The sequence below is a fragment of the Flavonifractor sp. HCP28S3_F3 genome (genome assembly GCF_052065355.1).
Classification (GTDB): Bacteria; Bacillota; Clostridia; order Oscillospirales; family Oscillospiraceae; genus Flavonifractor.
The window spans coordinates 1-55,306 of sequence record NZ_JBQHUF010000004.1; the positions used below are offsets into that span (position 1 = coordinate 1).

Annotated in this window: 57 protein-coding genes and 1 tRNA gene (1 of these 58 cut by a window edge); 13 read left to right on the plus strand and 45 right to left on the minus strand. The window is 62.3% G+C overall.

What is annotated here, in order from left to right; genetic code table 11:
• Positions 1-55: 55 nt before the first annotated feature.
• Positions 56-1,270, minus strand: coding sequence for a peptidase T (gene pepT / locus ACTNB1_RS05290; protein WP_441168219.1), 1,215 nt, complete (start codon positions 1,268-1,270; stop codon positions 56-58).
• 81 nt (positions 1,271-1,351) lie between these two features.
• Between pepT and ACTNB1_RS05295 the strand changes: the two genes are divergently transcribed.
• Positions 1,352-2,290, plus strand: coding sequence for a lysophospholipase (locus tag ACTNB1_RS05295; RefSeq protein ID WP_441168220.1), 939 nt, complete (start codon positions 1,352-1,354; stop codon positions 2,288-2,290).
• Between the two features lie 37 nt (positions 2,291-2,327).
• Here ACTNB1_RS05295 and ACTNB1_RS05300 read toward each other — a convergent pair whose 3' ends face one another.
• From ACTNB1_RS05300 to ACTNB1_RS05320, 5 genes are all read right to left on the minus strand, one after another.
• Positions 2,328-2,606, minus strand: coding sequence for a hypothetical protein (locus ACTNB1_RS05300; protein WP_441168221.1), 279 nt, complete (start codon positions 2,604-2,606; stop codon positions 2,328-2,330).
• Positions 2,607-2,701: 95 nt separating this feature from the next.
• The gene (locus ACTNB1_RS05305) at positions 2,702-3,556 is read right to left on the minus strand and encodes an MSCRAMM family protein (RefSeq protein ID WP_441168222.1); all 855 of its coding nucleotides are present in this window, start codon (positions 3,554-3,556) and stop codon (positions 2,702-2,704) included.
• Positions 3,557-3,583: 27 nt separating this feature from the next.
• The gene (locus ACTNB1_RS05310; RefSeq protein WP_441168223.1) at positions 3,584-4,030 is read right to left on the minus strand and encodes a hypothetical protein; all 447 of its coding nucleotides are present in this window, start codon (positions 4,028-4,030) and stop codon (positions 3,584-3,586) included.
• Positions 4,031-4,153: 123 nt separating this feature from the next.
• Positions 4,154-4,678 carry a spore maturation protein gene (locus ACTNB1_RS05315; RefSeq protein WP_441168224.1) on the minus strand — a complete coding sequence of 175 codons (525 nt, stop codon included), beginning with the start codon at positions 4,676-4,678 and terminating at the stop codon, positions 4,154-4,156.
• Positions 4,679-4,681: 3 nt separating this feature from the next.
• Entirely contained in the window at positions 4,682-5,257 is a 576-nt protein-coding gene (locus ACTNB1_RS05320; protein ID WP_441168225.1) for a nucleoside recognition domain-containing protein, read from the minus strand.
• Positions 5,258-5,449: 192 nt separating this feature from the next.
• Between ACTNB1_RS05320 and ACTNB1_RS05325 the strand changes: the two genes are divergently transcribed.
• Positions 5,450-5,692, plus strand: coding sequence for an AbrB/MazE/SpoVT family DNA-binding domain-containing protein (locus ACTNB1_RS05325; protein WP_087343726.1), 243 nt, complete (start codon positions 5,450-5,452; stop codon positions 5,690-5,692).
• Positions 5,693-5,853: 161 nt separating this feature from the next.
• Here the strand turns inward: ACTNB1_RS05325 and rsmI are convergent, their stop codons facing one another.
• From rsmI to ACTNB1_RS05370, 9 genes are all read right to left on the minus strand, one after another.
• Complete coding sequence (gene rsmI / locus ACTNB1_RS05330; protein WP_441168226.1) at positions 5,854-6,687, minus strand: 16S rRNA (cytidine(1402)-2'-O)-methyltransferase; 834 nt, start codon at positions 6,685-6,687, stop codon at positions 5,854-5,856.
• 1 nt (position 6,688) lies between these two features.
• Positions 6,689-7,327, minus strand: coding sequence for a tRNA1(Val) (adenine(37)-N6)-methyltransferase (locus tag ACTNB1_RS05335; RefSeq protein ID WP_441168227.1), 639 nt, complete (start codon positions 7,325-7,327; stop codon positions 6,689-6,691).
• Positions 7,324-7,941, minus strand: a complete 618-nt coding sequence (locus tag ACTNB1_RS05340) for an NUDIX hydrolase (protein ID WP_441168228.1) — start codon at positions 7,939-7,941, stop codon at positions 7,324-7,326. Before ACTNB1_RS05340 ends, ACTNB1_RS05335 begins: the two co-directional genes overlap by 4 nt.
• A 24-nt stretch (positions 7,942-7,965) precedes the next feature.
• Positions 7,966-8,493 (minus strand): anaerobic ribonucleoside-triphosphate reductase activating protein, encoded by a 528-nt coding sequence (nrdG, locus tag ACTNB1_RS05345; RefSeq protein WP_441168229.1) that lies wholly within the window; start codon positions 8,491-8,493, stop codon positions 7,966-7,968.
• Between the two features lie 51 nt (positions 8,494-8,544).
• The gene (locus ACTNB1_RS05350) at positions 8,545-9,747 is read right to left on the minus strand and encodes a class I SAM-dependent rRNA methyltransferase (RefSeq protein ID WP_441168230.1); all 1,203 of its coding nucleotides are present in this window, start codon (positions 9,745-9,747) and stop codon (positions 8,545-8,547) included.
• Positions 9,748-9,760: 13 nt separating this feature from the next.
• Positions 9,761-12,073 (minus strand): anaerobic ribonucleoside triphosphate reductase, encoded by a 2,313-nt coding sequence (locus ACTNB1_RS05355; protein ID WP_441168231.1) that lies wholly within the window; start codon positions 12,071-12,073, stop codon positions 9,761-9,763.
• A gap of 194 nt (positions 12,074-12,267) precedes the next feature.
• The gene (locus ACTNB1_RS05360) at positions 12,268-13,488 is read right to left on the minus strand and encodes a homocysteine S-methyltransferase family protein (protein WP_441168232.1); all 1,221 of its coding nucleotides are present in this window, start codon (positions 13,486-13,488) and stop codon (positions 12,268-12,270) included.
• 239 nt (positions 13,489-13,727) lie between these two features.
• A tRNA-Arg gene (locus ACTNB1_RS05365) sits at positions 13,728-13,804 on the minus strand.
• A gap of 88 nt (positions 13,805-13,892) precedes the next feature.
• Positions 13,893-14,687, minus strand: coding sequence for a sensor histidine kinase (locus tag ACTNB1_RS05370; RefSeq protein ID WP_441168233.1), 795 nt, complete (start codon positions 14,685-14,687; stop codon positions 13,893-13,895).
• A gap of 287 nt (positions 14,688-14,974) precedes the next feature.
• On the opposite strand from ACTNB1_RS05370, the gene gap reads away from it, so the two are divergent.
• Positions 14,975-15,988: a type I glyceraldehyde-3-phosphate dehydrogenase gene (gene gap / locus ACTNB1_RS05375; RefSeq protein ID WP_441168234.1), complete on the plus strand. Its 1,014-nt coding sequence runs from the start codon at positions 14,975-14,977 to the stop codon at positions 15,986-15,988.
• Between the two features lie 161 nt (positions 15,989-16,149).
• Here gap and ACTNB1_RS05380 read toward each other — a convergent pair whose 3' ends face one another.
• The 11 genes from ACTNB1_RS05380 to ACTNB1_RS05430 form a co-directional block, all read right to left on the minus strand.
• The gene (locus ACTNB1_RS05380) at positions 16,150-16,872 is read right to left on the minus strand and encodes a TSUP family transporter (RefSeq protein WP_441168235.1); all 723 of its coding nucleotides are present in this window, start codon (positions 16,870-16,872) and stop codon (positions 16,150-16,152) included.
• A gap of 24 nt (positions 16,873-16,896) precedes the next feature.
• Positions 16,897-17,589, minus strand: coding sequence for a deoxyribose-phosphate aldolase (deoC, locus tag ACTNB1_RS05385; protein WP_441168236.1), 693 nt, complete (start codon positions 17,587-17,589; stop codon positions 16,897-16,899).
• A 40-nt stretch (positions 17,590-17,629) separates the two neighbouring features.
• Positions 17,630-18,289, minus strand: a complete 660-nt coding sequence (locus ACTNB1_RS05390; protein ID WP_441168237.1) for a ribulose-phosphate 3-epimerase — start codon at positions 18,287-18,289, stop codon at positions 17,630-17,632.
• 16 nt (positions 18,290-18,305) lie between these two features.
• Positions 18,306-19,235, minus strand: coding sequence for a carbohydrate kinase family protein (locus tag ACTNB1_RS05395; RefSeq protein ID WP_441168238.1), 930 nt, complete (start codon positions 19,233-19,235; stop codon positions 18,306-18,308).
• Positions 19,236-19,365: 130 nt separating this feature from the next.
• On the minus strand, positions 19,366-20,583 hold the full coding sequence (locus ACTNB1_RS05400) for an ABC transporter substrate-binding protein (RefSeq protein WP_441168239.1): 1,218 nt from the start codon (positions 20,581-20,583) through the stop codon (positions 19,366-19,368).
• A 59-nt stretch (positions 20,584-20,642) separates the two neighbouring features.
• Positions 20,643-21,494: an ABC transporter ATP-binding protein gene (locus ACTNB1_RS05405; RefSeq protein ID WP_441168240.1), complete on the minus strand. Its 852-nt coding sequence runs from the start codon at positions 21,492-21,494 to the stop codon at positions 20,643-20,645.
• 10 nt (positions 21,495-21,504) lie between these two features.
• Positions 21,505-22,341 carry an ABC transporter permease gene (locus tag ACTNB1_RS05410; RefSeq protein ID WP_441168241.1) on the minus strand — a complete coding sequence of 279 codons (837 nt, stop codon included), beginning with the start codon at positions 22,339-22,341 and terminating at the stop codon, positions 21,505-21,507.
• 101 nt (positions 22,342-22,442) lie between these two features.
• Positions 22,443-22,904, minus strand: coding sequence for an RpiB/LacA/LacB family sugar-phosphate isomerase (locus ACTNB1_RS05415; RefSeq protein WP_441168242.1), 462 nt, complete (start codon positions 22,902-22,904; stop codon positions 22,443-22,445).
• A gap of 18 nt (positions 22,905-22,922) precedes the next feature.
• Positions 22,923-23,585, minus strand: a complete 663-nt coding sequence (locus ACTNB1_RS05420) for a ribulose-phosphate 3-epimerase (protein ID WP_441168243.1) — start codon at positions 23,583-23,585, stop codon at positions 22,923-22,925.
• Positions 23,582-24,532 carry a transketolase family protein gene (locus ACTNB1_RS05425; protein ID WP_441168244.1) on the minus strand — a complete coding sequence of 317 codons (951 nt, stop codon included), beginning with the start codon at positions 24,530-24,532 and terminating at the stop codon, positions 23,582-23,584. Before ACTNB1_RS05425 ends, ACTNB1_RS05420 begins: the two co-directional genes overlap by 4 nt.
• Positions 24,519-25,346: a transketolase gene (locus tag ACTNB1_RS05430; protein ID WP_441168245.1), complete on the minus strand. Its 828-nt coding sequence runs from the start codon at positions 25,344-25,346 to the stop codon at positions 24,519-24,521. The genes ACTNB1_RS05425 and ACTNB1_RS05430 overlap by 14 nt, the downstream gene beginning before the upstream one ends.
• A 410-nt stretch (positions 25,347-25,756) precedes the next feature.
• Between ACTNB1_RS05430 and ACTNB1_RS05435 the strand changes: the two genes are divergently transcribed.
• From ACTNB1_RS05435 to ACTNB1_RS05450, 4 genes are read left to right on the plus strand one after another with little or no spacing between them, the layout of a single operon-like run.
• A complete protein-coding gene (locus ACTNB1_RS05435; protein ID WP_441168246.1) occupies positions 25,757-26,593 on the plus strand; it encodes a sugar phosphate isomerase/epimerase family protein in 837 nt (278 codons plus the stop codon).
• Entirely contained in the window at positions 26,586-27,362 is a 777-nt protein-coding gene (locus ACTNB1_RS05440; RefSeq protein ID WP_441168247.1) for an alpha/beta fold hydrolase, read from the plus strand. Before ACTNB1_RS05435 ends, ACTNB1_RS05440 begins: the two co-directional genes overlap by 8 nt.
• 34 nt (positions 27,363-27,396) lie before the next feature.
• On the plus strand, positions 27,397-28,443 hold the full coding sequence (locus ACTNB1_RS05445; protein WP_441168248.1) for a Gfo/Idh/MocA family protein: 1,047 nt from the start codon (positions 27,397-27,399) through the stop codon (positions 28,441-28,443).
• 60 nt (positions 28,444-28,503) lie between these two features.
• Positions 28,504-29,493 carry a LacI family DNA-binding transcriptional regulator gene (locus tag ACTNB1_RS05450; protein ID WP_441168249.1) on the plus strand — a complete coding sequence of 330 codons (990 nt, stop codon included), beginning with the start codon at positions 28,504-28,506 and terminating at the stop codon, positions 29,491-29,493.
• Positions 29,494-29,557: 64 nt separating this feature from the next.
• Here the strand turns inward: ACTNB1_RS05450 and ACTNB1_RS05455 are convergent, their stop codons facing one another.
• The 3 genes from ACTNB1_RS05455 to ACTNB1_RS05465 all read right to left on the minus strand — a co-directional run bounded on the left by ACTNB1_RS05455 (position 29,558) and on the right by ACTNB1_RS05465 (position 31,939).
• On the minus strand, positions 29,558-30,856 hold the full coding sequence (locus ACTNB1_RS05455) for a DUF4179 domain-containing protein (protein ID WP_441168250.1): 1,299 nt from the start codon (positions 30,854-30,856) through the stop codon (positions 29,558-29,560).
• A complete protein-coding gene (locus ACTNB1_RS05460) occupies positions 30,853-31,326 on the minus strand; it encodes a sigma-70 family RNA polymerase sigma factor (RefSeq protein ID WP_441168251.1) in 474 nt (157 codons plus the stop codon). Before ACTNB1_RS05460 ends, ACTNB1_RS05455 begins: the two co-directional genes overlap by 4 nt.
• Before the next feature lie 187 nt (positions 31,327-31,513).
• A complete protein-coding gene (locus ACTNB1_RS05465; RefSeq protein WP_441168252.1) occupies positions 31,514-31,939 on the minus strand; it encodes a hypothetical protein in 426 nt (141 codons plus the stop codon).
• Positions 31,940-32,182: 243 nt separating this feature from the next.
• On the opposite strand from ACTNB1_RS05465, the gene putP reads away from it, so the two are divergent.
• Positions 32,183-33,703 carry a sodium/proline symporter PutP gene (putP, locus tag ACTNB1_RS05470; RefSeq protein WP_441168253.1) on the plus strand — a complete coding sequence of 507 codons (1,521 nt, stop codon included), beginning with the start codon at positions 32,183-32,185 and terminating at the stop codon, positions 33,701-33,703.
• A 76-nt stretch (positions 33,704-33,779) separates the two neighbouring features.
• On the opposite strand, the gene ACTNB1_RS05475 is transcribed toward putP, so the two are convergent.
• Positions 33,780-35,666 (minus strand): S-layer homology domain-containing protein, encoded by a 1,887-nt coding sequence (locus ACTNB1_RS05475; protein WP_441168254.1) that lies wholly within the window; start codon positions 35,664-35,666, stop codon positions 33,780-33,782.
• A gap of 233 nt (positions 35,667-35,899) precedes the next feature.
• On the opposite strand from ACTNB1_RS05475, the gene ACTNB1_RS05480 reads away from it, so the two are divergent.
• A complete protein-coding gene (locus ACTNB1_RS05480; protein ID WP_441168255.1) occupies positions 35,900-36,757 on the plus strand; it encodes a papain-like cysteine protease family protein in 858 nt (285 codons plus the stop codon).
• Positions 36,758-37,130: 373 nt separating this feature from the next.
• On the opposite strand, the gene groL is transcribed toward ACTNB1_RS05480, so the two are convergent.
• The 5 genes from groL to ACTNB1_RS05505 all read right to left on the minus strand — a co-directional run bounded on the left by groL (position 37,131) and on the right by ACTNB1_RS05505 (position 42,569).
• Positions 37,131-38,756 (minus strand): chaperonin GroEL, encoded by a 1,626-nt coding sequence (gene groL / locus ACTNB1_RS05485; RefSeq protein ID WP_441168256.1) that lies wholly within the window; start codon positions 38,754-38,756, stop codon positions 37,131-37,133.
• Between the two features lie 72 nt (positions 38,757-38,828).
• Positions 38,829-39,113, minus strand: a complete 285-nt coding sequence (locus ACTNB1_RS05490) for a co-chaperone GroES (RefSeq protein ID WP_087343688.1) — start codon at positions 39,111-39,113, stop codon at positions 38,829-38,831.
• A 192-nt stretch (positions 39,114-39,305) separates the two neighbouring features.
• Positions 39,306-40,214 carry a diacylglycerol/lipid kinase family protein gene (locus tag ACTNB1_RS05495; RefSeq protein WP_441168257.1) on the minus strand — a complete coding sequence of 303 codons (909 nt, stop codon included), beginning with the start codon at positions 40,212-40,214 and terminating at the stop codon, positions 39,306-39,308.
• Between the two features lie 35 nt (positions 40,215-40,249).
• On the minus strand, positions 40,250-41,434 hold the full coding sequence (locus ACTNB1_RS05500; protein ID WP_441168258.1) for a WG repeat-containing protein: 1,185 nt from the start codon (positions 41,432-41,434) through the stop codon (positions 40,250-40,252).
• A 4-nt stretch (positions 41,435-41,438) separates the two neighbouring features.
• Complete coding sequence (locus tag ACTNB1_RS05505; RefSeq protein WP_441168259.1) at positions 41,439-42,569, minus strand: THUMP domain-containing class I SAM-dependent RNA methyltransferase; 1,131 nt, start codon at positions 42,567-42,569, stop codon at positions 41,439-41,441.
• Between the two features lie 134 nt (positions 42,570-42,703).
• Here ACTNB1_RS05505 and ACTNB1_RS05510 point away from each other — a divergent pair, with 134 nt between their 5' ends.
• Together ACTNB1_RS05510 and ACTNB1_RS05515 are read left to right on the plus strand one after the other, a co-directional pair.
• Positions 42,704-43,156 (plus strand): NfeD family protein, encoded by a 453-nt coding sequence (locus tag ACTNB1_RS05510; protein WP_441168260.1) that lies wholly within the window; start codon positions 42,704-42,706, stop codon positions 43,154-43,156.
• Positions 43,157-43,197: 41 nt separating this feature from the next.
• The gene (locus ACTNB1_RS05515; RefSeq protein WP_441168261.1) at positions 43,198-44,121 is read left to right on the plus strand and encodes an SPFH domain-containing protein; all 924 of its coding nucleotides are present in this window, start codon (positions 43,198-43,200) and stop codon (positions 44,119-44,121) included.
• A 51-nt stretch (positions 44,122-44,172) separates the two neighbouring features.
• Here the strand turns inward: ACTNB1_RS05515 and ACTNB1_RS05520 are convergent, their stop codons facing one another.
• From ACTNB1_RS05520 to rimP, 10 genes are all read right to left on the minus strand, one after another.
• A complete protein-coding gene (locus ACTNB1_RS05520; RefSeq protein ID WP_441168262.1) occupies positions 44,173-45,489 on the minus strand; it encodes a DUF1576 domain-containing protein in 1,317 nt (438 codons plus the stop codon).
• Positions 45,490-45,522: 33 nt separating this feature from the next.
• Positions 45,523-46,428 carry a riboflavin biosynthesis protein RibF gene (gene ribF, locus ACTNB1_RS05525; RefSeq protein ID WP_441168263.1) on the minus strand — a complete coding sequence of 302 codons (906 nt, stop codon included), beginning with the start codon at positions 46,426-46,428 and terminating at the stop codon, positions 45,523-45,525.
• Between the two features lie 4 nt (positions 46,429-46,432).
• Entirely contained in the window at positions 46,433-47,326 is an 894-nt protein-coding gene (gene truB, locus ACTNB1_RS05530; protein ID WP_441168264.1) for a tRNA pseudouridine(55) synthase TruB, read from the minus strand.
• Positions 47,319-48,269 (minus strand): DHH family phosphoesterase, encoded by a 951-nt coding sequence (locus ACTNB1_RS05535; protein ID WP_441168265.1) that lies wholly within the window; start codon positions 48,267-48,269, stop codon positions 47,319-47,321. Before ACTNB1_RS05535 ends, truB begins: the two co-directional genes overlap by 8 nt.
• 3 nt (positions 48,270-48,272) lie before the next feature.
• Positions 48,273-48,662 carry a 30S ribosome-binding factor RbfA gene (gene rbfA / locus ACTNB1_RS05540; protein ID WP_441168266.1) on the minus strand — a complete coding sequence of 130 codons (390 nt, stop codon included), beginning with the start codon at positions 48,660-48,662 and terminating at the stop codon, positions 48,273-48,275.
• Positions 48,663-48,892: 230 nt separating this feature from the next.
• Positions 48,893-51,274 (minus strand): translation initiation factor IF-2, encoded by a 2,382-nt coding sequence (gene infB, locus ACTNB1_RS05545; RefSeq protein ID WP_441168267.1) that lies wholly within the window; start codon positions 51,272-51,274, stop codon positions 48,893-48,895.
• 96 nt (positions 51,275-51,370) lie between these two features.
• A complete protein-coding gene (locus ACTNB1_RS05550; protein WP_441168268.1) occupies positions 51,371-51,892 on the minus strand; it encodes a L7Ae/L30e/S12e/Gadd45 family ribosomal protein in 522 nt (173 codons plus the stop codon).
• A complete protein-coding gene (rnpM, locus tag ACTNB1_RS05555) occupies positions 51,885-52,160 on the minus strand; it encodes an RNase P modulator RnpM (RefSeq protein ID WP_441168269.1) in 276 nt (91 codons plus the stop codon). Before rnpM ends, ACTNB1_RS05550 begins: the two co-directional genes overlap by 8 nt.
• 40 nt (positions 52,161-52,200) lie before the next feature.
• Positions 52,201-53,352, minus strand: coding sequence for a transcription termination factor NusA (gene nusA, locus ACTNB1_RS05560; protein ID WP_441168270.1), 1,152 nt, complete (start codon positions 53,350-53,352; stop codon positions 52,201-52,203).
• A 21-nt stretch (positions 53,353-53,373) separates the two neighbouring features.
• The gene (gene rimP, locus ACTNB1_RS05565; protein WP_441168271.1) at positions 53,374-53,829 is read right to left on the minus strand and encodes a ribosome maturation factor RimP; all 456 of its coding nucleotides are present in this window, start codon (positions 53,827-53,829) and stop codon (positions 53,374-53,376) included.
• A 243-nt stretch (positions 53,830-54,072) separates the two neighbouring features.
• On the opposite strand from rimP, the gene ACTNB1_RS05570 reads away from it, so the two are divergent.
• Together ACTNB1_RS05570 and ACTNB1_RS05575 are read left to right on the plus strand one after the other, a co-directional pair.
• Entirely contained in the window at positions 54,073-55,005 is a 933-nt protein-coding gene (locus tag ACTNB1_RS05570; RefSeq protein WP_441168272.1) for an AAA family ATPase, read from the plus strand.
• A gap of 4 nt (positions 55,006-55,009) precedes the next feature.
• A protein-coding gene (locus ACTNB1_RS05575; protein ID WP_441168273.1) for a DUF58 domain-containing protein crosses the window boundary here: on the plus strand, positions 55,010-55,306 show its beginning. It continues 711 nt past the right edge of the window; the window shows 297 of its 1,008 coding nt (coding positions 1-297); it begins with the start codon at positions 55,010-55,012; its stop codon lies beyond the right edge, outside the window.

The following is a 55,306-nucleotide window of genomic DNA, read 5'->3' on the forward strand; positions in this document are numbered from 1 at the left end:
CCCCCCCCCCCCCCCCCCCCCCCCCCCCCCCCCCCCCCCCCCGCTTCTGCTTTTCTTACTGATTGCGCACCAGGTTCACCAGCACCTGGGTCATCTTCACCAGCGCCTCCACCGGGATATACTCGTGGACGCCGTGGAAGTTCACGCCGCCGGTGCACAGGTTGGGACAGGGCAGGCCCATGAAGCTGAGCCGTGCGCCGTCGGTGCCGCCCCGGATGGGCACCTCCACCGGCGTGATGCCGGCGGCCTCCATGGCCGCCCGGGCCCGGTGGATGAGATACATGTGGGGCTCGATCTTCTCCCGCATGTTATAGTAGCTGTCCTTCAGGGTCAGCTCCACGGTGCCCGCGCCGTACTTGGCGTTCAGGTAGTCGCTCACCCGGCCCATGCAGGCCTTGCGGGCCAGGAATTTGGTCATGTCATGGTCCCGGATGATATAGGACAGGGTTGCCTCGGTCTCGTCGCCGTGCATCTCACACAGGTGGTAGAAGCCCTCATAGCCCTCGGTGTGGGCGGGCGTTTCGGCGGGAGGCAGCATGCCGGCAAATTCCATGCCGATGAGCAGGGCGTTTTTCATCTTGTTCTTGGCGGAGCCAGGATGGATGTTCACACCGCGGATGACCACCTCGGCACTGGCGGCGTTGAAGTTCTCATACTCCAGCTCACCCAGCTCGCCGCCGTCCACGGTGTAGGCCACCGCCGCGCCGAAGCCGGGCACGTCGAAGTGGTCGGCGCCGCTGCCCACCTCCTCGTCGGGGGTAAAGCAGACGGCGATGCGGCCGTGGGGGATCTCCGGGTGGGCAATGAGGTGGTCCAGGGCAGACACGATCTCCGCCACGCCGGCCTTGTCGTCGGCGCCCAGCAGGGTGGTGCCGTCGGTGACAATGAGCTCCTGACCCACATATTTGGCCAGGCTCTCAAAATCGGCGGCCTTCATCACGATGTTTTTCTCCTCGTTGAGGACCAGGTCGCCCCCCTCATACCGGACGATCCGGGGCGTTACACCGGCGCCGGGGGCGGAAGGCGCGGTATCCATATGGGCGATCAGACCCACACAGGGCACGCCCTCGCAGCCGGCGGAAGCGGGCAGCCAGCCATACACATAGCCATACTCGTCCATATGGGCGTTATACAGACCCAGCTGATTCAGCTCCTCCGCCAGAGCCGCGCCCAGAACCTTCTGCTTTTCCGTGGAAGGGGTGGTATCGCTATGCTCGTCAGACTGGGTGTCATACGTGACATACTTTAAAAATCGGTCAACAGCGTTCATAGTGATCTTCCTTTCTATTGACGGACATGATACACTAACCATATATCTCAGTTATTTTACCACAGACGGAGGCGCATTTCCATGGTTTCCAAAGAGGTTTTCACCTTCCCTTCCAGCGACGGTGTCCACGATGTATCCGCCGTGTGGTGGCGGCCGGAGGATACGCCTCGCGGCGTGGTGCAGCTGGTCCACGGCATTTCGGAGCACATGGGCCGGTACGACCACTTCGCCCGGTTCCTGGCGGAGCACGGCTTCGCGGTGGTGGGTCACGACCACCTGGGCCACGGCGGCACGGCCAGGGACGCCACAGAATACGGCTGGTTTGCCGACAAGGACGGCTGGCGGCATGTGCTGAAGGACACCCACGCCCTGTTTCTGCGGGCCAAGGAGGTCTATCCCGACCTGCCCTATTTCCTCATGGGCCACTCCATGGGCTCCTTCGTGGCCCGGGGCTACCTGATCTTCTGGCCGGGTACGGTGGACGGCGCCATCCTGTCCGGCACCGGCCAGGAAACCCCTCTGAATGTGGCGGCAGGGCGGGTCCTGTCCTCTCTGGTCGTCCGTTTTTCCGGCCCCAGAGCCCACAGCAAGCTGCTCAATACCCTGTCGGTGGGTGCCTACAACAGGCAGTTCAAGCCCAACCGCACCGGGGCGGACTGGATCTCCCGGGACCAGGCGGTGGTGGACGCCTACTGCGCCGACCCGCTGTGCCGCTTCCTGCCCACGGCCAGCATGTTCCACGACATGATGGTGGGGCTCCAGCTGCTGGCCAAAAAGGAGAATCTGCAAAAGATGGACCCGGACACCCCGGTGTACTTCTTCGCCGGGGACAGGGACCCGGTGGGCGCCTCCGGCAAGGGGGTCAGAAAGGTGGCGGGCTGGTTCAAAGAGGTGGGCGTGAAGGACGTAACGGTCAAGCTCTACCCGGAGGGCCGCCACGAGATGCTCAACGAGATCAACCGGGAGGAAGTCTACCAGGACGTGCTGCACTGGCTGGAGGGGCATATGCCCCGCAAATAAGAAAAACGGGCCGCGGAATGAATTCCGCGGCCCGTTTTCACGCCTGATTGAAGAAATAGTGGAAGGGGTCCCGCCGCCAGCGCCAGCTGCCGTCCTCCGGCCGCCACAGGATCTCCGCATTGGTCCCCGGGGACAGGCGGACCAGCAGCTCCAGACAGCGGCCCTGTGCCACCAGGGTGAGCACATACTCTCCCGGCGGCAGGAAGCCGAAATACATCCGGCGGATACACCGGGGACCCCGGCTCCAGCAGCCGCAGCCCCACCGGGGCCGCAGGCTCACCTGCCGGGCGGCGGCGTGTCCCGTCACGGTCACCATAACGCCGCACCGCAGCCAGGGCGGAAAGGCGCACAGGTTCTGGTCGGCCTCCCCTCCCTCACACAGGCAGAAGAGCTTTCCCGCCTGGAGCCAGCTTACTGCTCCAGCTTGGCCTTGACCAGATACTGACCGTCCTTGACACCGCCGAACAGATACATGCCCTGGATGTTGGTCTTGGTGGTGGCCACCAGAGTCTCGGTCTGGAGCTCCCCCTCACCGGTCACCTGATACAGACCCACAAAGCAGCCGGAGACGGCAATGCCGGTCTGATCCCGGACAATGCCGCTGACGGTGCCGTTATAGGTGCGGATATCCTGGGTCATGGTCACCGTCAGGTTGACGATGGAGCCGCCCGCCACAGTGGCCAGGATGGGGCCGGCGGTGAGATAGCCGTCGGCAGACACCAGCATGGTGTAGATACCGTCCGCCACATCATAGAACACGAACTCGCCGTCAGCCACAGTGTAGGTGGCGGCAACCGTAATATCCTTGCTGTCGATCAGGGACACCTTGGCGCCCGCCAGCGGAGTGCCGGTACCGGTCACCTTTACCACGCCGGCAATGGCGCCCAGGGCCAGGGTGGGATCGGCGGTACAGGTCAGATCGACCTGCGTGGTGCCGCCTTCGGCCATCGCCACGCCCACCGGCGCGCTGAGGAGATAGCCCTCGGCCACGGCAGAAATGGTGTAGCTGCCAGCCGCCACGTCGCTCAGGGTATACTGGCCGGACGCGCCGGTGATGGTGTGCTGATAGGGCACGCCCTTGCTGTCGAACAGCTTGACGGTGGCGTTGGGAATGGGGTCGGTGCCGTCGGTAACGGTACCGATCACGGTAGCAGTGGGCGGAGCGGCGGGGGTCAGATTCAGATTGATGTCCGCTTCCTGGATGCCCTGGAGGGTAAAATCGGCACTGTATTCCAGGCCTAACAGATCCTGCTTGATATCAGCCATAAGATCCTCCCGATTCAGTGTGATAAATCAGCGCTCCTTGGGCGGCGGCGCACCGATCAGGAAACCCACACAGCCCGAGATAAAGTCCCGGAACTGCGCCACCGTGGCGGTGACCGACTCTCCGCCCGCCGACCCGGCGTCCCACAGAGCCAGGTTCCGCAGGACCAGCAGAGTGGCCAGGCAGAACAGCCCGATGCCTGCCGCGGCCGCGGCCCGCAGGCAGTGGCAGGTCTGCCGCTGCTCCGGCGTGCCCTCCTCCCTGGCGCTGAGAAAATAGCCGAAAATGGCGGCCGACGCGGTGCGGACGATCACATCGATGTGCCCGCCCTCTCCGGCGCTCTTTCCGCCGGAAAACAGGCTGTAGGCAGACTGGACCAGCAGCACCGCCATAAAGAGCACCAGACACCGGTCGGCCGGCCGGATCATAGAGATGGTTTTGCAAAGGTGAGTCCACCATGTGCCCAACCGCTTCATCGTAAGCGCCCTCTCTCTGTGCGGGGAACGGCTCACGCTGTCCCGTCCCGCACATTTCATCATACGCAGTCCCCGGTCTTTTGTTCCTCGCAGCAAAAAGACCCGGACCGCCCGGTCCGGGTCTCACACAGGAAGCAGCAGCCGCACCGCCCAGGCGGTGGCCAGAAAGCCCGCCAGGTCGGCGCACAGGGCGGCCGGCACGGCGTAGCGGGTCTTGACGATCCCCGCCGCGCCGAAGTAGACCGCGATGGTGTAAAAGGTGGTCTCGGTGGAGCCCAGCATCACCGCCGCCGTGCGGCCGATGAGGGAGTCCGGCCCATAGGCGGAAATGAGCTCCGCCCCTACACCCAGGGCCGCCGAGCCGCTGACCGGCCGCACCAGCATCAGCCCCACCGTCTCCGGCGGGATGCCCAGGGTGCTGAGCACCGGGCTGAGCACCTCCGCCGCCAGCTCCAGAGCCCCAGAGGCCCGGAGCATATACACCGCCGGCAGCAGGATCACCAGAGCGGGCACAATGCGCAGCAGCACGCCCAGCCCGTCCTTGGCCCCGCAGAGCAGGGCGTCGTACACATCCACCCGCCGTGTCATGGCGTACAGGGCCACCCCCGCCAGGATCAGGGGCACCAGCATGGTAAAAAACAGGTCCATCTCCTACCTCCACAGCCTGGCCAGCAGCTTGGCCGCCAGGATCCCCACGCACACCGACAGGGCAGACGCCAGCCACACCGCCGGCAGGATATCAAAGGGGGTCTCACACCCAGCCGCCACCCGCACTCCCGCCACCGTGGTGGGAATGAGCTGGATGGAGGCGGTGTTGCACACCACAAGCATGCACAGGCTGTCGGAGGCCACCCCCGGCGTGCGGCGGCTCATGAGCCGGGCCGCCTCCATGCCCAGGGGCGTGGCGGCGTTGCCCAGCCCCAGCAGGTTGGCCGACACATTGGCCGACACACTGTCCATCACCGCCCGGTCCCTGGCAAAGTCCGGGTACAGCCGCTTCAGCACCGGCCGCAGCAGCCGGGACAGACCCTCCGCCAGGCCGGACCGGCGCATCACCTCCATGACCCCCATCCACAGGCAGAGCACCCCCGCCATGGATAAGCACAGCTCCACTGCCGCGCCCGCGCCCTCCATGGCGGCGGCCGCTACCTGGGGTCCGTTCCCCTGGGCCAGAGCACACAGGATGGACACCACCACCATTCCCGTCCAGATCACAGCCATCGCCATCCGCGCCCCACTCCCTTCTCACCCCCATTTATACGGGCTGTCCAACCAAAACATGCCTACCAGTTCACATAAAGTTTTCTTAAGATTTCCAGAATGAGATTGACATCTGAATACGATATGTTATAATCATGTCAGTTTCTTGATAATGAAGGGAAATTATGGGAACTAATAGGGAAAGGAAGTAGCAATTGTATGAAGTCAACCGGTATTGTGCGCAAGGTAGATGAGCTGGGACGGATCGTGCTACCCATCGAACTGCGCCGCACTCTGGACATCGCGGAAAAGGACTCCCTGGAGATCTATGTGGACGGCTCCTCTATTGTACTGAAAAAGTACCAGCCTGCCTGCATTTTCTGCGATGACGCCAAAGACGTGATCAACTTCAAGGGAAAGAACGTCTGCCCCAACTGCATCCGGGAGCTGCAGCTGAAGTAACGAATTTTTTCTGCAAAAAACCCCTTGCTTTTCCGAGAAAAGCAAGGGGTTTTCTATGTTTTTTGCCCTAACGTTTTTCCGTACATCGTTCAAAATTTCTTAATAATTAACCTAGGTTTATATTACCAATGGTAATATTTTGGCTAAATCAGGAATTTCTCTCACTCCTGCTCCAGGGCCAGGGCGTACAGCTCATTTTTGGGCAGACCGGTCTCTTTTGCGGTCTGCTTCACCGCGTCCCGGAGGGAGCTGCCGGCAGAGCGCAGGGCGGCTACCCGGGCCAGTCCGTCCTCCATGGTAAGCTCCTCCGCCGCCGTCTCGGGGGCGCCCTCCACCACCAGCACGAACTCCCCGCGGGGTGGATTTTCGGCGTACCAGGTTACCGCCTCGCCCAGGGTGGTGCGGCGCACCTCCTCGTGGAGCTTGGTCAGCTCCCGGCACAGGGAGATCCGCCGGTCGGGGCCAAAGGCGGCCGTCAGATCGTCCAGGGTGGCCGTCAGCTTGTGGGGTGCCTCATAGAAGATCATAGTCCGCCGCTCTCCCGCCAGCTCCTCCAGGTGGGCGCGGCGGTTTTTCTTGTTCATGGCCAGAAAGCCCTCAAAGGTGAACCGGCCGGTGGGCAGGCCGGAGGCCGCCAGGGCGGTGACCAGAGCACAGGGCCCGGGGATGGACACCACCTCCACCCCGTTCTGAGCACACAGGGCCACCAGGTCCTCGCCGGGGTCGGAGATGGCGGGGGTGCCCGCATCGGTGACCAGGGCGCAGTTCTCCCCTGCCAGCAGGCGGCTGAGCACCGCCTGGCCTCCCGCCTCGGTGTTGTGGCGGTAGTAGGAGATCAGGGGCTTTTTCAGGCCCAGGTGGTTGAGCAGTTTCAGAGACACCCGGGTGTCCTCGGCGGCAATGAAGTCCACCTCCGCCAGGGTATCCGCCATCCGCTGGGAAATATCCCCCAAATTTCCGATGGGGGTAGGTACCAAATATAAGGTTCCGGCCATGTCAATTCCTCCGGTTCATCAAAAGTACAGGCAGCACCGTCAGACCCGGCCTGCCCTGCCGCACGCCCTCCACCAGCACGGCTGAGGGCGGCGTATCCGGCCCGTGCTGCACCAGCTGGAGCCGCTTGGGCTCCACCCCGGCGGCCTTCATAGCGGCAAATACCTCCGCCAGCCGCTCCGGCCGGTGGACCAGGGCGAACCGGCCGCCGTTTTTCAGCAGCCGCCCGGCGGCGGCGCACCAGGACTCCAGCCCCGCCCCCATCCGGGCGGTCCCGCCGGAGGCGCCGCTCCCCGCTTTAAAATAGGGCGGGTTGCACACCACCAGGGAGGCCGCTCCGGCGGGGAGGTCCATATTTTCCACATCTTTGGTGAAAATCTCCCCGTTCAGCCCGTTTTCCCACAGATTTTCCCGGGCCAGCTGGCTGTCGGCGGCGGAGATTTCCACACCGGTGAGGGTCAGGTCGGATGCCCGCCCGGCCAGCAGCAGGAGCAGAGCCCCCGCCCCGCAGCCCAGGTCCCACACCCGGTCACTCCTCCGCACGGTGGCAAAAGCCCCCAGCAGCAAGCTGTCCTGCCCCAGGGGAAAGCAGCTGTCCGACTGGCGGTAGACGTAGGGGCCCAGCTGTTCCGGGGCCCTCACCCCATGTCCTCCAGCAGGCGGCGGGTGATGCGGCCGGTGAGACCCCAGATGGGGTGCTCCGGCCAGTCGTACACCGGCACAGTCACCTTGCCGCCCCGCCAGCGGTAGCCCTGGGGAAAGCCCACCCGCTCGTAAGGGAAGTCCTCTCCCACCTGGGGAACCAGATCATAGGTATACACCGCCGGAGGATGGGCCAGCAGCCAGTCCACCGGCACGGTAAAGGCCTCCTTCACCTCCGCCGGACTGGGGACAACGGCGGCCTTGGGGTCCACGATGCCCAGAATGGGGTGCATGACGAAGCCGCCCTGATGGGTGAGCATGTCCAGGGCAGCCACCACCTCCACCGATTCTGGCGGGATGCTCAGCTCCTCCCAGGTCTCCCGCAGGGCGCAGTCCACCGGGCTCTCCCCTGCCTCCATCTTCCCGCCGGGGAAGCACACCTCCCCGGGCTGGCGGCCCAGGGTGTCGGCCCGCACCTCATACAGCAGGCTCAGGCCCTCCGGCCGCTCCACCAGAGGCACCAGCACCGCATACTGGGCTTTCATCTCCTGGATGCCCGGCACATGGCCGGTCCACCGGGCGCGGAATTCCTCAAGATTCGCCTGTTTCCCCATGGGGGTTCCTCCTTTTGCTGCTGGTTACGACTCCGGCCGGACGAAATGGGCCAGGGGATCGGGGCGGGTCCACAGCACCACATGCCCGGCGGCCTTGCTCTGTTTCACATCAATGAGCCGCTGGTTGGCGCTGCCCCGGAACAGGGCCTCATAGGACTTCTCCGCCAGCAGGAAGGGGCCGTCCACCAGCACGTCGGTCTGCTCCAGCAGTTCCAGCGCACCAGGCAGGTCTCCCTCCAGCAATCTCTCATAAGTATACCCCGTATAGGTCCACACGTTCAAGCCCTTTTCATGGGCGATCCGGGCCAGGGCGGCGCACTCTGTCGCCTGACAGAAGGGATCGCCGCCGGAGAGGGTGAGGCCGTCGGTGAGGGGATTTTTGACCATCTGCGCCGATAATTCCTCCACGCTCACCTCCCGGCCTCCCGCCGGGTCGTGGGTCTCCGGGTTGTGGCAGCCGGGGCAATGGTGGGGACAGCCCTGGGTGAATACGGTGAACCGCAGGCCGGGGCCGTCTACGATAGAATCTGAAACAGTATTGGCAATACGCATGCTGAAAACCTGCTTTCTGAAAAAACGGGCTGCCGCAGCAGCCCGTTTTGTTTATTGGTCGTCCACCACCTGGAAGATATAGAACTTCAGGTAGAGGGACTGGTCGGCGCCCCACAGCACCGGATGGTCGGGGGACTGGGTGCGGTACTCCACCTGCCGCAGGCGGCGGTGGGCGTCCCGTGCGGCCTCCCCGATGGTCTTGGTGAACAGCTCCGGGGTCATGAAGTGGGAACAGGAGCAGGTAGCCAGGTAGCCGCCGTTTTTCACCAGCTTGAGGCCCCGCAGGTTGATCTCCCGGTAGCCGGTGACCGCCTTTTTCACAGAGGCACGGGACTTGGTGAAGGCGGGCGGGTCTAGGATCACCAGGTCGAATTTCTCGCCCTTCCGCTCCAGCTCGGGCAGCAGCTCAAACACGTCGTGGCACTCGAAGCGCACCCGATCGCTCATACCGTTGAGTTCCGCGTTGCGGGTGGCCTGATCCACGCCCAGCTGGGAGGCGTCCACACCCAGCACCTCTCTGGCCCCGCCCTTTCCGGCGTTGAGGGCGAAGGCTCCGGTGTGGGTGAAGCAGTCCAGCACCCGGCCGCCCCTGGCAAGAGGCTGGATGGCCAGGCGGTTATACTTCTGATCCAGGAAGAAGCCGGTCTTCTGGCCCTCGGCCACGTCCACCAGGTAGCGGACGCCGTTTTCCACGATCTCCACCATGGGGTCGAAGGGCTCGGACAAAAAGCCCTTCACCCGCTCCATGCCCTCCTTGAGGCGCACCTTGGCGTCGCTGCGCTCATAGATGCCCCGGATGGCAATACCGTCCTCCGCCAGAATATCCACCAGCAGCTTGAGAATGGTGGATTTCAGCTTGTCGATGCCCAGAGCCAGGGACTCCACCACCAGCACATCGGAGAACTTGTCCACCACCAGGCCGGGCAGGAAGTCGGCCTCCCCGAAGATAATGCGGCAGGAGGAGGTATCCACCGTGTCCTTCCGGTACTGCCAGGCGGCCCGGACACGGGATTCCAGAAAGGCCTCGTCAATGACGGTGTCCGCCTTCCGGGAGAGCACCCGCACCGCGATGGTAGAGGCCCGGTTGAGGAAGCCCACTCCCAGGGGGTAGCCGTTATAGTCCTCGATACGGACGATATCGCCGTCGGCGGGGTCGCCCAGGATCTCGCCGATCTCGTTGTCGTAAATCCAGGGACCGCCGGCCTTGAAGGACCGGCCCTCCCCCCGCTTCAGGCGGATGATTCCATTTGTCATTTCCGTCATCCCCTTACACGCTGTGCTTGACCCGGTCGTGCTCCTCCGCCCGCTTGGCGTTATTGAACCGGTCCAGGGTGCCTACCAGGTAGCCGGTGATGCGGCGGATGCGCTCAAAGGGCACGCCGTCGGCCTCGGTGCGGCCGCAGCCGGGGCACTGATCCCCGATGATGCCGGAGAAGCCGCACACCGGGTCACGGTCCACTGGGTGGTTCACGGAGCCGTAGCCGATGCCGCTCTCCTTCATGCAGCGGATGACCTTCTCAAAGGCCTCCAGGTTGTCGGTGGGGTCGCCGTCCATCTCGATATAGCTGATGTGGCCGGCGTTGGTGAGGGCGTGATAGGGTGCCTCGATCTTGATCTTATCATAGGCGGAGATGGGGAAATACACCGGCACGTGGAAGGAGTTGGTGTAGTACTCCCGGTCGGTGATGCCCTCCATGATGCCGTAACGGGCCTTGTCCAGCTTGACGAACCGGCCGGACAGTCCCTCGGCGGGGGTAGCCAGCAGGGAGAAGTTGAGGCCCCGCTTTTCGCTCTCCTGGTCCATCCGGGCCCGCATGTGGGAGATGATCTCCAGGCCCAGAACACGGGCCTTCTCGCTCTCGCCGTGGTGGACGCCGATAAGGGCCTTCAGGGTCTCGGCCAGGCCGATGAAGCCCACGGACAGGGTGCCGTGCTTGAGCACCTCCCGCACCTCGTCCTCCCAGTCCAGCTTCTCGCTGTCCAGCCACACGCCCTGGCCCATGAGGAAGGGGTAGTTATACACGTGTTTGCGGCACTGGATCTCGAACCGCTCCAGCAGCTGATCCACGCACAGATCCATCATCCGGTCCAGGGACTCAAAGAAGGCGTCCACATCTCCCCGGGCCTTGATGGCCAGCCGGGGCAGGTTGATGGTGGTAAAGCTCAGGTTGCCCCGGCCGTTGCAGATCTCCCGGCTGGGATCGTACACGTTGCCGATGACCCGGGTGCGGCAGCCCATGTAGGCAATCTCGGTCTCGGGGTGGCCGGGCTTGTAGTACTGAAGATTGAAGGGGGCGTCGATAAAGGAGAAGTTGGGGAACAGCCGCTTGGCGGAGCACCGCATGGCCAGCTGGAACAGGTCGTAGTTGGGCTCCCCGGGATTGTAGTTCACTCCGTCCTTCACCCGGAAGATCTGGATGGGGAAAATGGGGGTCTCCCCGCCGCCCAGGCCGGCCTCGGTGGCCAGCATCACGTTCTTCATCACCATGCGGCCTTCGGGAGAGGTATCCATGCCGTAGTTGATGGAGGAGAAGGGAGTCTGGGCACCGGCACGGGAGTGCATGGTGTTCAGGTTGTGGATCAGGGCCTCCATGGCCTGATAGGTGGCACGGTCGGTCTCCTTCTCCGCCCGCTGGTGGGCGAACTGCTGGGCCTTTGTTACGTCCCCGAATTCAGCCTCCAGTGCCTCCCGCTCGGCGGCGGCGTAGGCGTCCCAGTCCTCCAGGGTGGGGACCAGGCCGGTCTTTTCCTTGATGTCCGCCATGACGGCTTTCAGCTCACGCTCCGGGTCCTCCCGGTCCTCCAGCAGGGTGAGGGCACGGGCCAGGTTCTGCCGGTACAGCCGCACAAAGGTCTTGCGGACGCCGTCGGCCATGCCGTAGTCGAAGTTCACCACGCTCTGGCCGCCGTGCTGGTCGTTCTGGTTGGACTGGATGGCGATACAGCACAGAGCGGCATAGGAGGAGATGTCGTTGGGCTCCCGCAGCGTGCCGTGGCCGGTGGAAAAGCCGCCCTCGAACAGCTTCTTGATGTCGATCTGGCAGCAGGTGGTGGTCAGAGTCAGGAAGTCCAGGTCGTGGATGTGGATATCACCCTCCCGGTGGGCCCGGGCATGGTCGGGGTTGAGGACGAACATGTCATAGAACTGCTTGGCGCCCTCGGAGCCGAACTTCAGCATGGAGCCCATGGCGGTATCGCCGTCGATGTTGGCGTTCTCCCGCTTCAGGTCGGATTCCCGGGCGGCGGAGAAGGTGATGTCCTCATAGGTCTTCATCAGCCGGGTGTTCATCTCCCGGGCGCGGCTGCGCTCCTCCCGGTAGAGGATGTAGGCCTTGGCGGTCTGCACGTAGCCGTTGTCCATCAGCACCCGCTCCACCAGGTCCTGGATGTGCTCCACATCGGGCTGACGCTCCCCCTCCACTTCCAGAATGGAGAGCACCTCGTCGGCCAGCTGCTGGGCTACCTCCTCCTTATTGGGCTTATAAGTGGCTCGAAAGGCCTTATTGATGGCCTGAGCGATCTTTTCCTCGTTGAAATCCGCCAAACGACCGTCACGTTTCCTGATCTTGGTGAGTGTCATTGCTTTTCCGTTCCTTTCCACTCCATTTATTCCACACAATATCTTGTGTCCGTATTTCTACACGTCGATTCAATGATACAGTATCTTGACGGACTCCGTCAAGGCGCAAAACAAAAAGCGCGCCCCAAAAAGAGGGCGTGCTTTTTGGCTGTTTCGCTGATTTTAAAAAACTCCCTGTTTCGGCCTTGACTGGCTCAAAGCAGCACCAGGCCGTACTTTTTGGCCATATCCCGCAGGAAATCCTCCTCCAGGTCGCCGGTTCCGTCCCAGAAAGCCCGGCCCTGGTAAATCCGCAGGGCCTTCTCCAGCAGCTCGGGCACGTCGGACCACAGGCAGAGGGCGTCCTTCACCACATACTGGTTCTCGGCAAAGATATCCAGGTCGTCCTCCTCCAGGATGGCGATCTTCAGGGCGCCCTGAGGAGCCTCCTCCTCGGCGGCCAGAATATCCTCCATCAGGTCGGGGGTGCACTCGATGGTCTCACCCACGTCCACGTCGGGGGTGATGAACCGGGCCTCCTTCTCGCTGGCACAGGGGATCACGTCCGGGTCCCGCTCCACCGCCGGGAAGGCGGAAAAGTCCACCGTCTCCATGGCCTGCCGGATGGCGGTCACATGGTCGGGACCGGAGCCGCAGCAGCCGCCGAAGATCCGGGCGCCGCCCTTGGCAAAGGCGGGCACAAAGGCGGACAGCTCCTCCGGGGTCCGGTAGGCGCCGGGCTGACCGGCGTTGGGCTTGGCAATCAGCGGCACGGAGGCATAGGGAGCCAGCCGCTCCAGCTGCTCCGCCACCGCCGCCGGGTCGGAGCAGTTGAGCCCAAAGGCCGCCGCTCCCATGCCCTGCATGACGATCATGGTGGCCAGCACATCGGTGCCGTAGGGGGCACGGCCCTCCTCGTCGCAGGTGAAGGTCACCCACACCGGCTTGTCCGACACGCTCTTGCAGGCCAGCATGGCCGCCCGGGCTTCCGCCATGGAGATCATGGTCTCCACCACGAACAGGTCCACCCCGGCCTTTTCCAGGGCCGCCGCCTGCTCGGTGTAGACGGCTACCATCTCCTCAAAGCTGCTCTCGCCAAAGGGAGGCAGGGACAGGCCAAGGGGCGCCAGATCTCCCGCCACCAGGCACTTTCCCTCCGCCGCCTGGCGGGTCAGCTCCACCAGCCGGCGGTTGTATTCCTCCACCCGGTGAAAGGCACCGCAGCGGCCCAGGCCCACCCGGTTGGCCCCGAAGGTGGGAGCCAGCAGAATCTGGCTGCCGGCGCTCACATAGGACCGCTGGATCTCCAGCAGCGCCTCCGGGTGATCCAGCACCCACTGTTCCGTGCTGCCGCCCAGCGGCATACCCCGGGCCATCAGCTCCGTACCGGTGGCTCCGTCCATCAGAATGGGCAGGGATAAGGGAATAGTGTCCATAGCTTGTCCGTTCCTCTCAACAGAATATAATATAATAAGGTTAGCCAAAAGAAATGACCACACCTTCGGCACGGGCATTGGGGCCCCGCACAGCGGGGCGGCGCTTTTGCGCCGTACCAAGCGTTTTGGGCCTGAGGCCCAAAACCTTGATGCCGGGCGAATTCACTTCGCCCGAGCAGATGAAAAAACTTACGGTATCCAAAAAAATAGCCACACCCAAGGGGTGTGGCTATTTCTTTTGGTACGCCCGAAGGGACTCGAACCCCCAGCCTTCAGAACCGGAATCTGACGCTCTATCCAATTGCGCTACGGGCGCGCAGGACACGCTTCATTCAACGTGCCTGATTATTATAGCAACCTTTTCCCCATTTGTAAAGAGGCTTTTTTCGCTTTTTCCAAAAACCTCACTCCAACTCCCGGGGAAGGAAGGCCTCATAGGGCAGCACGCCGGCCAGCTCCACCAGCAGGTCGGAAAAGCCGCCGCCGGCGTCATAGCCCATGGTGGGCGTGCGCAGCACCCCGCCTCGCTCCGGCGGCCGGATGGGCAGGGAGATCACCGCCCGGCAGCCCCGGTCCTCCTGCTGCTCGAACACGATGGCGCCGCCGTGGGCAGCCGCGATGCTCCGGGCCACCCGCAGCCCCAGACCCAGCCCGTCGGGCCGGTAGAGGGGACTCTGCTCCTCCTCAGGCTGAGGAGGTACAAGGCCGGGACCATCGTCCCACACCGTCAGCACCGCCCGGTCCTTCCGCACCGCCAGCCGCAGACCTGCCCGGCCACCCTTTCCCGCCGCCTTCACGGCGTTGGCGATCAAGCCCAGCAGCATCCGCCGCAGCAGGCGGCTGTCCCCCTGGGTCAGCAGGGAGCCTGTCTCCTCCTCATAGGAGAACGTCACCCCCGCCTGCTCCGTCAGCGGCGCGGCCTGATCGGCCAGCTCCCGGCACAACCCGGCCAGATCCAGGGTGCCCAGCCGGGGCTCCGTGCCGCCACACTGGTCCAGCTGAAGGTATTCCACATTGCCCAGCAGGCGCATCATGCGGTACAGACTCTGGTGCAGGATGGCCAGATAGGGATCGTACTGCTCGCCGCCCTTCTCCCGCACCACAGGGGTCAGAAGCTGAATGGCCGCAGACAGATTATTCATCTGCTCCCGAAGCTGCTCCACCAGCAACGGGCCGAGATCGCCCTGCTCTTTTTCCATCTGAACCCCCTCCTCCCGTCTCATTCTGCCCCGGCGGCAGCCTTCTTCGCCGCCGGAAAACTGGTAAGTTACAGTAAGTATATCAAAACCGCCGCCGCCGCACAAGAAAAAATGTCGAACCATGTCGAAACTGCCACGTTTACCGATTATCCACTCGTAAATTTATACAGTTTCCCCACTAAGTTTTCTGTTTTTTCTCTTTTCATTCCGGAAAGATTAGTCTATAATGGAAGCGCGTAAGGAAAGGACGAATTAAGACGCTATTTAGAACAAAGGAGAGATTCATTATGAGCATTAAAGTTGGCATTAACGGCTTTGGCCGGATTGGTCGTCTGGTGTTCCGCGCTGGTATCAATCGCGACGACATCGAGTTCGTGGGCATCAACGATCCTTTCATGACCCCCGACTACATGGCCTACATGCTCCGTTATGATACCATGCACGGCCAGTTCGACGGCACCATCGAGTACACCGATGACGCCATCATTGTCAACGGCAAGACCGTGAAGTTCTTCGCCTGCATGGACCCCAAGGACATCCCCTGGGGCGAGGTTGGTGCTGAGTACGTTGTGGAGTCCACCGGCGTGTTCCTGACTCAGGAGAAGGCCCAGGCTCACATCGACGCCGGCGCCAAGAAGGTTGTTATGTCCGCTCCTTCCAAGGACTCCACCCCCATGTTCGTCATGGGCGTGAACCACAACACCTACACCTCCGACATGAAGTTCGTGTCCAACGCCTCCTGCACCACCAACTGCCTGGCTCCCATCGCCAAGGTGCTGCACGACAACTGGGGCATCACCGATGGTCTGATGACCACCGTTCACTCCACCACCGCTACCCAGAAGACCGTTGACGGCCCCTCCAAGAAGGATTGGCGCGGCGGCCGTGCCGCTGCCGGCAACATCATCCCCTCCTCCACCGGCGCCGCCAAGGCCGTGGGCAAGGTCATTCCCGAGCTGAACGGCAAGCTGACCGGTATGTCCATGCGTGTTCCCACCCTGGACGTGTCCGTGGTGGACCTGACTGTCAACCTGGCTAAGCCCGCCAAGTACGACGAGATCTGCGCCGCTATGAAGGCCGCTTCCGAGGGCGAGCTGAAGGGCATCCTGGGCTACACCGAGGACGCCGTTGTCTCCTCCGACTTCCTGGGCGACTCCCGCACCTCCATCTTCGACGCTGGCGCCGGCATCGCTCTGACCGATACCTTCGTGAAGGTCGTGTCCTGGTACGACAACGAGTGGGGTTACTCCAACAAGGTGCTGGACCTCATCGCTCATATGTATTCCGTGGACCACAAGTAAGTGACAGTCCCACATAACTGACCGGCACAAATTTGCCCGTGCAGGTCGGGAGACGCGAGCTCCCGACCCGCGCGGGCTTTTTTTGTCTGTCCAAAAATGGCTGGCTTCGGTATCCGGAAGCCAGCCATTTTTTGTTCTTTGGGCTCCAGGCGCCCGTGCGTCTAGAAAAAGGTCCGCAGCAGATAGAACAGTCCCATTCCAATGAGGAAGAGACCCACCAGCTTTTTCAGCCCCGTATCGGAAAGCCGCCGGAACGCCATCAGCCCCAGGGCGAGGCCGATCAGCACACCGACAATGCCCACGGCGCCGAACAGCAGGACTGTACCCTGCAAATTCCCAGCCAGGAAGTGGATCAGGATCAGGAACAGGGAGGTAATGGAGAAGTGGGCCTGAATGGTGGCAGAATACTCCTCTTTTCCGTTGGAGGCCGCCAGGATATAGGCAGCCACCGGGGGTCCGGCGATCCCAAACAGTCCGCCGAAAAAGCCGCCGACCAACCCCGCCGCAACACCGGTAGCCATCGTGGGACGCAGCTTGGCCCGGTCGCTGAAGGAGTGGAAAAAGGTCCCCAGGCAGATCAGCAATACGCCCAGCAGCCGGTAGAGCAGGTTGGTATCCAGCTGAAACAGAGCGAAAAATCCAAACAGGCTGGCGCCGCATGAGAACACGGTGGGCCAAAGGAGCAGGCTCCAGCGGATCTTCCGCCACTGGCGGATGGCCATGAAGAGCATGGAGACCACGCCGGTGATGAGCTCCAGCACCACCGCCGTCTCCAGCGGCAGGAACAGGCTCCAGAAGCAGACGCAGATCACGGCGTAGCCCAGTCCGCAGGTGACCTGGACAAAGCTCCCCAGCAGCGCCACGGCTACGATCCCCCAAAACACGCTACCCCTCCTCTCGCCCTGCTGTCATCCGCTGTGCCGGGCGGAAAATTCTCCAATGATGTCCGGTATAAAGCCCGAGCCGATCCGGCTGGCGCCCAGCTCGATCATCTGAAGGGTCTTGTCCAGGGTCCGCATGGCGCCGGCGGCCTTGATGCGGACCCGGTCCCCTACCACCTGCTTCATGAGCCGGACATCGTCAGCCTCCGCGCCGCCCGTTCCAAAGCCCGTGGAGGTCTTTACGTAGTCGATCCCCTGCTCCACAGCCACCTCGCAGGCTCCCCGGATCTCCTCAGGGCTCAGGTAGCAGTTCTCCAGGATCACCTTTGCCAACGCCCCCTGCTCATGGCAGAGCGCTGTCATCTCCCGCATCTCTTCGGCGATGTAGCGGTAGTCGTGGTCCAACAGCTTTCCAATGTTCAGGACATAGTCGATCTCCTCCGCGCCCTGGGACAGGGCAATGCGGGCCTCCTCCCGTTTGGCCGCCACGGACATCTGGCCAAAGGGGAATCCGGCGGTGGAGCCCACCTTGATGCCGATATCCCGAAGCTGCTCCACCGCATAGGAGACCCAGGCTCCGTTGACGGCGGCAGAGTAAACCTGATACCGTTTGCATTCCAGGAGGAACTGGTCAAATTCCGCCTGGCGGCAGGTTGGCCCCAGCAGGGCATAGTCAAAATAGGACGCCAGCTGGCGGGCAGTGGAAATCTCGCATTTCATGCCATCAATCCTTTCTGTTCATCGGGTGGGACAGGCGTGGCTACGAAGCGTCCAGGACCTGGCGGCAGGCCTGGATCCGCTCCGCGCTCAGGCCGCCCTGATAAAAGGTAAAGGCACCCATGACCAGCATATCCGCGCCCTGCTCGGCGCACAGAGGGCCGTTCTGCAGGTCGATGCCTCCATCCACGGAAATGAGCCAGGACTGCCGGTTGGCCTGGCGGCAGGCGTTTGCCGCCCGGATGGTCTCCAGGCAGTCAGGCTGGAAGGACTGGCCGGAAAAGCCCGGCCGGACTCCCATGACCAGCAGCAGGTCCAGCTCCGACACATAGGGGCGGGCCAGCTCGAAGGACTCGCCCGGCGAGAGCGCCAGACCGGCTTTCATGCCCAGCTGACGGATCCGCCGCAGAGCCCGCCCCGGTTCAGGCACGCTCTGGAGGTGGATGGTGGCCAGATCGGCTCCCGCCTCAGCCAGGCGCTCCAGGTAGGTCTCCGCGTTGTCCATCATCAGATGGGCGTCGATGGTACAGGGGTACCGGGCGCGGAGCGCCCGGATCAGGTCAAAATTGAAGCAGAGATTGGGCACCAGGTGGGCATCCATCAGGTCAATGTGGAAGGTGGAGCAGCCTTCGCTCAGAAGCAGCTCCGCGTCCTGCGCCAGATGGAGAAGGTCGCCGCAGATCAGAGTAGACGAATAGATCACCGCATGTTTCCTCCCTTCAGGAGATCTTTTTCAGGAGCGCATCCACCTGCTCCCTGCTGATCGTCCGGGAGGAGGCGCCCATCTGGGAGATGGACAGCGCCGCCGTGGCGGCGGCAAAGCGGCAGCAGTCGAAGAGGGAGCTCCCCTCCAACAGCGCGCAGAGAAAGCCGGCGGCAAAGTTATCTCCGGCGCCGGTGGTATCCAGCGCCCGCGCCGGGACGGCGGGAACGAAAAACTGCTCCTGCCGGCTGCGGGCAAAGCACCCGTCCCGCCCTGTCTTGACCACCACATGCTTGATGCCGCAGTCCAGCAGGGCGCTGGTGATGGACTCCAGATCCCGCTGACCGGTCAGGAGGGAGGCCTCTTCATAGTTGGGGAAAAAGTAGTCCAGTCGGGACAGCCCCGGCTTCAGTTCGTCCAGCGAATACAGTCTGCCGTTGCACATCACATCGGCGCACAGGACAGCGCCGCTGGCCGCGGCGGCGGCCGTAAAGCGGTCAATGTCCTCCGGCGTCAGGAAGGGCGGAGCCAGCAGGCTGCCGATGGAGATGATCCTGGCGCTGCCGGCGGCGGGCAGCGGCGGAGTAAAGAGGCTGCCTTTGGCCGGAACGGCCTCGTGGATGAAGTAGCGCTGTCCGTCGTTCTGGATCAGTATGACATTGACGCGGGAGCATCCGGGCGAGAGGACAATGTCCTCTGTGGGGACGCCTTTGTGCTTCAGCTGTTCCAGAATCAGCCCGCCTGTGGCATCGGTCCCCAACCCTGTCATCAGGCCGGCGTTTACACCCAGATGCCGCAGGGCTATCGCCTGGTTGACCGCGTCTCCGCCTACTTCCAGGGCGACTTGCTCACAGTTTTTCGCCTCGCCCAGGAAAGGAGCCGTCACATCCGCGCCCCGAATCAGCACGTCCAGGCAGCCGATCCCAACACACATCACATCCCACACGGGGGACCTCCTCCTCTCATATCTGCCGCCCCGAACAGGCGGCGGTCACCGCTATAAGCTGAAAAAAAGCGGCCGGCCTCACATGCTGCGCAGGGAGGCCGGCCGCAGGCGGACCTGTAAGAAGACCTGCTTACTGGCCCAAATAGTTCTCCACCGCGGTTTTCATAAAGGTAAAGTTGCAGGAATCAAAGAGCGTCTTGGGGTTGCCGCTCTCCACGTTCCCCAGCTTGTCGTTGTACAGCAGCTCCATCAGCTCATAGGCGTGGCCGGTACCCTCGTCAAAGCCCACCAGATAGTCGGACAGATCCTGCGCACTGTACACGATGTAATCCTCACAGAAGAAGGAGTCCTTGGCGGCCTCCGTCACCTCTTCGGCCATGTCGGCAGCCTCTTCCTCGTGGGAGCTGCGGTAATCCAGCGCCTTGACCAGAGCGTTCATGAAACGCTGGGCCACGTCGGGGTTTTCCTCCAGCCAGTTGTTGTTGGCTACCCAGGTGTTGATGTAGGTGTAATCCGGCATGTGGGTCTCCGCCGTAGCCACCTTGATGCCGCCGGCATTGCGGATGGTGTTGGTGGAGGGAGAATAGCAGCAGCACATCTTGGCGTCGCCGGCCTGGAAGGCGGCGGGGATGGTATCGTTGCTCATGCTGTAGAAGAACACCCGGTAAGCCTCGTCACCGGTGGGATTGGGATTGGTATAGCCCTCCAGGAAGGAGCTGTCCTCGGTGTCGATCCACAGCTTCTCCTCGTCAGGCACCTCCGTGTCGCCAGGGCCGCCGTAGAGGTTGACCCGGGTCACGAACTCCTTCATCCAGCCGCCGGGGGTGGTGCTGGTATCCACGAATACGGTCTGGCCCTTCAGGGCGTTGTAGATCTCCTCCCAGGTGGAGTCGGGGGTCAGGCCCACGCTCTCATCCACCAGGAACTGCTCGTTGTTGGAAATGCAGTCCATGAACACGAAGCTGACGGGCACGCCGCTGGCGTCCATGGCGTTCCACGCCACGCCGGCGCCGATGAAGCCGATGTCCAGGGTGGGATTCTCGGTACGCATGGCGGCCATCTCAGCAGCGCCGCCGGTGACGATGGTGTAGTTGGCGTTGATGTGCTCCTCCTCAAAGTAGCCCATCTTCAGGGCGGTGGCAAAGAGGGAGGCGCCGGGAGCGTTGTTGTGGATGCCCACGTTGACCGTGGCCCACTCCGCGTCGCTGGTCCCCTGACCGGCAGTCTCGGTCTGGGAGGGATTGGAGGTCTGGGTATCGTCTCCGGCCGGGTCGCTGTTGGAGCAGCCGGCCAGCGCAGAGATGAGCAGCGCGGCGCAGAGCATGAGCAGAGACAGACGTTTCTTCATGGGGAATCCTCCTTTTATCATTGTTTCTTATTGCGACAGGAACACCCTGTAAAGGGTCATTATTTCCGCACTTCCAGATACATCTGATAGACCGTGTTCCAGATGTGGTTCTTCATCTCCACGAACTCCGGGAGCAGCTTGGTGGCCTGGTTTCTGGGATAGGGCAGATTGACATCCACGATCTCCATGACCTTGCCGGGCCGGGCGCTCATGATGACGATCTTGGTGGCCAGAAGAACGGCCTCCTCCACGTCGTGGGTGATGAAGAAGCAGGTCTTTTTCTCCTCCTGCCAGGTAATCAGCAGATCCTCCTGCAGCTGGGCACGGGTCTGGGCGTCCAGCGCGCCGAAGGGCTCGTCCATCAGCAGCACATCGGGGGCTACGGCGTAGCCGCGGGCGATGGCCACCCGCTGCTTCATGCCGCCGGAGAGCTGCTTGGGATAGGCGTTCTCAAAGCCCTGGAGGTTGACCATCTTGATATACTTCTCACTCAGGGCCTGCTTCTCCGCCTTGGTGAGCTTGGTATATTCGGCCTTTTCCCGGGGGGCGTTGGTCTTGGGGTCCACCTCGCCCGCCTGGCGGAGCACCTTCTTGTACTTCATGCCGTACTCGATGTTCTTCTTCACCGTCATCCAGGGGAACAGGGCGTACTGCTGGAAGATGACGCCCCGGTCGGGGCCGGGACCCACCACAGGGGCTCCGTTCATGGTGACGGAGCCGTCGTCAAACCGCTCCAGTCCGGCGATGATGTTGAGCAGCGTGGTCTTGCCGCAGCCGGAGGGACCCACCACGCAGACGAACTCATTTTCGTAAATGTCCAGGCTCACGTCGTTCAAAGCCACCGTATCGCCTCTGGTAGGGTCCCGGTAGACCTTATTGACGTGGGAGATCTCAATCAATTTCTTAGCCATGTTCCGCGCCTCACTTCCAACGGGTCAGCCGCGCCTCCAGGAGGAGCAGCACTTTATCCAGGATGTATCCGATCACGCCGATGGTTATAATGCCCAAGAGCACCAGACTGGTGTTCATATATTGCTGTGCCAACTGGATTCTGGCGCCTAGTCCGTAGATGGTGCCCGTCATCTCAGCGGCGATCAGGGTGGTCAGGGAGGAAGCCACTGCCAGCCGGGCGCCCACCAGGATATAGGGGAATGCCTCAGGCACCATCACGTCCAGGAAGAGGTTGATGTCCTTGGCTCCGAAGGTGTAGGCCGCCTTGACCAGGGTCAGGTCCACCTGCCGGATGCCCTGGTAGACGGTGACCACCACCACCAGGAAGGATGCGATAAAGATGATGATGTACTTGGCCTTTTCCGTCAGGCCGGCGGCCAGGATGACCAGAGGGATCATAGCCAGCGGGGGGATGGTACGCAGGAACTGGATCCAGGGCTCCAGCAGGTTGCGCACCTTGGGATACCAGCCCATCAGGAAGGCCACGGGAATGGCGCAGATAAAGCCGGTGCTGAAGCCGATAAGCACGCGCTGCAGAGAGATGGTCAGGTCCTTGAAATACCGGCCGTTGGAGGCGATCTCCTCCTGAAGGGCGTCCCAGACCTGCACAGGGCCGGCCAGGAAGGTGTTCAGACTTGGATCGCTGGACAGCGCTAACCAGAGAATGACGGCGCACACCACGGAGACTATGTTCAGCGTGATGCGGGTGGCTCTTGTTCCGTCACTGAAATCCTTCAATTTGCGCGCCTTGACCTTTGGGGGGGCGGGCTCTGTGGTCTGACGCTTGTTGTTCTCCCAATCTGCCATAGTGACCTCCTTGTTCCGCGTCCACGGCCAGTGCGGCTGGAAACGCTCTCACAAAAATGATGACCGCCTGCGCGGTTCCCGTCTCAGAGAATTCGCTGTGCTCAGTAGACCCGGTGGCCTGCCTCGATCTCGGCCAGCATATGGAGCCGTCCGTCATGCTTGCCGGAATACTTGCCGAAAAGGAAGATCTCCACGATCTGTTCAAACTCATCCGGCGTGGTCAGCCAGGCTCCGGTGGCCAGGATCCGGGCGTCATTGTGCTCCCGGGCCATCAGCGCGGCAAAGGGCGTATAGCACAGCGCCGCCCTGGCGCCTCTGACCTTGTTGGCCGCCATAGCCACCCCCTGCCCGGTACCGCAGATGAGGATCCCTCGGTCGAACTGTCCGTCCCGGACAGCCTCGGCCACCTTCTGGGCGGCCACGGGATACTCACCGGCCTGGGCGGAATCACAGCCGAAGTCCGTGATGTCATAGCCCTTGGCGGTCAGCCGGCGGAGCATCTCGGTTTTCATGTCGTACCCCGCCAGGTCGCTGCCGATGACCAGTTTCAATTGTGTCTGCATCTCTTTCACCTCTGTGCGTCAAGCTTCGATCCAGGACCGGAACCGCCGGCAGGCGTCCGGTATGGGAATATCCTGTTGGAAAATGGCGTAGAATCCCAGGATCAGAACATCCGCGCCGCACAGTCTGCACTGGCGCCCGTTGTCCCGGTTGATCCCGCCGTCAATGGAAATGAGGTAATGGTGTCCGTTCTGCTCCCGCTCCTGCACCAGGGTGCGGATCTTCTGATAGGTGCCATCATCAAAGGGTCTGCGCACTCCGCCGGGCACGATGGACATGAGGATCACCATATCCGCCAGGGGCAGCAGCTCCCGGAACTCCTCCGGCGTGCGCTGGGGATTGATCACAATGCCCGGCTTCATGCCCGCCTGCCGGATCTCCCGGAGCAGAGCAGCGGGGTCCCGCGCCGTTTCAGGCACGAAGGAGAGGTAGTCGATCCCCACCGCCCCGCAGCGGTCCACATAGTCCTCCGGATTGGTCACCATCAGGTGGGCGTCCAGGGTAATGGTGGGAAAGGTCTCCTTCAGCTCCCGCGCCACGTCCAGATTGGCGCACAGGTTCGGCACGTTGTGCCCGTCCATAAAATCGATGTGCAGGAAGGGCATATCCCCTTCGATCAGCTGCCGCACATCCGCCTCCATGGCGATCTGCCGTGTGCAGGCCAGGCTGGGCGCATAGATCATGAGACACGCCCCCAGCTCTTTTTCAGGGTCACGGCCCGTTTGGCCTGCTGCAAAATGGTTTCGGCATCCAGGTGATAGCGCTGCTTCAGGTAAGGCAGCGTGCCCACCTCTCCAAATGTATCGGCCACGCCCACCGCCGTGATGGGCACGCTGAGCTGATCGGCCGCCGCCTCCAGGACGGCGCTGCGCAGGCCTCCGATGACGTTGTGGTTTTCCGCAACCACTCCGCACCCGGTCTTGCCCAGGGAGGCCAGCACGGTTTCCGTATCCAGCGGCTTGACGGTATGTACGTTGATGACCTCGGCGTCCACACCCTCCGCGGCCAGCCGGTCCGCCGCTTCCAGCGCCTCCCGCACCATCAGGCCGGAGGAGAGAATGGTCACGTCCTTCCCCGTGCGGAGCACGTCGGCCCGGAACAGATCGAAGTGATAGGACTCCGGATCGTAGAGCTGGCTCCACTCCTTGCGGTAGGTCCGCATGTATACGCACCCGGGATACTCATTCATGGCCTTGAGCCCCATGCGGAGCTGTGTGGGGTCAGCCGGCTCGAAAAGGACGGCGCCCGGGATGCTGCGCAGGACTCCCACATCCTCCATACTCATGTGGGTGCCGCCGTTCAATTCGGCGGTGATGCCGGGGTCGGTGCCGATGATCTTCACGTTCATACCTGCGTAAAGCACGGAAATGGCGATCTGATCACACACCCGCCGGGTGGCAAAGGGAGTAAAGGAGGAGATGTAGGGCTTAAAGCCGTAGCTGGCCAGACCGGCCGCCAGGCACACCATGTTCTGTTCGGCAATGCCCACGTCAAAGGTGCGCTCCGGGAAGCGCTTGTGCACCGCCATCGTGCCGTTGGAGGCCGCCAGGTCCGCGTCCAGCACCACGATATCGGGATCGGACTCCATGAGTTCGATCAGGGTCTGTGCCATGATGTCACGCATCCACATCGTCTGTGCCTCCGTTCTCCTTCAGGGCCTGTTCCACTTCCTCCGGCGTCAGCGCGAAGTAATGGCTTCCTTCGGCCTTCCCCTCCATTTTGGCAATTCCCTTGGCCTTGACCGTGTGAAGCACGATCATCGTAGGCTTACCGGCGGAGGACTTCGCCTGGCAAACGGCCCGGTCGATGGCCTCCACATCGTGGCCGTCCGGCACGTCGATGCAGTTCCACCCAAAGGCCTCCCACTTGGCGCAAACGGGCTCCAGCGTATTGATGTCGTTTACGGCGCCGTCCAGCTGGGCGCCGTTGTAATCCAGAAAGGCGATCAGGTGATCCAGCTTCCGGCTGGCGGCAAAGAGCGCCGCCTCCCAGATCTGTCCCTCCTGGGATTCTCCGTCGCCGATGATGGCGTAGATCCACGCGCCGTCCTTCCGCAGCCGGCTGCCCAGCGCCGCGCCCACCGCACAGGAAAAGCCCTGGGCCAGGGAACCGGCTGTCATATCCACACCCGGCGTGCGCCGCATGTCGCAATGACTGGGCAGGTCGGTCCCGGGCTGATTCAGGGTCAGCAGCTTGTCCTTGGGGAAATAGCCCCGGTTGGCCAGCGCGGCATACAGCGCCGGACCGGCGTGTCCTTTTGAAAGGAAGAGGCGGTCTCTCCCCTCCAGCCCAGGCTGGGCGGGATCGATCCGCATATGCTTGAAGTACAGTACACTGAGGACCTCCGAAATGGAGAGGCTGCCGCCATAATGTCCCGCTCCCAAAGAGCCGATGCAGCGGATCGTATCCAACCGGATGTTCCGCGCGGCCTGTTTCAGATCCATGTGATCCACTCCCAGCCAGATTAATGTGGTTTCATTATAGGCACAGGTTTTATGGGTGTCAATATTTTTCTGAAAACATTTTCAGCATATGTAAAATGAACAACTTTCAAAAATTGTGAAGCAAAAGTTGTTTAAAATTTGGCTTATTTTACTATATTCCCAACTTTATGAATTGAAATAAGGAAAATAAGACTTGCTGGTACAAATTTTTTCTACCTGTCCGGTGCTTTTAAACTGTCAAAAATGAAAATATTTTTTAAAGTACGCGAATTGTGAAATTTAAATTATGTGTTGTATTTATCCCATTATAATGATATTATCTGATTAAAATAACGAAGTCGTAAGAAAAGAAGCTGATCCCAAGCCGATCAGGCTTTCAGAAAATGTTTTCAGAAAAGAGGGTCTGTAATATGGAGATAGGCGTTTTTTCCAATGTCTACTCCGCGTGCACCATTGAGGACGGTCTGTCGCGCATCAGAGAGGCCGGGCTTACCCTGGCCCAGCTGAATCTGTGTTCCGTCTGCGGAGAACTGATGCCGGCAGCTCTGGACGAAGCCCGGCTGACCGCAGTCGGACAGCGCGCTCAGGCCCAGGGCATTCATTTTGTCTCCCTGGCGGGTACCTTTAATCTTATCGCGCCTGATCCCGACCAGCGCCGGGAGGGGCTTCGCCGCTTTGAGGTGCTCTGTCAGGCGGCTGCCCTGCTGGGCATCCCCACTATTCTGCTGTGCACCGGCTCCAGAAATCCCCAGAGCCAGTGGCAGTGGCACCCGGACAACGCCTCTCCCGCCGCCTGGAACGACCTGTTGAAGGGTACGGAGCGGCTGCTTGCCCTGGCGGAGCGGTATGACCTGGTCCTGGGGGTGGAGCCGGAGCCCTCCAATGTGGTAAGCGACCCCCGGCGGGCCCGGGCCTATCTGGACGAGTTCCGCTCCGACCGACTGAAGATCGTCCTGGACGGGGCAAACCTTTTCCGCCCGGCCCAGGTATCGGATATGAGGCAGGTATTGGACGAGGGCATCAGTCTGCTGGCCCGGGATATCATTCAGGCCCACGCCAAGGACTTTTTGGTGGACGCCGACGGAACGCTGCGCTATGTGGCCGCGGGAAAAGGGCTGCTGGACTATCCCTATTACCTGGCCGCGCTTCATGCCTGCGGTTTCTCCGGTCCGCTGCTGCTCCACGGTCTGAACGCGGACGAGGTGGCAGACAGCGCCCGCTTTCTGAGGGGGGTCTTACATGCCTGAGCTCCAACTGGGCGGCATAACCATGCGCTACCGCACAAGGGGAAGCGGCGCCCCTCTGATCTTTTTGCACGGTATGGGCGGAAGCAGCGCCCAGTGTCAGGGCCTGCTGGACCCCATGAAGGGCGTCTGTCAGATCCTGCCCGACCTCCGCGGCCACGGCAAAACAGAGCTGGGACCGGCTGAGGCGCTGAGCTTTGCCGCCATGGCGGAGGACGTCGCCGGGCTGTGGCAGTCCCTGGGGCTGAAACGTGTGGCGCTGGGCGGGATCTCCATGGGAGCGGCGGTGGCTGTGGCTGCGGCCCTCCGGTTTCCCCAGCAGGTGGAAAAGCTGATCCTGCTCCGGCCCGCCTGGACCGACGCCCCCATGGCGGAGGAGGTACAGAGCTGGTATCGGGCGCTGGCCGCCGCTCTGCGGGAGAAGACTCCCGCCGCCCTGAAGGCCGATCCGGTCTTTCCCCAGATCCAGCGGCATGCAGATACTGCCGCGATCTTTCTGAACGCATTTCAGGACCGGGCCAGCCTGCGGTGGCCGGAAAAGTACGAGCTTCTCCCGCCCCAGCGCCCGGTGGACGCCCTGGCACAGCTCCAGGCGCTGCACATGCCGGGTCTGATCCTGGCCGACCGGGGTGATCCCATCCACCTGTTCCAATATGCAGAGCAGTACGCCGCGGCACTCCCCAACAGTATTCTTTTGGAGGTACCGCCAAAGGGTCCGGAGTTTCTTTCCTACCGGGCCGCAGTCAACAGAGCGCTGCGGGATTTTCTGTAAGAAAACCGCAGGAAAACCAGGGGAGGTTATCTGAATGAAGGCAAATATCGGAATTATCGGCGTGGGCGCCACCGTAAGCATCGCTCACAACCACGCGCTGGGCCTGCAAAAAGACGACCGGGCCTCCATCGCGGCGGTATACGACCTGGACCGGGAGCGGGCGGCGGCTTTTGCCCAGCGCTTTGCGCCGGGCGCCGCAGTCTGCTCCTCTCCCGAGGAGCTGTTCGGGCTGGTGGACGCGGTGGACATCTGCACCCCCAACTTTACCCACGCGGATTATGTGGTGCGGGCAGCTCAGGCAGGCAAGGCGATTTTTGTGGAAAAGCCGCTGGCTATCACCTTGCCGGAATGCGAACGGGCCTGCCGGGCCGCGGAGCAGGCGGGGGTATTTCACATGGTCGGCTTTGTCTACCGCTTTGCGCCCCACGCCCAGGCCCTTCGGCAGCTGATCCGCAGCAGGTTCACCCGTATCTACTCCATCTCGGGCTCTTACGGAGCCCGGCGGCTGGCGGACCCCACCCTGCCCTTTGAGTGGCGGATGGACCGGACCCTGTCCGGCGGCGGCGCGCTGGACGACTTCGGCAGCCATCTTCTTGACTTGCTATTTTTCGCCTGCGGCGTTAAAATAAAGAAAATATCCTGTCTTTCCACCATTAGTATCCCAGAACGGTCACCTGGCACGGGTGGAAAGCAGGCCGTAGAAAATGACGACTCCTCGGCCTTTACCGGAGTGGGCGGCGGAGGCGAACTGGTATCCCTGCTCACCTCCCGGGTGGGGATGGACAATATCGCCCTCCGGGTCTCCGGGGACGGAGGACTGGCGGTGCTCTCTTACGACGAGGATCATCTGATCTACTATCCCAAGGACCCGCTGGGAAGCTATTCCGGGGAGCGGCAGTCTCTCCCCCTTCCCGACCATTCCAGCTTCCAGGACTGGTTTGACCGGGAAATGCACACCTTTGTAGACGGAGTACTGGGTTTGGGACCAGAGGTGTGCAGCATCGCGGACGCGCTGGATATCCAGCGCGCACTGACAGCGGCGGCCCGCTCCGCCGAGACGGGAGCAGTTTGCACACTCTGAGCGGGAAAAGTACATACGCCACAGTTGAAATCATTGCTGAAGGGGTTGAGTGGTGATCTTATGGCGAAGGTAACCATTATCGATGTGGCTAACCGCGCGGGAGTATCCATCAGCACTGTATCCCGCTACCTCAAGGATGCCGGCAGCATCAATCCTGTCTCCTCTGCCAAAATCGACTTGGCCATCCGCGAACTGAACTATGTCCCCAATTCTTTCGCCCGCAACCTGAAGCGGGGAAGCGCCGATCTGATCGGCGTGGTGGAGCCGGATATTTCTCAGAGCTTCTTTTCCCGAACCGTGAAGGCAGTCAACAATATCCTGTATCAAAACGGCTATATGCTCCTGGTCTGCGATTCGGATTTTCAGCCCAGGAAGGAGCAATTTCTGATCAATCGCCTGATTGAGCAGAATGTATCCGGCATCCTGCTGGCCACCACCGGTAAAAACGCGGAATTTCTCCGCAAGATATCGGAGCGCTTCCCCAACATCGTGCTCTTCGACCGGGAGGAGGAAAGCCTCAGCCTGGACTGTGTGGTGGAGGACAACGAGGAAAACGGCTACCGGCTGACCAAGCATCTCATTGACCAGGGCGGCAAGCGGATCGCCGTGCTGACCGGTATGTCCTTTGCCAGCAGTACCCGCCAGCGTCTGGCCGGGATCTGCCGGGCTGCCGAGGAGGCCGGAATCCCGCTGAGTGCCAAGGATACCTACATGAACGGCATCAACAAGGAGGTCATCCAGGAGAACGCCGCCAAGATTTTGGAGGCCGGGATTTACGACACCATCATCTTTACCATTCCGCGGAGCATTTTCGGCATCCAGAGCGTACTGGAGAGCCGGGGCATGCAGATGGGAAAGGATATTCTGGTAGGCGGCTGGAGCAACCGCGAGCTGTTCCAGCAGAGCGGGCTTCAATATCCGGCCATTTTCCAGGATGCGGACCAGATGGGGACTACCGTGGCCAACCGCATCCTGCGGCGGGTCAATCTCAGAGAAGAGTTTTTGCCCAGCGAGCGCATCGTTCTGGAGACGGAACTGTACATTCCTTAACAAGCCACATACACACAAAAAGCCGGCGCCCGATCCGTTTGGATCGGGCGCCGGTTTTTTGCTGTCAGCCCAGCGGAACGGCAATCGGTTCCTCTGGGGTGATGATCTGTGTGAAATCCAGATCAAATTCCACGGTATCCCAGGTATAGCCGTCCAGCATATATTCAAATTCGCAGACGCCCGCCGCCCGGTCATCCCGCCGGCTGAATCCCCCTGTGTTGTGGGTGCCGCCCTCCGGGTCCCGGTACTCCAATTTAAACGGCGATCTACCGTCGGTGCAGTTCACCTTCAGAGCCCAATACGAATCCCTGTGCTCCGCCGTCAGGCCGGTCACCTCCTCCGGCAGCGCGCCGGTACAGGAGCCGTCGGTCAGATCCACCGTCACCGGACCGGCGTCCTTGTCCAGCCACACCGTCTCGTCCAGCCACAGGGTCAGGTCCCCGATGTCCTCCACAAAGTAGAGGCTCTGGAGGTAATAGGTGTAGGTGCCCTCTCCCTCGGCCCGGCCCATGGCGGAGACCGAGCCGTCAATGGTCTCATAGACCGCCCCACTTCCGTCGGTGAAGTGGAACTCCAGGTCCTGGAGCCAGGCGGTATTGTCCGGGTCGTCCTCCAGATAGAGGGCGGTCCTGGTGGGGGTGAGCTCCAGCCGGTCCACCAGCAGCCGCTGGCCGCCTACCTCCACCCACTGATCCACCGGAACCTCCACCGCCGGAGCGGTCTTGGCCGGGTCCAGGGCGATCTGGAAGGTAAAGATGTGGTCCAGCGGATGGTCCTCCCCTTCCGCGTCCGTCCCCAGCAGCTCCACGTCCAAGGTCAGCTTCCGGGGAGGCTCCTCCATCTCCTTGAAGTGGACCTGGAACTGTTTCAGCTCCTCCTGGCTGTCGCCGCTGGTCACCGCGTAGCCCTCCAGGGGAACGCCGTTCTCGTCCTTCAGGTCGCAGGCGACGCTGTAATAGGGGTAGGCTCCCCCGTCCACCCGGTAGAACACCACCATCTGCTGCTGGTCGGCGATGACAGATTCCAGGGTAAGGGTAAGGCCGTCAAAGCTCTGGCTCTGGCCGATATACTGCACATAGTCGTGCTCCACCGCGGCGGACAGGCTGGGGGAAAAGGCCACCGCCGCCGCCAGCTCCCGCAGCACGGGGACATTGGCGCAGGCCAGGGCGAAGGTGGGCAGGGTATTCACTGCCAGGACGAAGGCAGCGCACACCCCGGCGGCACTTCCCAGGGAGATACCCCACCGTCTGCCCATCCGGCGGCGCTTGGCCCGGGCTTTGGCCCGCAGGGCGGTGCCGTCCAGAGCGGCGGGGGTATGGTCCAATTCCCGGACCAGGTCCCAGTATTCCTGCTGTCGGTTCATGATGCTCCCTCCTCCACAGTCAGGTCCAGCTTCAACAGGGCCAGGGCTTTCCGCTGGCGGGTGGACACCGTTCCCCGGGGCAGATCCAGGGCGGCGGCAGTCTCCTCCAGGGTCAGGCCGGTAAAGTACCGCAGGACGATGACGTCCCGCAGCTGGGCGGGCAGGCGACGGATGGCCTCCTTCAGGGGCAGGGCGTCAAATTCCTCCCCGGCAGTCTCGGGCAGCTCCTCCACCGCCAGCTCCCGCTTCCGCCGCCGCAGCTCGTCCCGGCAGACGTTGATCAAAATCCGCACCAGCCAGGTCTCCAGGTATTGCGGGTCCCGCAGCTTCCGGTAGCTGAGATAGCCCTTGTACACCGCCTCGTCCACGGCGTCCACGGCGGCGCTCTCGCTGCCCAGGGTGAGCAGGGCGGCCCGGTACAGCTTTCCCCGGACTCCCTCCGCCCGCTCCAGATATTCCAACTCCGTCAAGGTCCATCGCCTCCTCTCTGCCCATTAGACGAAACCAGGGCGCGGTTTGATTGTACACCGGCAAAAAATCTTTTTCCACAGGGCGGGTTTATTTGGCTGTACCCCATTGGGCCAAGGCAGGGGTTTCTGCTTGTACCGGCTTGGTACTGTCTCTCCCTTTTCCACCGGGAGCTGGTACCGGTGCGGATCAACCAGTGAGGGATTCAGACTGCTCTATCTTAGTCCATACTGGGTCAGATCTACGAGATATTGCCAGGGGGGAGGGGTCGTCTGTCCGCCAGGCAGAGCTGAACTCATACACGTTGGGCTTGCGCAGGTTCTTGTTGGAAGTCACCTTTATAAACCCGCCGTCGGCCAGCTGTTTGATGTACCGCCGCAGGCTGGTGGAGGGCACGCCGTACTTTTTGGCCGCCGTACGGGGCAGCAGGAAGGTGCGCCGCCCGCCGCTCTCCATGGCCATGCACAGGTACAGCAAGCGGGCTCCCGTGCCCAGGGACTGGAACTTTTTGGACAACAGCAGGGAGTTACCTACCTGGAGGAACCGCTTCTCCCTGCCGTCGGCCTTCGCGCTCATCCAGGGCAGCATGGTGCCGCCGCTTTTTCGTCTGCTCATAGTATCCACTCCTCTTCTCTCGGCCAAAGGCCGGTATACTCAGCGGACGGTCAGAGGGAAAAGTTGACCATTTTGATACAAGCAGTGGGAAAAAACCGGGCGGGCCCGGGAATTTTTCTGGAATTGACCCATTTTTATGCGGAATTTTGTGTTTTCTTTCTTACTGTGCTGTGCTATAATACTCATATTGTCCTGGTTGTGTGTCCGGGACTGGAGTGTATAAGAGAAAAGGAGCGTGTTTCCATGACCACCGCGCAAATCCTGATCCTGCTGGCCATTGTGGTCTATCTGCTGTTCATGCTGTGGATCGGCTGGATCTGTGCCAAGAAAAACGAATCCGTGGACGACTTCTACCTGGGAGGACGGAAGCTGGGTCCCTTCGTCACCGCCATGAGCGCCGAGGCCAGCGATATGTCCTCCTGGCTGCTGATGGGCCTGCCCGGCGTGGCCTACCTCACCGGCCTGGCAGAGGCCAGCTGGACCGCCATCGGCCTGGTGGTGGGTACTTACTTGAACTGGCTCATTGTGGCCCGGCGGATCCGGCGGTACTCCCACCAGCTGGACGCCATCACCGTGCCTCAGTTCTTCTCCAAGCGCTGGGAGGATGACCGGTGCCTGCTCTCCGCTATCGCCGCCCTGGTCATCATCATCTTCTTCATCCCCTACACCGCCTCCGGCTTCTCCGCCTGCGGCAAGCTGTTTTCCACCCTGTTCGGCATGGACTACCTCACCGCCATGCTGATCTCCGCCGCCGTCATCGTGATCTACACCGTTATGGGCGGCTTCCTGGCCGCCTCCTTCACCGACCTGATCCAGTCCATCATCATGACGGTGGCCCTCATCGTGGTACTGGGCTTCGGCATCACCCAGGCCGGCGGCCTGGACGCGGTGATGGACAACGCCCGGTCCATGGCGGGCTACCTGTCCCTCACCAGCATCCACGACCCCGCCACCGGCGGCTCCAATCCTTACGGCCTGCTCACCATCTGCTCCCTGCTGGCCTGGGGCCTTGGCTACTTCGGCATGCCCCACATCCTGGTGCGGTTCATGGCTATTGAGGACGAGCAGAAGCTGAAGCTCTCCCGCCGGGTGGCCTCCTCCTGGGTGGTCATCTCCATGGGCGTGGCTATCTTCATCGGCCTGGTGGGCAACGCCATGACCCGGGCCGGCGCGCTGGAGCAGCTGGCCGACTCCGAGACCATCATCGTCCGCATCGCCAGCCTTATCAGCCAGTTCGGCGCCATCCCCGCTCTGCTGGCCGGCGTCATCCTGGCGGGCATCCTGGCGGCTACCATGTCCACCGCCGACAGCCAGCTGCTGGCTGCCTCCTCCTCCATCTCTCAGGATCTGGGCAACGACTTCCTCAAGCGCAACCTCAGCGGTAAGCGGGGCATGATCGTGGCCCGGTCGGTGATGATCATCATCGCCCTCATCGCCGCCTTCCTGGCCCGGGACCCCAACAGCTCCGTGTTCCGGGTGGTGTCCTTCGCCTGGGCGGGCTTCGGCGCCGCCTTCGGCCCCACCATGCTGATGGCCCTGTTCTGGAAGCGCTCCAACAAGTGGGGCGCCCTGGCGGGCATGATCGTGGGCGGCGTGATGGTCTTTGTGTGGAAGTTCCTCATCGCCCCCATGGGCGGCGTGTGGGCCATTTACGAGCTGCTGCCCGCCTTCTGCTGTGCCCTGATCGCCATCGTGGTGGTCTCCCTCCTCACCCCCGCGCCCCGTCAGACGGTGCTGGACCAGTTTGAGGCGGTAAGAAAGTAAAACGCAGGGCCACTGCAACACACATGTTGCAGTGGCCCTGTTTTTCCCGGTTCCCTTCACAGGGACCGGGATTTTTTTACTTTACGGTCTCGTACAGCCGGAGCATGGTGATGATGCTCTGCTCTCTGGAATAGCTGCCCTGGGGAGCGAAGGTATTGCTGCCCACGCCGCCCATGATGCCGCTGGCCTGCATCTGGCCCACCGCGTCAAAGGCCCAGGAGGAGACGGAGGCATTGTCGGCAAAGGTGGGAGCCTGAGCGGACAGGGGCTTACCCACGGCCTCTGCCAGACGGGAGAGCATGGTGGCGGCCTGCTCCCGGGTCAGGGTGCCGTCAGGGTTGAATTTGCCGCCGCCCACGCCGGTGACGATACCCAGGGCGCCCATCTTCTGCACATTGACGTCGGTGGTGTCGGTGAAGGTGGTGCGCTGGGTGATCTCAGCGCCCTTGACGGTCTCGTACAGCTCCACGGCCAGGGCGCAGAACTGAGCCCGGGTGGCGGTCTGGGTGTACTGGGACTGGAGGGAATCGGGCACGATGCCGGCGGAAATGGCCTGATCCACCTGCTCCGCCGCCCAGGAGGAGGGAGTGTCGGTGCCGGGGTCGGTGGGGATGGTGCCGCCGCCGGTCATCTGGCCGGTGACCGAGTTATAGACCTGGCCGGAGCCGGTATAGGTACCCTGATGGACTTCCAGAAGATAAAAGTCCGTTTCTGTATGGGAAACGTTTACACACATAAAGGCAACACCATCGTGGAAATCGTAGAGATCCGCATAGGGATGGGTGTAGCCGTTTGACGGATTCAACGGCGGAATGACCACGTTGCCGCGGGTATCCAGCACCAGCGGGGTCCGGCTGTCGTGGGAGTACGCCGGAATGACGCCGCTGTCGAAGAAGGTCCCCAAGGTACTTCCGGCCGGGAGTACCTGGTTGCCGTATCTATCAAACACGGCGCCCTGGCCTGTTTCCAGAGGGCCGTTGCCCTGGATCTCTACCCCGGCGATCATTCCGTCATGGATGATATTATGCAGCTCCAGATATTGAGGGGGATCCACATCGATGACGCCGACCTGATTTCCCTTGGTGTCGATGACGACGTAGCAGGGGTAGCGCCGCCCGCCTCTGGAATCTATGAGAAGGGCATAGCCATCCTCAGAAAAGATGCTGCTGAATTCAAACATGCTGTCCGCTATAACATCGACCTGGAGATACTGATCCAGGTCATAATCCCGGAGATCACCGCGGAAGAGGGTTATGGCCGGCTTTCCCTGCTTGTCCAGATATCCCACGAAGTATTTGCCATCCAGAGTTCCGGAAAAGGGGACCAGGCCATGAGAGAAGTAACGTCCGACGTTCAAATGTGCGCCCGGCAGGCAAAGAACGGTATTGCCGGAGTGATCGATGAACGAGACCGACTTGGATTCATAGTCTTCCTCACGGATGGTCCAGGCTACTCCGTCATGGAACGGCTGCGCCAATTTGAACTGGGGTTCAATGACCAGGTTTCCCTGGGTATCCATATAACCAAACAGGCCGGTCGTATCGTCGTAATACAGGCACAGCCCTTCGCTGAAGTAAAAGGATGTGAGAGGAATTCTGGTGGGCGGGGTCTCCAAATGGGAGAGATCCAGAAGGTTCCCGTTTTTATCCACATAGTTCAGATAGTCGATCTCTCCGATCTCATAGCCATGGTCATCCGTCATGATCCCCGTTCTCATGACCGGCATGTATCCTTCTATAAAGCCGGTCTCCCCGAAGGTATGGACATATTTGTCGGGTTTCGCCTTCCACCCCTCCTGATTGTTTTTGATCTCCCAGGGGGTGACCGTGATGTACAGGCCGTCGCCCTGAAAGACGTCAGGCATATCTCTGCTGAAATCGTAGTCCGCTGCCTGTGAAACGGGAGATAGGCCAACAAACAGCAGCGCACAGGCCAAAAGGGATGCAAAGATGCGCTTCTTCATTTCCACATGCTCCTTTCCGATTGTCGCCTCATTCCGCACATAAGACGCGCCAGGTCTCCTCTGGTGGCGGTTTGCCTTCTTCTGTCACATATCATACTAGTTTCCACATAAAAAACAATAAGCCGGCTGCATAGTAGCGCGCTGAATTTTTTCTTGAAATTTCCTTCGGAATGGAATATAATTCATTCCACTGCGCTTCGCCGCAGAATCGGAAAAACAAAGGAGATCGAGAAATGAAACAACATGTCACTCTGGCGCTGACCCTGACCCTGACCGCCGGCCTGCTGGCCGGATGCACCAATCCGTCGGGAGGGAACCAGCCGACTGGGGCGGCCCAAACATCCCAAGTGGATGCCACACCTAACGCGGCGGAAAACAACGCCGCCTTCACCGATGCGATGAAGATCCCCTACGCGACAGACCTGTCTCCCGAGGACGGCGCCGACTCCGTGGAGCGGCTGGGCGACCATGCGGATTCCCCCTATTTCGCCCATCCGGATTTCTACAACATGGAGTCCAGCGACACCCTGACCATCCTCACCGGCTTTCAGACCATGCAGCAGACCAGCGAATGGGCCTGCGGCGTGACCAGCGCCCTGATGGTGCTCAACTGGTACGATCAGCTGGGCGACTGGAACGAGGAGAGCCTGGCCGCCCTGCGCCACTCTCTGGAGGGCACGGAGCTGGCCGGTTATCCCGGCACCACCCTGAAGCAGGCCATGGATATTTTTGACGGCGTAGGCGGATTTACATATACCACCACCCTTGACTACGAGGACCCTGCCTCCGAGGTCTGGATGGACACCATCCAGGGCTGGCTGGCAGAGGGAAAGCCCGTCATGGTTTGCTACAATGACTGGGGCGGTCACTGGCAGGTCATTATCGGCTACGACACCATGGGCACCGAGACCCAGCAGGACGACGTCTTCATCGTCGCCGATCCCTACGACACCACCGACCACTGCCAGGACGGCTACGGCATCCTGATGGCGGAGCGCTTTATGTACAACTTCTCCATGTACGGCGCTTTCCCGGAGTCTGAGGGCGGCAGCGACCACCTGTTCCTGGTAGCTTCTCCTGCCGAGGCGTAAAAAACTTTTTGGATTTATATGCAGCAAGAGGCGCCGGATGCGTTGCACCCGGCGCCTCTTGCTGTTACGTGGATGGAAGCCCAGCAGCCGACAAAAAAGGTCCCCGGAACATTGTTCCGGGGACCTTCATTTAGCAATTGCTTAATACATGCCGCCCATGTCGGGAGCGGGAGCAGCAGGAGGAGTGGGCTCCTTCTTGCCGGCCTACCCCCGTGAAATCAGCGATTTCACGGGGACCCCTTCCCTTTTATCTGCTCGGGCGGAGTGAATCCGCCCGGCATCAAGGTTTTGCCTCCGGCAAAACGCTTGGCCTGGTGGCCGACAAGAAAGGCCCCCGGAACATTGTTCCGGGGGCCTAAACCTTGGCAGTTGATTAATACATGCCGCCCATGTCGGGAGCGGGAGCAGCGGGAGGAGTGGGCTCCTTCTTGTCGGCCACCAGGGACTCGGTGGTCAGCAGCACGGAGGCGATGGAAGCGGCGTTCTCCAGAGCGGAGCGGGTCACCTTGGTGGGATCCACGATACCGGCGGAGATCATGTCCACGTACTCCTCGCTGTAAGCGTCGAAGCCGTAGCCAACCTTGTTGGCCTTCTTCACGTTCTCTAGAACCACGGAGCCGTCGATGCCGGCGTTGGTAGCAATCTGGCGCATGGGCTCGGTCAGAGCCTTGGCGATGATGCGGACACCGGTCTTCTCGTCGCCCTCGGACTCAGCCAGCAGCTTCTCCACGGCGGGCACGGCGTTCACATAAGCGGTGCCGCCGCCGGCCACGATGCCTTCCTCAACAGCGGCGCGGGTAGCGTTCAGGGCGTCCTCGATGCGGAGCTTCTTCTCCTTCATCTCCACCTCAGTGGCGGCGCCCACGCGGATGATAGCCACACCGCCGGCCATCTTGGCCAGACGCTCCTGCAGCTTCTCGCGGTCGTAGTCGGAAGTGGTGGTCTCGATCTGAGAACGGATCTGAGCCACACGGGCCTTGATGTCGTCGGCATTGCCGGCGCCGTCCACGATGATGGTGTTCTCCTTGGAGACCTTCACCTGACGGGCCTTGCCCAGCAGATCCATGGTGGCTTCCTTCAGCTCCAGGCCAACCTCAGCGGAGATCACAGTGCCGCCGGTGAGGACAGCGATATCCTGCAGCATCTCCTTGCGGCGGTCGCCGAAGCCGGGGGCCTTGACGCACACCACGTTCAGGGTGCCGCGCAGCTTGTTGACGATCAGGGTGGACAGAGCCTCGCCCTCCACGTCCTCGGCGATGACCAGCAGCTTCTTGCCGGACTGCACCACCTGCTCCAGGATGGGCAGCAGCTCCTGAATGTTGGAGATCTTCTTATCGGTGATCAGAATGAGAGCGTCGTCCAGGACGGCCTCCATCTTCTCGGTGTCGGTGACCATATAGGGGGTGATGTAGCCCCGGTCGAACTGCATGCCTTCCACGACCTCGGAATAGGTCTCGGCGGTCTTGGACTCCTCAACGGTGATGACGCCGTCGTGGGAAACCTTCTCCATGGCCTCAGCAATCAGCTTGCCCACGGTCTCGTCGCCGGAGGACACGGTGCCGACACGAGCGATGTCGTCGGAGCCGTTGACCTTCTGGCTGTTGGCCTTGATGGCCTCGATGGCGGCGTTGGTAGCCTTGGCGATGCCCTTCTTCATGACCATGGGGTTGGCACCGGCAGCCAGGTTCTTCAGACCCTCGCGGATGATGGCCTGAGCCAGCAGGGTGGCGGTGGTGGTGCCGTCGCCGGCCACGTCGTTGGTCTTGGTGGAGACTTCCTTCACCAGCTGAGCGCCCATGTTCTCAAAGGGATCGTCCAGCTCGATCTCCTTGGCGATGGTCACGCCGTCGTTGGTGATGAGGGGAGCGCCGAACTTCTTGTCCAGCACCACGTTGCGGCCCTTGGGACCCATGGTGATCTTAACGGTATCGGCGAGCTGGTTAACGCCCCGCTCCAGAGCGTGACGGGCTTCCTCGCCGTAGCAAATAACCTTAGCCATAACGAATTACCTCCATTTGTATCAGGCGGTCAGCGCCGCCCGGAAATCAGTGTTTGTGCAGCAGTCAGGCGATCACTCAACGATAGCCAGGATATCAGACTGACGGACGATGGTGTACTCCTCGCCGTCCACCTTGACCTCGGTGCCGGAGTACTTGCTGGTGATGACCTTGTCGCCCACCTTCACGGTCATGGTGACTTCCTTGCCGTCCACCAGTCCGCCGGGGCCCACCTCGATGACTTCGGCCACCTCGGGCTTCTCCTTGGCAGCACCGGTCAGGATGATGCCACTCTTGGTCTTCTCTTCGGCCTCGACCAGCTTGATGACCACACGGTCGGCAAGAGGCTTGAGTTTCATAATGGGTTCCTCCTTACATGTATCTTTATTTTCTTATTAAGCGATTCAATTTGTTAGCACTCATTTTGCCGGAGTGCTAACCACAAGTAAGATAATACCCCTCTCGGCCAAAAAAATCAACCCCCTTTTTTCAGAAAAGGGGGTTGATTTTTAAAAAGTTCAAGTTTTGTTCACAAACCCCAGGGCGGAGTGCTAACGCCAGCAGGCGCCGGCGGGATAGATGAAGTTCACCTTCTTGTCCGACAGGCGGGCCAGAAGCTCCATCCCGTCCACCCGCTCGCCGTCCAGGTTGATCATGCTCATCCGGTCGCAGGTCACCTTCAGCTCCCGGCCCTGGCGGAGGATGACCCCGGGGATCTCCCCCGCCTCTCCCCGGGCAAACTTCTTAATGAGCGCCAGCACGGTGAGGCGGGACACGGCGGGGATGATGACAAAATGCAGCAGGCCGTCGTCCGGCATGGCGTCGGGGCTGGGATTGAAGCCGCCGCCGTAGTACCGGCCGTTGCAGGCGCAGATCAGGGTAAATTCCTCTCCCGGCACCGTCTCCCCGTCCACCTCCACCCGGTAGGGGCGGTGGATGCCCTGGACGATGGTGCGCACGGCGGAGAGCTGATAGGCCATGGTGCCGTTGACCAGAGGCAGCTTCTTGAAGTCGGCCACACCCAAGCCGATGCGGGCGTCAAAGCCGATGGAGCAGACGTTGAGGGCCAGCCGGTCCCCGCACGCAATGAGGTCCATGGGAGTCTGGGGTCCGTCCAGCAGCTCCTTCAGATCATAGAACCGGCTGGCATCCGGACCGAACATCCGCAGAAAGTCGTTGCCCGAGCCCATGGGGTAGTGGGTCACCGCCACATGCTCATAGCCGGCGGCGCCGTTCACCGCCTCGTTCAGAGTGCCGTCCCCGCCGCAGGCGTACACCCGCAGGGGCTCCCCAAGCTCCGCCGCGGCACGGACCAGCTCCACGCCGTGGCCGGCATATTCCGTCACCGCCGCCTCCCAGGGCTCCCCCCGGTCCGCCATGGCGGCGCGGATCTTCTCCTTCATTTCCTGACTGCGGTCATATTTTCCGGCATAGGGGTTGATGAGGAACAGATGCTTCACGCAGGCCCCAGCCTCCTTTTTGCTTATGTAATCGATCAAGAGACCAGCGCGGTCCCGTCATACTCCCCCCACAGGGTGATCCGCTGCTCCGCCCGGGCAATCCGGGAGGCCAGCGCCGCCGCCTCTGCCCGGGTCATGGTGCCGCCCGGGTGGAAGGTGAGCTTGCTGTCCACGCCGGACAGCAGACCCTTCTCATACAGGGTATACACCGACGAGGCCCCCGTGGAGGTGGGCAGGACGTCGGGGATGGAGGTACGCACCCGAATGGCATTGTTCAGGGTGGGCATGTCCTTCACCGGGCTGGTGGCGGCAAAGATCTGGGCCATCTCCAGCCGGGTGGCCGGGCGGGTATAGTCCTTCTGGGAGAACTGTCCGCTCTTGATGATGCCGCTGGCGATGCAGTAATTCACCGCGCCGGTGTACCAGTTGGGCCCGGTCTGGGCGCTCTTGTGGAAGCTGTCGTCCCGGTAGCGGCTCTCGATGGTGGCGGCCAGCTGGAGGGTCTCGGCCACCGTCATGGTGCCGCCGGGGTTGAAGCGGTTATCCCCCACCCCGGACACCAGACCCACGTTATAGGCGATATCCACCCACAGGGCGTACCACTCCTTCTGGGACACGTCGGAGAATTTTGGCAGCTTCCCCCGGGTCAGAGGGAAGTGAGCGGAGGGCACGTTCTTGCGCACCAGGATGCCCGGCAGATCAAAGACCGGCACCCGGGTCACGCCGCCCTTTCCGTCCCGCAGGGTGAGCACCTGAACGCCACCCTGCTCCTCCACCTTTACGCTGTCATAGGCCAGCTCATAGAGCACATTGGTGGCGCCGCCCTCTCCGTCAGAAAAGGGCAGGATGCTCACCACGCCCCAGCTGCCCCCCTTCTGGGCGATGTACAGGCCGCAATTGATGGGCATCAGGGTGTCGTACTCCGGCTGGATCAGATAGGCCCCGTCCTGCCGGATGACCCCCAGCTTGCCGTTCAGGTTCACCGCCGCCACCCCCAGGGAGAAGGAGACGATGCTGTTATATTGCAGAGGGATGACCACTTCCCGGTCCCCGTTCACGTAGCCCCACTTGCCATTGAGCTCACACTGGGCCAGACCCTCGCTGTAACCCCACACCGTGGACCCGGCGGGAGCGGCCAGGGCCTGTCCCCCCAGCAGCAGGCACAGGGCCAGCACGGCGGCCCAGCTCCGCAGCCATAGCTTCTTTCCATTCCGTTTCATTGCATTACCCTCGTCCTTTTATCCCATACAAAAACAGGTCGCACTTCAGCATGCCGTTGTACAGCTTCCGCTTTTTGTCCGCCGTCTTTCCAAAGGTACGCTCAAACTCCGTGTGGGAGGAGAGCACGCCCACCTGCCAGCCTTCGGGCAGACCCCGGACCGCCCGGCCGAAGGTGCGGTAGAGTTCCTCCGCCTCCTGCTTCTCCAGCAGCCGCTCCCCGTAGGGCGGGTTGGTGACCACCCGGCCCCGGGGCTCGTCCCGGTGGAATTTGGCGGCATCGGCCACCTCAAAGCGGACGCAGTCCTCCACGTCGGCCTTCACCGCGTTGTCCCGGGCAATGGCCACCGCCTTGGGGTCGATGTCGCCGCCCCAGATGTCGTACTGGCCGTGATATTCCTTGTCCATGGCCTCGTCCCCGGCACGCAGCCACAGGCCGCTGTCCAGCCACTTCCACTTCTGGGCGGAGAAGGACCGGTTCAGGCCGGGCGCCCGGTTCTTGGCAATGAGGGCGGCCTCGATGGCGATGGTGCCCGAGCCGCAGAAGGGATCGCAGAAGGGGTCCCGTCCCCGATAGCGGGAGAGGAGCACCAGGGCGGCGGCCAGGGTCTCCCGCAGAGGCGCGGCCACGCCCACCGCCCGGTAGCCCCGCTTGTAGAGCCCCGGTCCGGTGGTGTCCAGCATCAGGGTCACCTCGTCCCGCATAATGGAGAACTGCACCTGATACAGCGCCCCGGTCTCCGGCAGGGTTTGCAGGCCGTATTTCGCCCCCAGCCGGGCGGCAATGGCCTTCTTCAGGATGGCCTGGCAGGCGGGCACCGCGTGGAGCTGAGAGTTGAGGGAGTAGCCCTTCACCGGAAAGGCTCCGTCCCGGGGAATATAATGCTCCCAGGGCAGCGCCTTGGCCCCTTCAAACAGGGCTTCAAAATCCCGGGCGTCATACCGGCCCAGCACCAGCAGCACCCGCTCGCCGGTGCGCAGGTTCAGATTGATCCGGGGAATATCCTCCTGCCGCGCGCCGCAGCACACCCGGCCGTTCTCCGCCCGCACCCAGGGCAGCTCCAGCCGGCGCAGCTCCTCGGCGCACAGGCCCTCCAGGCCGAACAGGGTGGGGATCAGCAGCTCCAGTTCTCTCATAGTTCGCTCCTTACTCCATACATATATGGTTAAAGTATACTCTATTTCCCCGCTGTTGGCAAATACGGAATGGAATTTTACTTTTCTTTTGCAGACAAGTATGGTAGGATAGCAGTACGAAAGGAGGTATGCCCATGCCGATTCCCAGTATTCTCTGGCTGGTCGCCCTCATTGCCCTGCTGGTGCTGGAGGCGGCTACCGTGGGGCTGGTGTCCCTGTGGTTCGCCTTGGGCTCCCTGGCCGCCCTGATCACGTCGTTTTTCATCCACAATATCTGGGTGCAGTTCGGGGTGTTCCTGGCGGTGTCCCTCGTCAGCCTGCTCATTATCCGGCCTCTGGCGCGCCGCTATGTGACGCCCAAGCAGGTGGCTACCAACGCCGACCGGGCGGTGGGCTCTGAGGGTGTGGTCACTGAGACCATCAACAACCTGAAGGCCACCGGGCAGGTCTCCGTCAGAGGGGCGGTGTGGACCGCCCGCACCGAGGACGACTCCGTGATCCCCGCCGGCGCCACCATCAAGGTCCTGCGCATTGAGGGAGTCAAGCTCATTGTAACGCCTCTGCCCGTCGCCGCCTGCCAGAAATAACGCAACGAGAATTGATCTAAAGAGGAAAGGGAGGAATCTGTATGCCCAGCATCCCATTCACACCCATTATCATTATTATCCTGATCGTGGTTCTGATCCTGGTACTGGCCACCAACCTGAAGATCGTCCAGCAGTCCAAGGCCTACGTCATCGAGCGCATGGGCGCCTTCCACGCCGTGTGGGGCGTGGGCGTCCACTTCAAGCTCCCCTTCATTGAGCGGGTGGCCAAGGCGGTCTCCCTGAAGGAGCAGGTGGTGGACTTCGCACCCCAGCCCGTTATCACCAAGGATAACGTCACCATGCAGATCGACACGGTGCTCTACTTCCAGATCACCGACCCCAAGCTGTACACCTACGGCGTGGAGCACCCCATGAGCGCCATCGAGAACCTGACCGCCACCACCCTGCGCAACATCATCGGCGATCTGGAGCTGGACCAGTCCCTCACCAGCCGCGACATCATCAACTCCAAGATGCGGGCCATCCTGGACGAGGCCACCGACCCCTGGGGCATCAAGGTCAACCGTGTGGAGCTGAAGAACATCATCCCGCCCCGTGAGATCCAGGATGCCATGGAGAAGCAGATGAAGGCCGAGCGGGAACGCCGCGAGGCCATCCTCCAGGCCGAGGGCCAGAAGCAGTCCCAGATCCTGGTGGCGGAGGGCGAGAAGCAGTCCGTCATCCTCCGGGCCGACGCCGCCAAGCAGGCCGCCATCATGAAGGCCGAGGGCGAGGCCGAGGCCATCCTGAAGGTGCAGCAGGCCACCGCCGAGGCGCTGAAGCTGCTGAACGAGGCCAACCCCAACGAGGCGGTGCTGAAGATCAAGGCACTGGAGGCCTTCCAGGCCGCCGCCGACGGTCAGGCCACCAAGCTCATTATCCCCTCCGAGATCCAGGGTCTGGCGGGGCTGTGCGCCTCCGCCAAGGCCGCCTTTGAGTCCGCCGGGGACGGCAAGAAAGGCTGATAAAACCACAAAGCAGCGCCCGTACCGATTTGGTACGGGCGCTGCTTTTGTCTATTCTTTGGAGATGGGGGGCGGGACCACCGGGCCGTCGTGTTCGAAGGCGTCCAGGTACTCCTCGTCCTGGAGCTCCGGCTTGCGGTGGCGGATGGCCTCCGAGATGACCGGATAGAGCACGATGGCCAGCAGGCCGCCGGAGAAGCCGTTGTTGTACAGGTTGAAGCCCTCCACCGGGGTGCCTGCCCGGAGGACCACCGAGGAGTGGAGGAACCCGGCCAGCACGCCGAAGGGGATGCCGAAGTAGCCCGAGATGGGAGCCAGAGTGGTGCCGAAGAGGAGGGCCAGCTGCACGGCGCTGTCGTTGATGTGCCAGTGCATGCAGAAGCCGCCCAGCACTACGCCGGCCATGATGGGGATGATGTTCCGGGCGTGCTTGCCGAAGGCGGAAAAGCCCATGATGGTGAAGATGCCGCCCAGGGTGGGACCGTTCAGGTCGCCGCCGGTGCCCAGGATGAAGGCCATGCCGATCAGGCCGTTGACACCCACATTGATGAGGGTGGGGGCGGCGCCGAACATACGCAGGTAGTCACTGGGCGCCCGGCCGGTGGTGAGCAGCAGCCGGCGGTAGCCCGCCCAGGCGGCCCAGATGGGCCGGCCGCTGAAGAAGAGGCCCGCGGCGATGAGTGCCACGCAGAGGATGCCCAGGAAAATGCCCAGCTGCAGGTTGTAGCCGGTGGCCCAGTGGTGGGCAATGTTGGGGTCGGCTCCCAGGGAGGTCATCACCGGCACCATGATGGTGGCCAGCAGGCCGCAAGCAAATCCCATGTTGTACAGGTTCATGCCGTTCTGGATCTTGTATGTATAGGCGCTGAGGGGCGGCAGCACGAAGCCGATCAGGGCTCCGATCAGCAGCGCCCACCAGATGTTGCCCCAGCCGTTGTCCAGGGCCACGTAGCTCACCACCGGCGACAGGGCGGTGGCCAGCAGGGACACCGAGGCGTACTTGCCAAAGGGCTCCCGCCGCAGCTTGGCGTACAGGAAGGTGCCGCCGATGATGGGCCAGATGTTGGCGATGTTCTTGCCAAAAAGGGCAAAGCCCGCCATCAGGCCGATTTCCACCAGGGTGTAGCCGTTGAGAGGGTCCTTGCTCAGCCGGAGGATACCCAGGCTGATGAGGGTCACCAGGGCGGCGTTGACAAAGGCGGCGCTGATGCCGGCGATCTCAACGTAGTCGGTGATCAGGGCGTCCTCCGTCTGGATGATCTTCCAGAGTCCCGGCAGGATCTCCCGATAATCCCCCAGAATGACGCCGATGGCGACCAGGTAGGCACAAAAACAAATGGCTGCGGGATAGATCTTGTGATAGCGCATATCATGTCCCCTTCCGTCTTGGGCAGTCTCTTGTTACCGGTCTGCGAAATAGGCTCTGGTCTGTTCCGCGTTGTGCATGACCTCTTCCTTCAGGGCTGCCAGGTCGCTGAACTTCCGCTCGCCCCGCAACTTCTTGTAAAACTCCATGCGCACCGTCTGGCCGTACAGGTCGCCGCTGAAGTCCAGGATGAAGCCCTCCACCGTCACCTTGTTGCCGTCGTCCACGGTGGGCCGCACCCCGATGTTGGTCACCGCCGGGCGGCTCTCCCCGTTCTCGAACCACACCTTTGTGGCATACACGCCGTAGGCCGGAACCAGCACGCCGGGCTGGAAGCGAAGGTTCACCGTGGGGAAGCCCAGGGTGGAGCCCAGCTTCTTGCCGTGAGCCACCGTGTCCGTCAGGGTGTGGGGGTGACCCAGGAACTCATTGGCCCGCTCCATCTCGCCCTGGGCGATGAGGGTGCGGATATAGGTGGAGGAGACGGTGATGTGGTCCCGCTCCACCTTGGGGATGATGTCACAGCCGATGCCCAGCTCGCCGCACAGCTGCCGCAGCCGCTCCGGGTTGCCCTCCCCCTTGTAGCCGAAGTGGAAGTCGTGGCCCGCCACCAGGTGGACCGCGCCGTTCTCCCCTACCAGGTAGTCGGTGACGAACTCCCGCCAGGGCATGTGCATCATCCGCTCGTCAAAGTGAGCCACGATCACGTCACGGATGCCGTAGTACCGCCGCATCAGCTCCGCCCGGTCCAGAGGGGAGCTGAGGAGGGGCACGGCGGGGGCCTTCAAAATCAGATTCTCAGGATGGGTATCAAAAGTCACCGCCGCCGGCACCGCGTCCAGTCGGGCGGCTTCCTCTCCCACCCGGCGAAGCAGGGCTCCGTGGCCCAGGTGCACCCCGTCAAAAAAGCCCAGGGCGATGACCCGTCTCTCTTGCTGCATCTTCCTACACCTCGAAAAAACTCTTGATGGCGGTGAGCTTGCGACCCTCCACCCGGCTCAGAGCCAGGAAGGACCCATCCACGCCGTACAGACGGTATTCCCCGTCTCCCGGCGCCGTGGGGAGGTTCAAAGCCACGCCGTTTCGTATCTTTTTCTCCGCCTGGAGGCTCTTGAGCACCAGCATGGGCCGGCCCGCAAAGCAGGTATCCACCGGCATCAGCAGGGCGGCAGGGTCGTCAGCGGCCTGGGCCTGCTCCAGGGTGACCGCCCCTTCCAGCACGTAGTCTCCCACCCGGGTCCGCCGCAGGGCGGACAGGCTGCCGCCGCAGCCCAGGGCGGCCCCGATATCGTGGCACAGGGTGCGCACGTAGGTGCCCTTGGAGCAGGTCACCTTCAGGTACCAGAGGTTTTCTCCCTGGGGAAAGCCCTCCGGAGGAGCGTCCAGCACCTCCAGACCGTGGATGGTCACCGTTCTGGGCGCACGCTCCACCTCTTTCCCCGACCGGGCCAGCTCGTAGAGCTTCTTGCCCTTGATCTTGATGGCGGAATACATGGGAGGGATCTGCTGGATCTCACCCCGGAAGGCGGCCAGCGCCTCCTCCAGGGCGGTCCGGTCCACGTGTACCGGCCGGGTCTCCACCACCTGGCCGGTGGCGTCCTGGGTGTTGGTGATCACACCCAGTTGTAAAGCGGCCAGATATTCCTTTTCGCCCTCCACGGCAAACTCCACCGCCCGGGTGGCCCGGCCCACGAACACCGGCAGCACGCCGGTGGCCATGGGGTCCAGGGTGCCGCCGTGGCCGATGCGCTTCTCGTGAAAGACGCCCCGCAGCTTGGCACATACGTCCATGCTGGTCCAGTCCTGGGGCTTATCGATGATAATAACGCCGTTAGCCATCCGCTTCCACCTGCCGGATGGCGTCCATGATCTGCTCCTCGGCCTGCTCCAGGCTGCCGCTGACGGTGCAGCCCGCCGCGGCGGCGTGGCCGCCGCCCCCCAGAAGGGCGCAGACTTTGGTGGCGTTCAGTCCGGCGGAGGTGCGCACGGACAGCTTGCAGCCGCCCTCGGCCAGCTCCCGGATGGTGACGGAGGTCTCCACCCCTTCGATCTGGCCCAGGAAAGCGGCGATATCCTCCATGTCCTCCTCGGTGGCGCCCGCCTCGTCCATGAGAGACAGGGACACGGGAGCCACGGCGATCCTGCCGTCCTCATAGCGGTGCATCCGCTCCACAATGAGCCGCTCCACCTGGAGCCGGGCCCAGGTCTTGGTGCGGAAGTGGCGCTTGTTCAGGGGGAACACGTCCAGCCCGGTATCCATCAGCGCCGCCGCCACCCGGTGGCTGTCGGCGGAGGTGTTGCCGTACTGGAAGCAGCCGCAGTCGGTGGACACCGCCACATAGAGGGGCGCGGCGGTCTCCCGGTTGACCTGCCCCAGCTCCTTCAGGATATCGTACAGGATCTCCCCGCAGGCCGCCCGGGAGGCGTCCAGGCAGGTCTCCTTGGCGAAGAACTCCTGGGAGGGGTGGTGGTCGATGGCCAGGTCGATGCCCCGCTCCAGCCAGGGTTCACCGGCTTTGGTGAACAGGCTCCGGGCGGCGATATCCACGCTGACCACGGTGTCAGGCTCATACCCCTCGGGAGCCAGCAGGCCCTCCAGGTAGGGGGTGAACAGGTGGGTCTCCCCGGTGCCGGGGCAGATGTGGGCGGTCTTGCCCAGACCCCGCAGGCCCCGGCACAGGGCGGCGGCACAGCCGATGGTGTCACCGTCAGGGCGCTTGTGGGTCAAAATCAGGTAGCGGTCGTGGCTCTTCAGCCAGGCCGCCGCTTCGGTATACGTCATCGCTTATTCCTCGCTGTCCAGGTCAATGTGGGCGTTGGCGGGATTGGCGGGCTTTACCACCTCAGGGTCCCGCAGCAGGCTGAGGATGTGGGCGCCGGTGTTGATGGAGTCGTCCTCCACAAAGATCAGCTCCGGGGTGTACCGCAGCTGCAGCGCCCGGCCCAGCTCCCGCCGCAGATAGCCGCCGGCGGACTTCAGGCCCTTCACCACTTCCTTCACGTCGCTCTTGTCCAGCACGCTGACGTAGATTTTGCTGTACCGCAGGTCGGAGGTGGTGTCCACCGCGGTGATGGATACCAGACCGTGGACCCGGGGGTCTTTCACGGTACGGATGAGGGTGGACAGCTCACGCTGGATCTCCTCATTGATGCGTCCAATTCGATTACTTGCCATATCTTTCTCCTATTAAGCATACAGACCCGTCCCCTCCTCAAATGACTTGGGGACGGAACGGGTCTGATTTAATTTTGTGTTGACGTTTATACTTCGATCTGCTCCATCTCGTCGTCGCAAACGCCACGCCGCTCCGTCCGGCTCACGCCGGACATCCGCTCCGTTTTGTTGCTCCTCCTCTCCGGCCCGGACCCGCTTCGCTGGGCTCCGGTCCGGTCAGACGGGGCAGCTTACACCTCGATCTGCTCCATCAGGAAAGCTTCAATAATGTCGCCTTCCTTGATGTCCTGGAACTTCTCAAACGTAATACCACATTCGTAGCCGGCGGCGACCTCCTTCACGCTGTCCTTGAAGCGCTGGAGGGAGGCGATGGCTCCGTCATAGATGACGATGTTGTCGCGCAGCAGACGCATGTTGGCGCCGCGCTGCATCTTGCCCTCGGTGACGTAGCAGCCGGCAACCATGCCCACGCCGGTGATGCGGAACACGTTGCGCACCTCGGCGGTGCCCAGCTCCACTTCCTTGAACTTGGGCGCCAGCATGCCCTTCATGGCGGTCTCGATCTCGTTGATGCAGTCGTAGATCACCCGGTACATGCGCATATCCACCTTGTTGCGGGCGGCGGTCTCCTTGGCATTGTTGTCGGGACGGACGTTGAAGCCCACGATGATGGCGTTGGAGGTGGTGGCCAGCATAACGTCGCTCTCGCTGATGGCGCCCACCGCGCAGTGGATGACACGTACCCGCACCTCGTCGTTGGAGAGCTTCTCCAGAGAAGCCTTCACGGCCTCGGCGGAGCCCTGAACGTCGGCCTTGACGATGATGTTCAGGTCCTTCATCTCGCCCTGCTTGATCTGGCTGAACAGATCCTCCAGGCTCACCTTGCCCATGGGGCCGGAGGCGGCCATCTTCTGCTCGTGCTTGCGCTGCTCCACCAGCTCGCGGGCCATGCGCTCGTCGGCCACGGCGTGGAAGTCGTCGCCGGCGCCGGGCACTTCGCTCATGCCGATGATCTCCACAGGCACGGAGGGACCGGCCTCGGTGAGCTTCTCACCCTTGGCGTTGGTCATGGCGCGGACACGGCCCACAGCGGTGCCGGCGATGATCACGTCGCCCTGATGGAGGGTACCGTTCTGCACCAGCAGGGTGGCCACGGGGCCGCGGCCCTTGTCCAGACGGGCCTCGATGACGGCGCCGTGGGCGGAACGGTTGGGGTTGGCCTTCAGCTCCTGCATCTCGGCGGTCAGGTTGACCATCTCCAGCAGGTTGTCGATGCCCTCGCCGGTCTTGGCGGAAATGGGGCAGATGATGGTCTCGCCGCCCCACTCCTCGGGCACCAGCTCGTACTTAGTGAGCTGCTCCTTGATGCGCTCGGGGTTGGCTTCCGGCTTATCCATCTTGTTGATGGCTACGATGATGGGAATATTGGCCGCCTTGGCGTGGTTGATGGACTCCACGGTCTGGGGCATGATGCCGTCGTCGGCGGCCACCACCAGGATGGCCACGTCGGTGATCATGGCGCCGCGGGCACGCATGGCGGTAAAGGCCTCGTGGCCGGGGGTGTCCAGGAAGGTGATGACCTTGCCCTGGACGTTCACCTGGTAAGCGCCGATGTGCTGGGTGATGCCGCCGGCCTCGCCGGCAGCCACGTGGGCGTTGCGGATATAGTCCAGCAGAGAGGTCTTGCCGTGGTCGACGTGGCCCATGACCACAACCACGGGAGCCCGGGGCAGCAGATCCTCTTCCTTGTCCTCGGCGGTGTCGATGAGCTTCTCCTCGATGGTGACGATGACCTCGTGCTCCACCTTGCAGCCCAGCTCCTCGGCGATGATGGCGGCGGTGTCGAAGTCGATGACGTCGGACAGGGAGGCCATGACGCCGTTCTTCATCAGAGTCTTGACCACCTCGGCGCCGGTCTTCTTCATCCGGCTGGCCAACTCACCCACGCCGATCTCGTCGGGGATCTTGACGGTGAGGGGGGTCTTCTTGGCGATCTCCAGCTGGAGCCGGCGCATCTTCTCCTGCTCCTCCTGGCGGCGCTTGTTGCCGCCCTGGAAGTTGCCCTTGCGCTTGTTGCCGCCCTGGAACTTCTGCTTGCCTCCCTGCATCTGCTTGGTCTTGCCGGCGGCCAGGTCCTCCAGCCGCTGGTCGTACTTCTCCAGGTTCACGTTGCCGCTCTTGCGGGTGTCCACCACCTTCTTCTCAGGCACCCGGGTGGCGGGACGGCTCTGCTGGGGCTGCTGGGGCTTGGGCTGCTCCGCCTGAGCAGCGGGCTTGGCGGCGGGCGCCTCGTTCTGGGCGGGCTTGGTGTTCTGCTGCTGGGGCTTGGCGGCCGGCGCAGCAGGCTTGTCGTTCTTGGGCTCCGCCTTGGCGGCGGGCTTGGGCTCCCGATACACATCGGCGTAGATGCTCTCGATGCTCTCCACCTGATTGTGCTGGGTCAGATACTCAAAAATCAGGGACAGCTCCTTGTCCTCCAGGGGCTGCATGTGGTTCTTGGGAGCAGTCGCGTATTTGGTCAGAATGTCGGTGATCTCCTTGGAGTTCTTATTGAAGTCCTTGGCCACCTCATGCACACGATACTTATTGTTCAGCAAATAAGCCACCTCCAACTGGGCCGGCTTGCGCCAATAGGAAAACGCGGCGCTCTCACTGCGCTTTCTTATTGGAACAAGCGGGCTTGTTCCAATACCTTACGCCATGTCTGTTCATGGCTGCTTCTTAATGGTCAGTTTGCCCTTCGGGGCAAAGGGTTTCTTCTGAGCCTTGGGCGACCCTTTCTCCGCCTTGGGAGGGGGCGGCGCCCAGGGTTTCTGTTTCTTCTTCTGCAGGTTCTTCTCGTGGGCCCGGCGCTCCTTCTGGCGCTGGAGTGCCTTGCCCGCCGCCACCTTCAGCTCCTCCGCCGCGACGGCGCACCGATCCGGATCGGCGGCGGCCAGCTTCTCCGCGATGGCGGAAGCCAGGCCGATGTCGGTGAGCGCCAGCATGGTGCAGGCGCTCCGTCCCACGGTGCCGCCCAGCTCACCCTTGGTGTAGGGCGTGGGCAGAACGGGCACCTTGCCCGCCTCGGCAAAGTGGGACGCGCGGCGCAGGCTGTTGTCCGCTCCATCGGCGGCGGTGAGGATCAGCTTGGCCTGATGGGCCCGGGCTGCGGCGCCCACCGGCTCCTCGCCTACCTCCACACGGCCCGCCTTGCGGGCGATGCCCAGCAGGTGCAGGACACTATCCATCCCCGTCACCCGCCTTCATCTGCTCCTCCAGAGCGGCATATACCTCGTCGGGCAGGGGGGCGGAAAAGGCCCGCTCCAACGCCCGGGATTTCCGCGCCTTCTTCAGGCACTCGGGATCTGGGCACACATAGGCGCCCCGGCCGGGCTTCTTTCCCTTGAAATCCAGGGAGACCTCTCCCTCCGGGCTCTTCACCACCCGGATCAGCTCCGGCTTGGGCTTCATCTCCCGGCAGCCCACGCACTGGCGCAGGGGTATCTTTTTGGGCATTCTTCTGCCCCCCTTCCGTTCCTTTTTTATTTCTGAGGACTTACTCCTCGGTCTCGACCTCGTCCTCCAGGATCACATCATCCTCCACGTCCTCGTCGGCGGGAGCGGACTCGGGCTTGATGTCGATCTTCCAGCCGGTCAATTTAGCTGCCAGTCTCGCGTTCTGGCCCTCTTTGCCGATGGCCAGGGACAGCTGATCGTCGGGCACCACCACGCGGCAGCTCTTGCCCTCTTCGTGGACGTCCACGCTCACCACATCGGCGGGGGACAGAGCGGCGGCGATGTACTCGGCGGGGTCCTCAGACCACTTGACGATGTCCACCTTCTCGCCCTTGAGCTCCTCCACGATGTTGTTGACCCGCTGGCCACGGGGACCCACGCAGGCGCCGATGGGGTCCACGTTGGGGTCGGCGGACCAGACGGCCAGCTTGGTGCGGGAGCCCGCCTCACGGGCGATGGACTTGACCTCCACGGTGCCGTCGTAAATCTCGGGTACTTCCAGCTCGAACAGCCGCTTCACCAGGCCGGGGTGAGTGCGGGAAATGAGGACCTGGGGTCCCTTGGTGGAACGGCGGACCTCCACCACGTACACGCGCAGGCGCATGCCCTCGGTGTAGGTCTCACCCTTCACCTGCTCGCCGGGAGCCAGGAAGGCCTCGGTGGCCTCGCTGCCGGAGCCGATGCGCAGGCTGGCGGCGCCGGAGCGGGGATCGATGCGGGTGACCACGCCGGTGAGGATCTCGTGCTCCTTGGAGGAGAACTCATCATAAATCATGCCCCGCTCGGCCTCACGCATACCCTGAATGATGACCTGGCGGGCAGTCTGGGCGGCGATGCGGCCAAAGTCCCGGGTCTTGATCTCAATACGGATCACGTCGCCCAGCTGGGCCTGGGGCAGCTTGGAGCGGGCCATCTCCAGGCTCATTTCGGTGCAGGGGTTGTCGACCTCCTCCACCACGTCCTTCTTGACGAACATGCGGACGGTGCCGCGCTCCTCGTCGGCCTCCACAGTGATGTTGTCACCGGCGCCCTCATGGTCCCGCTTGTAGGCGGACACCAGGGCCTGGGTGATCTTCTCCAGCATATAGGCCTTGGGGATGCCCTTTTCCTTCTCGATCAGGTCGATGGCGGCAAAAAACTCCGCCCCGTCCAGCTCATTGGTCTTCTGCGCTTTCGCGTTCTTCTTCGGCATAACTCTATACTCCTTCTATCCTTAAAACCGCACATACAGCCGCACCTGGGCCACGTCCTTCTTCACGAAGGTCTGGAGCCCGGCGGCGGTCTCAATGGTCACATCCCCGTTTTCATAGCCCTTCAGGAACCCTACATGGTCCTTCCGGCCGTCCATGGCCCGGTAGAGGCGGACCTCCACCTCGGCGCCCATGAACTTCTCAAAGTGCTCCGGCTTCTTCAGGGGCCGGTCGGCGCCGGCGGAGGATACCTCCAGCACGTAGCTGCCCTCGATGGGGTCGGCCTCGTCCAGGGCATCGGACAGGGGGCGGCTCACCGCCTCGCAGTCGTCGATGGACACGCCGCCCTCCTTATCAATATAGACCCGAAGGAACCACTGACCGGCCTCCCGGACGTATTCCACATCCCACAGGGAACAGCCGGCGCCCTCCACGATGGGGGCAGCCATAGACGCTACCAGATCTGTGATCTTCGCCATCTTCGACCTCCTTGCCGGGGACTTCCAAAAATTACCTTACCCCGTTTTTTCAATAAGAAAGAGCGGAGCCGTAACCCCACTCTCACCATACACCTACTACTATCGTATGTACTATACCATAAAAGGTCCGCGCTTGCAAGGGGTTGGGGTGATTTTTTCCTTTCTGGAGCCTGTTTCCTCTTTGTTGTTGACATAACGAAACACTTTGATACAATACTGTCATAGAGTAAAGGAGGGCGCCCCATGAGTTCAAGCAAGATCATTCTGGACATCCTCACCCAGGTCAAAAAGGCCGTGGTGGGAAAAGACGAAGTTCTGGGCAAGGTGCTGCTGGCCATCCTGGCCCGGGGCCATATCCTGCTGGAGGATATTCCCGGCGTGGGCAAGACCACCATGGCCCTGGCCTTTTCCAAGGCGCTGAGCCTGGAATACAACCGGATGCAGTTCACCCCGGACGTGATGCCCTCCGATGTGACGGGCTTTTCCATGCTGAATAAGGAGACCGGGAAGATGGAGTACCAGCCCGGCGCGGTGCTGTGCAACCTGTTCCTGGCCGACGAGCTGAACCGGGCCACCAGCCGGACCCAGTCCGCCCTGCTGGAGGCCATGGAGGAGGGCCAGGTGACGGTGGACGGGGTGAGCCACCCGGTGCCCCAGCCCTTCCTGGTCATCGCCACCCAGAACCCGGCGGGCGCCTCGGGCACCCAGCTGCTGCCCGACTCCCAGATGGACCGGTTCATGGTGCGGCTGTCCATCGGCTACCCCGCTCCGGCGGACGAGATGGACATGGTGCGCCGCAAGCAGAAAGGCAACCCCCTGGAGCAGGTGGAGCAGGTGCTGGATCTGGACGGCCTGCGGAAGCTGCGGGAGGCGGCCGATCAGGTCTATGTGTCCGACGACATTCTGGACTACATCATCCGGCTGGTGAACGCCACCCGCACCCATCCCATGATCGTGCAGGGCGCCAGCCCCCGGGCCTCCCTGGCCCTGACCGCCATGGCCAAGGCCGCCGCCCTCACCCTGGGGCGGGACTATGTGAATCCCGAGGATGTGTCCATGGTGTTCTCTGACGTGGTGACCCACCGGCTCATTCTCTCCCCCCGCGCTCAGGCTGATGGGGGCTTCCACCCGGCGGCGGAGATCCTCCAGCAGGTGCCCGCCCCCGCGGTCCGGTAAGGCCATGCTGCACCGGCGGATCTCCTACGCCGCCCTGCTGCTGGCGGCCGTTGTGTTTCAGATTTTTTTCAAATACTATCTGTCCACCTTTGTCCTGGTGCTGGTGGTGCTGCTGCCGGTGCTGTCGGTGGTCCTCACCCTGCCGGCCCTGCTGGGCACCTCCCTCCACCTCACTCCGGAGGGGAACGTACCCCGGGGAAGCGAGGGGCGGTTCACCCTGTCCCTGGAGCGGAAAAATTCCCTCCCTCTGCCTCCGGTGAAGGTGCGCCTCACCTGGACCAACCAGCTCACCGGGGAGAGC

Bases quoted from the DNA above. Each gene is read 5' to 3' on its own strand.
- ACTNB1_RS05455 (WP_441168250.1), bottom strand. From the start codon at position 30,856: ATGAACCGACAGCAGGAATACTGGGACCTGGTCCGGGAATTGGACCAT.
- ribF (WP_441168263.1), bottom strand. From the start codon at position 46,428: ATGCAGCAAGAGAGACGGGTCATCGCCCTGGGCTTTTTTGACGGGGTG.
- groL (WP_441168256.1), bottom strand. From the start codon at position 38,756: ATGGCTAAGGTTATTTGCTACGGCGAGGAAGCCCGTCACGCTCTGGAG.
- ACTNB1_RS05505 (WP_441168259.1), bottom strand. From the start codon at position 42,569: ATGAGAGAACTGGAGCTGCTGATCCCCACCCTGTTCGGCCTGGAGGGC.
- ACTNB1_RS05320 (WP_441168225.1), bottom strand. From the start codon at position 5,257: ATGGCGATGGCTGTGATCTGGACGGGAATGGTGGTGGTGTCCATCCTG.
- rbfA (WP_441168266.1), bottom strand. From the start codon at position 48,662: ATGGCAAGTAATCGAATTGGACGCATCAATGAGGAGATCCAGCGTGAG.
- ACTNB1_RS05450 (WP_441168249.1), top strand. From the start codon at position 28,504: ATGGCGAAGGTAACCATTATCGATGTGGCTAACCGCGCGGGAGTATCC.
- ACTNB1_RS05445 (WP_441168248.1), top strand. From the start codon at position 27,397: ATGAAGGCAAATATCGGAATTATCGGCGTGGGCGCCACCGTAAGCATC.
- ACTNB1_RS05490 (WP_087343688.1), bottom strand. From the start codon at position 39,113: ATGAAACTCAAGCCTCTTGCCGACCGTGTGGTCATCAAGCTGGTCGAG.
- ACTNB1_RS05310 (WP_441168223.1), bottom strand. From the start codon at position 4,030: ATGAAGCGGTTGGGCACATGGTGGACTCACCTTTGCAAAACCATCTCT.
- ACTNB1_RS05300 (WP_441168221.1), bottom strand. From the start codon at position 2,606: ATGGTGACCGTGACGGGACACGCCGCCGCCCGGCAGGTGAGCCTGCGG.
- ACTNB1_RS05425 (WP_441168244.1), bottom strand. From the start codon at position 24,532: ATGTGGATGCGTGACATCATGGCACAGACCCTGATCGAACTCATGGAG.
- ACTNB1_RS05410 (WP_441168241.1), bottom strand. From the start codon at position 22,341: ATGGCAGATTGGGAGAACAACAAGCGTCAGACCACAGAGCCCGCCCCC.
- ACTNB1_RS05360 (WP_441168232.1), bottom strand. From the start codon at position 13,488: ATGGACACTATTCCCTTATCCCTGCCCATTCTGATGGACGGAGCCACC.
- ACTNB1_RS05550 (WP_441168268.1), bottom strand. From the start codon at position 51,892: ATGGATAGTGTCCTGCACCTGCTGGGCATCGCCCGCAAGGCGGGCCGT.
- deoC (WP_441168236.1), bottom strand. From the start codon at position 17,589: ATGAAATGCGAGATTTCCACTGCCCGCCAGCTGGCGTCCTATTTTGAC.
- ACTNB1_RS05430 (WP_441168245.1), bottom strand. From the start codon at position 25,346: ATGGATCTGAAACAGGCCGCGCGGAACATCCGGTTGGATACGATCCGC.
- ACTNB1_RS05480 (WP_441168255.1), top strand. From the start codon at position 35,900: ATGAAACAACATGTCACTCTGGCGCTGACCCTGACCCTGACCGCCGGC.
- nusA (WP_441168270.1), bottom strand. From the start codon at position 53,352: ATGCCGAAGAAGAACGCGAAAGCGCAGAAGACCAATGAGCTGGACGGG.
- ACTNB1_RS05400 (WP_441168239.1), bottom strand. From the start codon at position 20,583: ATGAAGAAACGTCTGTCTCTGCTCATGCTCTGCGCCGCGCTGCTCATC.
- ACTNB1_RS05440 (WP_441168247.1), top strand. From the start codon at position 26,586: ATGCCTGAGCTCCAACTGGGCGGCATAACCATGCGCTACCGCACAAGG.
- ACTNB1_RS05500 (WP_441168258.1), bottom strand. From the start codon at position 41,434: ATGAAACGGAATGGAAAGAAGCTATGGCTGCGGAGCTGGGCCGCCGTG.
- nrdG (WP_441168229.1), bottom strand. From the start codon at position 8,493: ATGCGTATTGCCAATACTGTTTCAGATTCTATCGTAGACGGCCCCGGC.
- ACTNB1_RS05570 (WP_441168272.1), top strand. From the start codon at position 54,073: ATGAGTTCAAGCAAGATCATTCTGGACATCCTCACCCAGGTCAAAAAG.
- ACTNB1_RS05415 (WP_441168242.1), bottom strand. From the start codon at position 22,904: ATGCAGACACAATTGAAACTGGTCATCGGCAGCGACCTGGCGGGGTAC.
- ACTNB1_RS05340 (WP_441168228.1), bottom strand. From the start codon at position 7,941: ATGGGGAAACAGGCGAATCTTGAGGAATTCCGCGCCCGGTGGACCGGC.
- ACTNB1_RS05370 (WP_441168233.1), bottom strand. From the start codon at position 14,687: ATGGAAAAAGAGCAGGGCGATCTCGGCCCGTTGCTGGTGGAGCAGCTT.
- ACTNB1_RS05535 (WP_441168265.1), bottom strand. From the start codon at position 48,269: ATGACGTATACCGAAGCGGCGGCCTGGCTGAAGAGCCACGACCGCTAC.
- ACTNB1_RS05350 (WP_441168230.1), bottom strand. From the start codon at position 9,747: ATGACAAATGGAATCATCCGCCTGAAGCGGGGGGAGGGCCGGTCCTTC.
- rimP (WP_441168271.1), bottom strand. From the start codon at position 53,829: ATGGCGAAGATCACAGATCTGGTAGCGTCTATGGCTGCCCCCATCGTG.
- ACTNB1_RS05420 (WP_441168243.1), bottom strand. From the start codon at position 23,585: ATGATCTATGCGCCCAGCCTGGCCTGCACACGGCAGATCGCCATGGAG.
- putP (WP_441168253.1), top strand. From the start codon at position 32,183: ATGACCACCGCGCAAATCCTGATCCTGCTGGCCATTGTGGTCTATCTG.
- ACTNB1_RS05295 (WP_441168220.1), top strand. From the start codon at position 1,352: ATGGTTTCCAAAGAGGTTTTCACCTTCCCTTCCAGCGACGGTGTCCAC.
- rsmI (WP_441168226.1), bottom strand. From the start codon at position 6,687: ATGGCCGGAACCTTATATTTGGTACCTACCCCCATCGGAAATTTGGGG.
- ACTNB1_RS05325 (WP_087343726.1), top strand. From the start codon at position 5,450: ATGAAGTCAACCGGTATTGTGCGCAAGGTAGATGAGCTGGGACGGATC.
- ACTNB1_RS05305 (WP_441168222.1), bottom strand. From the start codon at position 3,556: ATGGCTGATATCAAGCAGGATCTGTTAGGCCTGGAATACAGTGCCGAT.
- gap (WP_441168234.1), top strand. From the start codon at position 14,975: ATGAGCATTAAAGTTGGCATTAACGGCTTTGGCCGGATTGGTCGTCTG.
- truB (WP_441168264.1), bottom strand. From the start codon at position 47,326: ATGGCTAACGGCGTTATTATCATCGATAAGCCCCAGGACTGGACCAGC.
- ACTNB1_RS05515 (WP_441168261.1), top strand. From the start codon at position 43,198: ATGCCCAGCATCCCATTCACACCCATTATCATTATTATCCTGATCGTG.
- ACTNB1_RS05510 (WP_441168260.1), top strand. From the start codon at position 42,704: ATGCCGATTCCCAGTATTCTCTGGCTGGTCGCCCTCATTGCCCTGCTG.
- ACTNB1_RS05465 (WP_441168252.1), bottom strand. From the start codon at position 31,939: ATGAGCAGACGAAAAAGCGGCGGCACCATGCTGCCCTGGATGAGCGCG.
- ACTNB1_RS05520 (WP_441168262.1), bottom strand. From the start codon at position 45,489: ATGCGCTATCACAAGATCTATCCCGCAGCCATTTGTTTTTGTGCCTAC.
- ACTNB1_RS05405 (WP_441168240.1), bottom strand. From the start codon at position 21,494: ATGGCTAAGAAATTGATTGAGATCTCCCACGTCAATAAGGTCTACCGG.
- ACTNB1_RS05475 (WP_441168254.1), bottom strand. From the start codon at position 35,666: ATGAAGAAGCGCATCTTTGCATCCCTTTTGGCCTGTGCGCTGCTGTTT.
- ACTNB1_RS05355 (WP_441168231.1), bottom strand. From the start codon at position 12,073: ATGACACTCACCAAGATCAGGAAACGTGACGGTCGTTTGGCGGATTTC.
- ACTNB1_RS05435 (WP_441168246.1), top strand. From the start codon at position 25,757: ATGGAGATAGGCGTTTTTTCCAATGTCTACTCCGCGTGCACCATTGAG.
- pepT (WP_441168219.1), bottom strand. From the start codon at position 1,270: ATGAACGCTGTTGACCGATTTTTAAAGTATGTCACGTATGACACCCAG.
- ACTNB1_RS05315 (WP_441168224.1), bottom strand. From the start codon at position 4,678: ATGGACCTGTTTTTTACCATGCTGGTGCCCCTGATCCTGGCGGGGGTG.
- rnpM (WP_441168269.1), bottom strand. From the start codon at position 52,160: ATGCCCAAAAAGATACCCCTGCGCCAGTGCGTGGGCTGCCGGGAGATG.